Raw genomic sequence first — 57,671 nt, 5'->3', positions numbered from 1 at the left:
TGCGATACGCGGGCTGGTGCGGGCCGACGCGATACCCGTCGGTCCAAGTGGGGTGAGTGCAGTGAGCGATGCGGCGATACGTGAACGGGCGTGTCCGCAAGAGAGTTGACGGCGCGTCGGCGGGGTCTCGGCGGAGGCGGGGCCTCAGCCCCGGGGTGCCGCCCGCCCGGCGCCTCCTTCCACAAAGCCGCCGATCCGCTCGCGCAGGGTCCGCGCGTCGAGGCCGTGGGCGGTGAGGTGTTCGGTGACGGTGCCGTAGCGCCGGAGTTCGGCCTTGCCGACGCCCAGGCCGAGCACGCGGTGGGGCATGTCGGCGAGTGCGTCGTTCGCGGCCGCTGTCGAGGTGCCCGCCAGATACGGCTCGACGAGGACGACGTCCGCCCCGGCGTCGCGCGTGGCGGTGCGCAACGCGTCCGCGTCGAAGGGCCGTACGGTCGTGGCGTACAGGACGGTGACGTCGAGGCCCTCCGTCGCGGCGAGGACGGCGTCGAGCATCGGCCCGACGGCGACGACCACACCGGAGCGGCCCTGGCGGACGGTGAGGAAGCGCGCGCCGTCGACCGGGAGGGCCTCCGCGTTCGACTGGACCGACAGCCGTACGTACACCTTGTCGTCGCCGGCGGCGACCGCGTGCCGTATCAGGGTCTCGGCCTCGTCCGGGTGGCCCGGCACGTGGACGGTCCAGCCGTCCAGGGTGTCGAGGAGGGCCACGTCGCCCGGTGCCATGTGCGTGAACCCGCCGGCGGGCCAGTCGAAGGAGGCCGCCGCGCTCACCAGGACCGCGCCGACGTCCTGGTGGCCGAGGTCCAGCTTGACCTGCTCGAAGGGCCGCTCGACGAGGAAGCTCGCGAAGGTGTGCACGACCGGGCGCATCCCGGTCAGGGCGAGGCCCGCGCCCGCCCCGACGAGGAGCTGCTCGCGGATGCCGACGTTGATCACCCGGTCCGGGTACCGGAGTTGGGCGTCCGCGAAGCCGTCCTTGCCGATCTCGGCGAGCACGACCGCGACCCGCGGGTCCTCGTCGAGCAGCCGGGAGACGACCGGGGCGAAACGGTCACGCATGGTGTCCATGGAGAGCCTTTCTCGATGTGCCGGGGACGGTGATGCGGAGGGACGGTCAGGCGGACTTCGGCTCCACCCGGGCCACGACCACATGCGGTCGGCCGGGGTGCGGCGCGGTGAAGGCCGCGTACAGCGCTTCGTGATCACGGCCGTCGACCGTCACCGCGGACCAGCCCGCGGCCTCGAAGCGGGCGGCGATACCGCCCGGCCGGGCGTGGCTGGCGGAGGAGTTGTCGACGACGACGGTGTGCAGGCGTTCCAGTCCGGCGGGCCCGGCGAAGGCGATGGCCTCGTGGTTGCTGCCCTCGTCCAGTTCGGCGTCACCGACCAGGACCCAGACCCGCGGTTCGGTACGCCTCTGGGCGCGCAGCCCCAGTGCCGTCCCGACGGCGATCGGCAGCCCGTGCCCCAGCGACCCGCTGCCGATCTCGGCGCCGGGCACCAGCACCCGGTCGGGATGGTGCCCGAGCGGAGAGTCGTAGGAGCCGAAGTCGGGGAGCCAGTCCACCGGTACGAATCCCTTCGCGGCCAGCACCGCGTAGTACGCCATCGGCCCGTGCCCCTTGGACAGCAGGAACCGGTCCCGCTCGGGGTCGTTCATGCGCTCCGGGCCGACCCGTAGCACCCGGTCGTAGAGGACCCACAGCACGTCCAGCGTCGAGGTCGCCGCCGGGCCGTGCTTCTCGTCGCCGGTCATCAGCCCCATGAGCCGGGGCAGGTCGTCGTACGTGTACAGGCGGCTGTGTTCCGTGGTGGTCGTCGTCATGCGGACGATCGTGCAACCTCAACCAAACTTCAGGTCAAGCGGTGCGGTCGGAGCCGCCCGGAAGGCTCCCCGTCCCGAATGAAGGCGTGCGCGATCACCGACGCGAGTGCGGTATTGTTCCCATGCGCGTTCAACCAGGGGAAACCCCAGGTCAGACGGGCAGCGGGACGTGGCGCAGCTTGGTAGCGCACTTGACTGGGGGTCAAGGGGTCGCAGGTTCAAATCCTGTCGTCCCGACTCGGCAGAGTCGTTGGTGAGGGGCGGTTTCGGAGGAATCCGAAACCGCCCCTCAGCCATTCTTGGGGACGACTCGGGGACAGCCGCCGCGGGAAGAGAACGCGGGGCGCGCGGCACCTGGATCAGAGTCCCCAAATGCCGTTTCACACAGCCGAGTTCTTCGGCGAGCTGGTGCTTCCCTTCCCCCTCGGCGCCGTGGTCGGCAACACCACTTCGCCTCCGCTGACGCCGCGGTGACGCCTCCGTAACGGCCCCCCTGCCAACGTAGCCATCGCCGGACGGGCCTCGACAGCCCGCCGGGACGGACTACCAGCGGGGGAATCATGTCGGGATTCGGGGACCGGGCGCTGCTCGCGCTGAGTGACCCTGTCGTTCTGGGGGCGTTGCTGTCGCCCACCGACGGTCCGGGTGACCAGCGGGTGCGCACGATGCTGGCCTCGGTCTACGACCTGTCGGCCGTCCGGGTCGACACGGTCACCGGCGTACGGGTGCGGGAGATCACCCTGCAACGGCCGCTGTTCCCGGCCGGCCGGCGGGACGGGGCGTGGTCGCAGCTCGTACCGTCCTACACCCGCACGGAACTGACCCTGACCGTGCCCGAGCCCACCCGGCCGGTCTGGATCGACCTGCGCGCCACCGTCGACGTCACGCTGGTCGCCGAGATCGACCCGGCCGGCGCGGAATCGGTGGTGGCCCGGGCGTTCGACGACTTCGCCACCTTCGACGAGTTCCGGGCGAGGTTCACCTTCTTCGATCTCGACGCCTTCCTCGCCGAGCACGGAATCAGCACGGTGGAGGAACTGAAGGACGCGTTCCACTACGTGGTCGCGGACATACAGCTGCGCACCCCACCCCCCTTCGACCCCGACGACCCGGCGAACACGCACACCCTGCCGGTCACCCTGGCGGCCGTGGTCGTCGACCCGTTCGACCTGGTCGGCGGGCTGCGCGCCACCCGGCTCGTACGGGAGGCGGCCCGGCCCCTGGCCGGCCCGCCTCCCGCCGGGCTCCCGGCCGAGGCCGCCGAGGCCTACGCGACGGCCCTCGTCCTCGCCGCCGACGGACTGCCCGACGGGCTCGCCGCGGCGGACGTCGAACGGCTCTGTGCCGCCGAAGGCGTCGTCAGCCTCTTCCTGCCGGCCCCGTGAGGACGCGTCATGACAGCAGCCGAGGAGCGGGCCGACCGGCCCGGGACCCGGCTCACCCGTACCTGCCACCGATCCGGCCTGACCGGCCCCGCCCTGGAGGAGAACCCTGATGCCCGTTCGGTATATCCGGGTTGACCCGACCGTCAACCTGTTCGCACCGGCCGTCCGCGCGTTCGGCACGATCGCGATCGTCGGCCGCGTGACCACCCCGGCTCCCGCCCCGCCCGCGTCCGCGTCCGCCTCGGCCAAGAAGTCGGCCGCCGCGGAGGCGGCAGCGGCGGTGGCTCCCACGCCGGTGGCGTTCACCAGCCCGGACAAGGCGGAGGAGACCTTCCCGGGAGAACTCGGCGAGGCGCTCACGCTGGTGTTCAAGCAGAGCCCCGGCCCGACCCTCGTCTACGGCGTCCCCGTCGACGCCACCGCGCCGGACTGGAAGGGCGCGCTCGCGGCCGTAGCCGGACTGAACGTCCAGCTCGTCGTGGTCGCCAACACTCCGGTGGACGGCACCTCGAAGGCTTCCGACGGACCGATAGGCCTGCTCTCCGCGCACGTCACCTCCGTGTCCAACACGGGGGCCGACGGGATGGAGCGCATGGGTGTCGCGATGCTGCCCAAGGGGAGCACGGACCCGAAGGTGATCCTGCCCAACGAGCGGATGGTCTACATCGCGCACAACAGCGACGAGGACGCGGCGGTGGCCGTGACCGGCACCATCGCGGGCTACGAACCCTTCGTGTCGCTGCTGCTGAAGCCGGTGAACATCGAGAGCCCGCCGTTCAACCCCACCGACATCGACACCCTGAACGGACCGCCGGAGGTCTCCGGATCGGGCCCGACGGGAGCCGGCGTCAACTGGCTGACCACTCCGGCGCTCATCCCCGGCACCGGCGTCTACATGGGCGAGGGCTACACCGGCAACCCCGGCAGCCCCAAGAAGTACATCGACGTCTGCCGTTTCGTCGACCACCTGTCCTTCCTGCTCAAGGCGCAGCTCATCGGCTCGATCGGGAACGTGCGGATCAGCAGGTCCGGCCTGCGCGCCCTGATCGCCCAGATGGAGGCGGTGCTCAGTCCCTTCGTCGACGCCGGCGTCCTCAACGCCTTCGAGGTCGTCGTCCCCGTCCTCGTGCTCCTGGACAAGGACCCCGCCACGCTCACCCCGGACGAGGCGAACCGGATCCACACCGCCGAGGTGCAGCGCCTCGTCCAGGTGCTGGCCTCCGTCGAGTACGCGGGTGCCGTGCACCGGATCTCCATCGACCTGAAGTTCGACTAGGGAACTCCGACCAGCCACGTCCGACTAGGAAGGCACAACCTGATGGCCGACTGGAACACACGCCTCGAAGTGAAACTCGGGGACTCCACCATCACCCCCATCTCGACGTTCACCCCGACCTTCAACGCGCCGCACACCGTGCTGCACAGCATCGAGGCGGACAACGTCGGGTTCGTCCGCCAGCCCGCGACGTTCACGTTCACCATGGGCGTGCCCGCGGTCGCGACCGCCGTCGCCGACCTGACCCAACTGGCCACCGAGGGAACCGAGTTCCAGATCATCGTGGCCGAGAAGAAGGGGACGGACTGGGCCTTCAACTCGATGAAGTTCGCCCGCTGCGTCGTCACCTCCGCCAACCCCAGCAACGTGGTCGTCGACGGCGTCCCGCAGGCGAGCTTCACCTGCCTCGCGCTCTCCGTCGGGGTCGAGGCGTAACCCGTGGACGGCGACCCGGACGAGGGTCCGGACGGCGTCGAGGGCGGTCCCGGCGGCCAGGGCGTGTTCCCCGTACCGGGGTTCGCGGTCGGCGGCCGGGTGGAACGCACCGGGATCGCGCTGGTGCACGAGGGCGAGTACATCGTCCCGCAGTCCGGCAGCGAGGCCGTGATCTCGCCGGAGAGCGAGTCCGCGGTCGTCAACTACTACTTCCCGGTCCAGGTGGAGGTCGTGGGGACGCTGCCGGACACCGAGGTCCAACGGGTGGCCGGTTACGTCTTCGACCAGCTCGACCGGGAACTGGCGACCCGGATCTGACGGGCGCGGAGGGGGAGGAACACGATGGCTGACGCGGTGAACCTGCCGGTGCTGGTGGGCCCTGTGCAGCTGCTGTACGTGCAGAGCATGACCATCAACGAGGGCTACCGCATCGAGCGGATCATGGGCAGCCGGTTCTCCCAGGCCACCCAGCCCACGAACAAGACGATCGCCATCGAGGCCGTCCTGCTCGGCCCGCAGCGGCTGGAGCAGAAGAAGGCCCTGGAAGCGCTCGCCCTCACCTCGCGGCTGCTGGTCGCCGCCCTGGCCCGGGGCGAGTCGGCGGCTGGCATCCCGGTGGTGTCGGGGCTGACCGTCAGCCTGAACATGCAGGTCACCGATCTGCGCTTCACCCAGGGGGTGGCCAAGCGGGACGCGCTGGACGTGTCGATCACGCTCCAGCAGATCCCACCGGCCCTGACGGCCGCGGTGCTCGGCGAGATCGGCGACCTGGTCCTCGCCGTCGGTACCGCGGCCGTGCCCACCGGGCCGGCGGCCAGTCCCATCGCCCGTGTCCCGGGCGCCCTGTTGTGAGTCCGCGACGAACCCCGTCATGACCAAGGAGGCAGGATATGGCGGCCCTGAACTATCTCACCCTGCCGATCGACCCGGCCGACGGGTTTCCGCAGGCGTTCCGGCTGTCCCTGGCCGGCCGCTCCTACCGGTTCCGGCTCTACGCCAACGTGGCGGAGGACCTCCTCGACGACGCGTCGGGCGACCTGCTCGTCCTGCCGGCGAGGCGCGCGTTCCTCGTGCTGTCCGTGGACCGCGAGGAGCCGGCCGGCCTGACCACGATCCTGCGGCGCAAGCTCGCGCCGGGGGTGGAGTACCACGCGGACGAACTGGCCCTGACGTTCCCCACGATGCTGCTGGACCCGCGCAATCTCAACGGGGCCGGCTCGTTCGGCTCCCGGGTCGTCGGAGGGGTGGCCCTGCGATGAACGGACGGGCGAACTCCCGCCGGGAGGTGGCGACATGAGCTTCGTCATCCGCTACGAGGTGGAGATCTCCGCGCCCCTGGCACCCGGCGGCCTCGGACTGCCGCTGACCGTGTCCAACGACGTGCTGGCCGGCTCCTTCGTGCTCGACGCCGACATCACCGTCACCATGACGGAGGGCGCCGCCACCGACACGTTCGAGGTCACGCTGATCAACCTGCCGACGGACGTGATCGACCGGATCCGCGCGGTCCAGGCGCAGACCGCGGTCAACGTCTCCATCCGGCTCGGCTACTTCGACGACCCCTCCACCACGACGGGCGACGCCGGCCGGGTACTCGTGGGGCGGGTCACCAGGATCTCCGGCACCGTCGGCCAGGACGGATACGCGCGCACGGTGCTGTACGGGCAGGAGGAGGCCGGCTACCTGCTGCGCAACAAGCCGGTGGCCGTCGGCAGCCCGGCCGGGACGAGCGCGCAGCTGTTCGCCTTCGACCTGCTGGAGAAGGCGGGGGTGCCGGTCGCGGCGGGGTCGACCCTGCCGGGAGACCTGAGCGGCTTCACGGTGCGCAGCGGGTCCACGCTGGACGCGCTGCGCACCCTGGCCGAACGGGGCGACGCGCCCCTGGTGGTCCGCGACGGCACTGTCTATCTCGGTGCCGCGGTCGGCGCCGCGCGGGACACGGCACCGGTGGCGCTCGACCCCGGCACCAACATCGTGTGGCTGGACAGCGCCTACGGGGAGGACACCGCGGGGGAGCTGTCCCCGCCGGTGCGGGCCACCGTGAACCTGGCGGTGCTCGGACATCCGCGGCTGCGCGTCGGCCAGGTCGCGAAGATCACCGGACTGTCCGGGGTGCCCGACGGCACGCTGCGGTTGTCGCGGGTGGTGCACCGGTTCACCACCTCCGGCGGATACACCGCGGAGCTCGGCCTGATCGCGGCGGCCGCCGGCGAACGGGCCCAGGTCACCACCGGCGTCCAGGTGGTGGTGGACCGCTGGCGGGGCATGGTGGACCGGGCCCGCGACGACCACCCGGCCGTCGACGTCGGCGAGGTCACCGAGTACGTCGCCGGCGCCGGCAAGCACCTGGCGTCCCTGCACTACGCCCAGGTCCCCGCCCCCGGCGTGGTCGCGCCCAGCGTGGCCAGCCCCGTCGACACCGGCGCGAGCATGCACGAGAAGCCGATCGCCTCGGTGTTCGCGTTCGACCGCACGGGCCTGGTCGTGCCGGTGTACCCCGGCATGCGCGCCCTCCTCGCCCACAACCGGGGCGCCGTCAACGACGCCGTACTGGCCGGGTTCCTCTGGCCGGACGACCCGGCCACGCGGCGTCCGGCCAACGAGGCGGGCGACTACTGGCTGGCGCTGCCCACCGCACTCGGCGACGACGGCCGGCCCACCGGCCCCGGCGCCAACGACCTCACCGACGCGGGCGGTCACCGGATCATCCAGACGACCGGCCTGCACATCGTGGTCGGCAAGGACCTGCTGCCCGAAGTGGGCACCCGTCCCAAGCCGCCGGACGACGACACGATCACCGTCGACCACCACAGCGGTACGACCATCACGGTCGACGCCGACGGCGCGGTCACCATCAGCACACAGGGCCGGCCGATCCGGCTGACCAACGGCACGGTCAGTCTGGACCTCGACGGTTCCGCCGTGGCGGTGTCGTGATGGCCGCCGTCCTCACCGCCGCGTCCACGCTCCAGTGCCCGCACGGCGCACCGCTGCTGATCGTGCCCGGCGGGCACCTGCTCACGGTGGACGGCCTGCCCGTCCTCACCCGCGCCGACCTGCTCACCGCGACCGTCCCGGCCTGCCCGAACAAACCACCGTGCGGTGCGGTCGCCTCCGTCGACACCGGCCTCGCCACGACCCTGCGGGTCGGCAACGAACCGGTGGCGCTGGAGACCGCACAGGGACCGACCCTGACGGCGTCGCCCTGGCGGGTCGTCTCGGCCGGCCAGACGAAATTGGAGGCAACATGACAACGCCGACGTCCCCGGACCCGTTCGGGCGCGGCCTGCGCGTCGACGACGGGGACCTCGTACTCGACGGCGGGGACCTGGCCGAGGTGACCGGGATCGCCAATCTGACCCAGGCGCTGACCCTGCGGGTCCTGACCCCCTTCGGCTCCGACCGGTTCAACACGGGCTACGGCCTGGACGTCACACAGGCGTTCACCGAGCCGAACGGCACCCGCGTGGTCAAGCAGCTCCTGCGGCTGAACCTGATCGGCACGCTGGGCACGGACCCGCGGGTCAGCGAGGTCGGACAGGTCACCTTCGACGACGATCCCGAACGCCTGGCCGCCGGCCCCGGCGCCGTGGCACAGGCGCGCGCCGCACAGGTCCGCCGCGCGTGGACGGTCGAGGCCGACCTGGAGACGGTGGCCGAGATTCCGGTCACGCTGCGCGTGGACGTGGAGGTATGACGACCGTGACCGATTACGGGGTGACTGCCGACGGGTTCGTCCTCAAGCCCGTCGATGTGATTCTCAGCGAGTCCTTCGACCGGGCCAGAGCGGCGTTCCCCGGAGCGGACCTGACCAGTACCAGCGCACTGCGCAAGATCCTGGAGACGGCCGCCGCCGAGGACGGCGAGCTCTGGAAACGGCTGGAGGACCTCTACTACGCCAACTTCATCTCCACGGCGTCCGGTGACGCCCTCGACCTGCTCGGCGAGGACACCGGCCTGGAACGCGCGCCGCTGGCGAGCACCGGCACGGTCACCGTCAAGCTGAACAACGGGGTGGAGGGCCGGAGTTACGTCCTGCCCCAAGGGGCGATCCTGGTGACCGCCGCCCGACCCGGCCGTCCCGCCCGGTCGTTCGGCACGGTGGCACCGGTCGTCCTCGACACGAACACCCCCACCGCCGACGTCGGCGTGGTGGCCTTCGAGCCGGGCCCCGACGGCGACGTCGACGACGGCACGATCACCGGCATCGACCCGGCGTACGAGACGGTCTACCTGACCGACCTCGGGGCCGCGGAGTTCGAGGTGACCAACCGCGCCGCGACGACCGGCGGCACCGGCGAGGAGGGAGACGGGGCCTACCGCGGCCGGCTGCTCGGGATCGCCCGCAACCTCTGGACGGTCGAGGCCGTGGCACAGGCGGCCCTGGGGGTCGGCGGCGTCCTCGACGTCGTCCTGTCCGACCCGCTCGGCGGAGTCGACGTGTCGCAGAGCTACTTCGACCTGTTCCACTTCGACCAGCGGGCCTTCAGCAGCGAACGCCGCGTCGGACAGCCGTACTTCTTCACCGTCGTGGTGGCGCACGACTTCCGCTGGCCGTGGCACACCACCGGCTCCGTGCCGGGAATCTTCGAGCGGGTCGGCGCGGCGGTCGACACCGTACGGCCGATCGGCATCCACGCCGACATCGTCGAGGCCGACCACATCGAGGTCGGGGTCCGCGCCACCCTCGTCGTCGCGCCCGGCTCGGACGGTGTCGCCCTGCTCTCCGCGGTGCGCCGCCGCCTGGCGACGGACATCGGGGCACTGCGCCTGGGCGGCGACGTCCTGTACGCGCAGGTGGTCAGCGCGTTCGTCGAGCAGCCGGGCGTGCTCGACGTCCAGGGGCTGCACCTGCGCAGGGCGCCGGCCGCGTTCGGCCGGATCACCTTCGGCGACGTGCCGTTCCAACGGGTGCTCGCGGAGGGCGCGGTGGGCGAGAACCTGGTGATGGGCCCGACCGAACTGGCGACCTTCACGGTCGACGGCGACGCCTTCGACGTGACGGTGGTGACCGGATGACCACCGAGGCCGTCACACCGCCACCCGTGCTCGCCGTCACCACGATGGCGCGCCGGCTGACCACACCGTTCGCCCGCGGCGCGGACACGCTCGACCTGCCCCTGCTGCCCTCCACCAGCTCACAGGCAGCGGTGGGGAGTTACGGCTTCACCGACCACGAGGCCCGCTTCGGCGTACCGCCCGAGCCGCGCTACGTCCTCGCCACGACCCGGGACGTCGACGCCGACATCACGGTGACGATCACCTACCAGGAGCCGGGCGCGCGGCCGGTGGACGTAGCGGTGACGGTACCGGCGGGCACCGTCACCGGGACCTCGTTCCTGCTGGCGGAGCCCGTGACCGCGACCGCCCGGGTGCTGCTGCTCACCATGGGCACCTCGCCGTCCGACAACCGGCCCCAGGACCGCTGGACGCTGACCGCGCTGCTCGGCACCACGGCCAAGCTGCTGTGGGTGACCGGCGCCGAACGCGACAGCCTGCGGCGGCACGCGGCCACGACCCTCGCCCAACGGCACCTGCCGTCCGCCCTCGGCCTGAGCCTCGACCTGATCGGCGCCGACCTCGGCGTACCGCGCTTCCCCGCGCTGGCCTACGGCTTCGACACCGACACCGTGGCGCTCTACCACCTCGACGACGCCGCCGGGGACTTCCCGCAGGTGGCGGACGCGACCGCCGTGTACCCGGGCCGGACCGCGCACCACGGTGTGCTCCAGGGCCCGGTGCAGGCCGGACTCCCCGGCCGGTACGGGCGGGCGATGGGCTTCCGGTCCGCCGACGCGGTCATCGTGGCCGACACCGACGCCACGTTCGACATCGGCGAGCGGGACGACGCGACCTTCGAGTGCTTCGTCCGCCCCGACCCGGCCCCCGATCCCGATCCGGATCCCGACCCCTGCGCCCACGACGGACCGGTGCTCAGCCGCCGCTCCGACCCCGGCACACCCGGCCCGGGCTGGGAGCTGGCGGTCGGCGACTTCCGCCGCGGGCTCCCGCGCAACGTACGGTTCACCATCGGCGACGGCGACCCGGACCACGACGTGACGCTGTTCGCGGACACCAGCCTGCCGACCGACGCGTTCACCCACGTGGCGGCGGTGCTCGACCGCGCCAGCGGCCGGGTGAAGCTGTTCCTCGACGGACGCCTGCGGGACTGGCGGTTCCTGTACCCGCTCGGCGCGGTGGCGGACACGGCCCCGCTGCGCATCGGCGCGGCCGGCGGCGGCTTCCGCGGGGTCGTCGACGAGGTACGGATCAGCTCCACGGCGAGGGAGGGCTTCGCACCCGCCCTCGGCGAGGACGACGACCACTACCGCCGCCGGCTCGAACTGTTCCGCCGCTGGACCCTGCCGACCCCGGCGAACCTCACCGCCCTCCTCAACCGGCTCGCCGGACCGATCGGCGGGCGGCACGACGCGCTCGTGGTCGACGACACGAACGCCACCCTGGCCCGCGGCACCCGGCTCGTGCACATCCGGCCGTACGCCCTGCTGCCCGGCGAGAGCGTCGACGCGACCGGACGGCGCCGTACGACCGAGGCGAGCGCGGTGGGTACCGCCGCCCAGGAGGACACCTTCGACCCGGCCTACCTGCTCCGCTACGACCACGCCGGGGTGGACTTCACCCCGGCGCCGGCCGGGACCGCCCCGGCCGACCCGCACCTGGTCCAGGTCGGGGTCGCCGAATGTCTCGACCGGCTCATACCCCTCGCCGGTGCCGAGACCGCACCGCCCGGCCGGCTGCTGGTCGCCGCCGCCTACACCCCTCTGGCGGACGACCTGCGGGCAACTGGCCGGGCGGTGCTCCTCTCCCACAGCTCGGTGCCGCCCGGGCGGCTCGCGGCGCTGGCCCACCGGGCGGGCTTCGACTACGTCACCCACCGGGGCGGAACGGGCCAGGTGTACGCGGCCACCGCCCGGGGCGACTACTTCAGGATCGACATCACTCCGGTCCCGGTCGTGCCGACCGCCGTTCCGGCAGCCGGTGTCACCTCGGCCGACCTCGCCCCGAACCCGACCGACCTGGACCCGGGCACCCTCGTGACCCTGTCGCTGCGCCCCGCGCCCCCCGCGGACGCGTTCCTCAACTGGCTTGTGGTGCCTGGCGGTTCAGGGCGCGCGACGCTGACGCCGGAGAGCGGGGCCGGGTCCCGGCACCGGACCGCGGCTCTCACCGCCACGGCCCCCGGGCAGCTGATCGTCAAGGCCGACGTGGCCCGGGGCAGACACACGGTCTCGGCCTCGGCGACCCGCACCCTGCGGGTCGGACTGACGGGCCTGGACGACGGCGCCGCCATCGCCGCGGACGGAAGCCTCGGCGTGCCCGCGTCGAGCGTGGAGCGCCCGGGAACCTACTTCGACCCGGCGTTCCTGGTCCACCACGAAGACGCCCGGGTCGACTACGGGGGCGACGGCGCCCATCTGATGCAGCCCGCCGTGGCCGAACTCCTGGACGCCCTGCTCGCCGAACTGGAGCGCCGCTCGGTCACCGGACGGCTCACGGTGACCGCCGGCTTCGACAGCACCGGCGACCCTCCCGACCCGGCCGCCGCAGCGGGACGCCGACTCGTCCTGCGGCACAGCTCCCTGGACGCCGGTGCGCTGGCCGGGCCCGCGTTCGCGGTCGGCTTCGGGTATCTCCGGCGCGGCGGCGACGAGTTGGAGGTGCGCCAGGCCCCCGGACAGCTCGTCGAGGTGCGCGGGCCCGCCGACGTCGAGCAGGGCGCCGTCATCGAGCTGGACGAGGGCGCCACCATGGACCTCACCGCCACCCCGTCACCCGCCGTCCTCGCCGCCGCCGGGCTCGTCGGCCAGTTCCCCGGCGAGGGACCACGCCTGGGCTGGGCCTCGGGGACGTACGACGACGCCGCGATCACCGTGGCGTCCAGCACCCGGCAGACCGTCACCCTGCGGGCCGACTCGGCGGGCACGGCCTGGGTGCAGGCGAGCTACCTGATCGACGGGCGGGCGGTCCCGTACACCTTCCAGGTCCGGCTGCGGCCGGAGCTGGACACCCCCGCGACGGTCATCACCAAGGACCAGCACGACCTGATCATGAACGCCCTCAACGTGCTGCACCCGGTCGGTGTGGAGGTCAACACCGCCGCGCTCCGCGCCCATGTGGTCGAACTCCAGGGTGACCTCTCGCAGGCCAACCCGGACTACACCTACCCGAGGTTCCGTGTCCGCGGCCCGCTGCCGCCCCGAGCCAGGAGGCCCGCCGATGGCTGACATCGTGTTCCAACCCACCTTCGTCCACCAGGAGTTCGTGGACGGCCCCGACGGCGACCGGGTCAGGGCCGACGAACCCAACGGATTCAACGCCCGGTTCGCCGCCATCGAGAGCGACCTGCGTCAACTGTCCAGCGTCGTCGGCCAGATCGACGACGCCGTCGACCGGCGCGGCACCGGGCCGGCCGGGCATGTGCTCACCCTGGCGCCCCTGCTGCAGGGGGCCGACGGCGCCCTCCCCTGGACAATCACCGCCAGCGGTGCGGCCACGGCGTCGGGCGACGACGTCTTTTACGGACAGATGGAGGTGACGCTCCCCGACAACGCCCGCCTGACGTCGTTCCGCACGATGGGCCAGGCCGGCCCCAACGTGGTGGAGCTGGGCATCTCCCTGTCCCGGGTCAAGATCCCCGGCGGCACTCCGGAGGTACTGGCGTCGGTCGGCGGCGACACGGACCCGTTCGACAGGTCCATGGACGTGGATCCGACGCTGGCCGTGACCCAGACCGCGACCTACCGCTACATCATCCAGGCCTCCTTCATCAGTGGTGGTGGCACCACGGTGGCCCTCGCCGCCTTCCAGATCGCCTACACGAGCAGCTAGGAGACATCGTGGCCGACCTCAGCTACACCCCGACGTTCCACCATGTCCCCTGGGAGGACCGCAAGGACCGGGTGGAGGCAGCCGGCCCGAACGGGTTCAACGTGCGCTTCAACGCGATCGCGAGCGACCTGGCCGGGCTGTCCACCGCCGTCGAGGACATCGGCGCGGCGATCGACGCGTCCAACGCGGCACCGCCCCCGCAAGCACAGCGGCTCAGCTTCACACCGACCCTGCGCCCCACCGGTCTGCTGTCGGGGGGCCAGTGGAGCTACGACAGGAACGGCGTGGCCCACGCCAACTCCCTCGCCATGACCGGGATCGCCAACCTCACCCTGCCGCACGGGCTCCGGCTGACGGCGGTGCGGGTCGTGGGCGACATGACGAGAGGCTCCTCCCACGGTGTCGCGGGCAGCATCGCACTGGCCCGCACACCGCTCCGGCTCGTCGTCCCACCGCCGGCCCCCGAACCGCTGGCGGTCGACGACGACTTCGTGTCCGTCGGACCCTTCGACCTCCAGATACCGGTCTCGGCGCCCCGCGCCCTGATCGACACCGGCGTCTTCCGCTACGTCCTCACCGCGACCTTCCAGACCGTCCTCTTCGGCGGCATGTCCATCGAGGCCGTCCATCTCACCTTCGCCCCGCCGTCCTGACCGGGAAGGGACACCTGTGACCGACCTCAGCTACACCCCCACGTTCAAGCCCACCGACTGGATCGACAACGTCAGCCGCATCACCGCCGACGGCCCGAACGGCTTCAACGTGCGGTTCGACGCCATCGCGAGCGACCTCCACCAGGCGGCCGCCGTGGTCACCGAGATCGACACCGCGCTCGCCCAGCCCGTCGGCACGCCGACCGGCCAGCAACTGCTCACCCCCGGCCTCGACCTCGTCTCCCTGCCGGGAGCGGGCGACGGATGGCTCTACGACGAGACCGGGGCGGCGTTCCCGTCCGTCGGCGGATCCGCCAGCGTCGCGGTGATGGGGCTCAGCCTGCCGGCGGACATCAGGCTGGTCTCGTTCCGTGCCGTCGGCCTGTGGTCCGGCGCTCCGGCCGCCTTCAGCATCGCCCTGACCAGGGCGCCGCTGGCCAACGCGAGCGCCGCTCCCGACAAGCTGGCCGAGATCGGCACCGCGACCTCGGCCATCACCAACCCGTACGACCTCACCGTGCCCGTCGACGCCTCGTTCGCCGCTGTCGATCCCCGGACGTACCGCTACTGCGTCGTGGCCACGGCGTCGGCCATCCAGGTGGCCGGCGGCACGGGCCTGTCCACCGTCCAGCTCGCCTACACCGCGAGCTGAGCCGGCGCCATGCGGATCGCGTGCCACGTCCCGATCACCCTGCGGATCGTAGGGGTGCCCACCGACGGCCAACTGGAGGCGGCAGGGCGGGCGTTGACCCGCGCGGTCGCGGCCCGGCTGACCGAGGCCGAACGCCTGCTGGCCGACCGGCACGGTCACCAAGGGGCCACGCCGGTCGAGGTCCGGGACGCGTACGAACCGGGCCGGGACGGTGCCGGGGGATACGCCGTTCCCTCCTACGACGACAACGGCCACCCGGTCGCGGTCCCGGTGCGCGGGAGCGCGCGGACCCCGGCCCGGCGGCGGGCGCGGCCGTTCCGGCTGCGGGTGAAAGGCGTGATGTCACCGCCGGAGCTGCTGCGTGAGTTCGTCCGGCAGTACTACCGGGCCACCGACGAGGCGGAGGTGGACCGGCGGCTGCCCCTGTGGCACTGGCAGAACCCGCGCGGACGGTCGGCGACCGTCGAGGACGCCGACCGGGGATTCATCGAACTGCACGTCACCGACGTCACGCAGACCGCGCTGGACCGGCTGTCCGGGGCGGAGCGGGCCGAGATCAACGCGGCGGCGGACGACCGGTTCCGCCGGGACAACGCTCTCGCGCCCGACGCGAAGCTGGGCACCGGCCCCGACGACGAACTCCTGCGGGCCCGCTGGCTCGCGGCCCGCGCCGACGTCCTGCACGAGCACGGCCTGCGCCGGGACATCGGCGCCCTGCCCGACGACGTCAGGAAGATCCTCTTCGCCGGCGGCCGGCCGTTGACCCCGAAGGACTACGGGACCGTCCTCCGCCTCGCGCGGAAGCTGACCGGCCTGACCGAGGCCCAGCGCAGGGACTACCTGGCCCGGGTCGACTCGACGACGGACGACTGGGCCGCACTGGACGCCTCCGTGGACCGGTACCTGGAAGCCGAGCGGAAACACGGGTCGGACGCCCGCCACACCGACGAGGCGGCGAGCACGCTCTTCGGATGCGAGGACCTGTACCTCCTGTGGGCCCGGAGGAACGAGCTGAGAGCGAGCACCGCGTACGCCGACGAGGCCGCCTCCTCCGTCGAGGGCGCCGCCCTCGTGGGCGAACTGATCGACGCCGAGGCCCGGTTGACGGCCGCGCTGGCACGCCACCGGTTCCCGCACGAGCGGGCGTTCCTCGACGCGATGGAGGCCTACCGGATCCGCTTCCGGAACGAGGCGGCCACCCTCGGCACCGACATCCTCGCCCACTACGACCACACCCTCCACGAGGAAGGAGTCAGGCTCCAGGACATCCGCACCGTCGAGAGGATGCTCGCCGGCATCGCCAGGACGACGGCGGCCGGCGACTACGCGAACGCCGCCGCGCAGCGGTCGCTCGCCGAGAACCTGCTGGAGCAGAGTGCCGAGGCACTGCCCGTCCAGCAGCTGAAGGCCAACGCGGAAGCCGCCGACCGCCTCCTCGTGGAATCCGACGCCTCCTGGGCCTCGGCCGAACGGGCGGTGGTGACCGGCTCCGGCGGCGACCCGCTCGTGGACCCCAAGCGGCTCGGCCGGGACACCGACCGCAGGAGACTCACCGGACTCGACGCGCAGGCCGCCCAGCGCTATCTGCTCGACCTCGTCCAGAAGCGGCTGGCGGACACGGCGAAGGCCCGGGCGGAGTTCGAGCAGGACCCCGAGCGCGTCTTCAGCGAACCGAAGCTCATCGAGGCGGCGCGGATACACCAGGGGGTGCAGGACGACACCATCTACGCCTGGATCATCCGCGACCACAGGCCGTCCGCGCACCTCTTCTCGGCCGTCGTCCTCGGCATCCTCGCCCTGGTCCTCGCGGCACTCGTGCCCGGCGGCGGCTGGGTCGCCGCGGCGGCGCTGCTCGCGAACACGGCACTGAGCACCTACCAGGCCGTGGAGGCGATCGAGGAGTACCGGCAGCAGGCCGTCGAGTACCGGCTGTCCTTCGTCGACCAGGAGCCGTCGCTCGTCTGGGTCTCGATCGCCGTCGCGGCGGCGGCGCTAGACCTCAACAGCACGGTGGCCGCGCTGATGGCGCGGTCGGCGAAGGGAATGGCCGCGCTGGAGGCGCCGCTGCGCGAGTTCGCCGCCGCCACGGACGCCGAGACCGCCGCGGCCCGGCTCAGGACGCTCACCGAACGGATCGACGCGGTCGAGGGACTGCGACCCGAGGTGAGGGCCGCGCTCCGGGCACACGCCGCGGCGGCACTCGACCTCAAGCGGGCGTTCGGCCAGGCCCTTGGCCGGGCCTTCACGGGAGGGGACCCGACCGCGCTGCTCAAGGGCCTGTACTACGCGGTCAGGACCGGCGCGCGAAGGTTCACCCAACTCCGCAAGGACGCCCGGCTGTTGGCACTCCTGGGCGATGTGACGGGTCTGACCGGCGCCGAGCGCGCCGAACTCGAACTCGCCTTCCGGCGTGTGCGGGAGGTCGCCGACCTCGGCACGAAGCGCGGGATGGACGAGGCCACCCTCATGGGGTTCGTCGACCGGCTCGCCGCCCGACGGGCCGCCGGCGACGGCGCGTTCGAGGAGGTCCTGACGGAGATGCGGGCCTGGCGCCGTCCGGCACCCGGGCAGACCGCGGCCGAGTCCGTCGGCGGTCAAGTCGGCCCCCCGTCCGGCGAGTTGAGGACCGGCGGCGAGGCCCCGCCCCGTTGGCGGAACCGGCAGGAACTCGACGAGGCCGCCGCGAAGGAGCCGGAGGCAGGACGGGCGCGCAACTGGTACGAGACCGCGAGCGACGAGCAGCTGAGCGCCCGCGAGGCCCAGGACCCGATCGCCGCCGAACACCTCGACGAGCGCCAGGGCGGACGCCGCAGACCCTTCCGCCCCGAGCGTCCGACCGACCCCGCGATGCAGGACCGGCTCCGCGAAGACCTGGGCGAGGCACGCGCCGCCGTCGAGGCCGAGCGGCGGCGCCTGGAGGAGGCGGGCCTGCGCGAACCCTCCGCCCCGGAGCGCGCCGGCTGGCGGATCCGCCGGACCAGGGCGGGCGAACAGAGCGTGCCGCCGACCGCCAAGGAGGCGGCCGGGTACGAGGGAACGATCGCGGTCGCCCGCTCGGACATTCCCGCGCTGAGCGGCGAACGCTTCTCCGGCGGGTCGCCCCGGGCCCTGGGCACCTACGACCCCGCACACGACATCAGGCCGCCGGAGGGCGTCGTCGTCCCGCAGGCGCACGGCCACGCGGAGCAGGCGCTCGGCCAGCAGCTGGACGCACGCCTGTCCCGCCTCACGGCCGCCGAGCGGGAAGCCGCGCACGGAAGGACCGTGCACATCCGCGTCGACCAGGAGGTCTGCTCGATCTGCGCGGCGGGGCTGGCAGGCGGCCCCCGGGCGGGAGTGCTGAGCCGGCTCAGCGCACTCCACCCGGACATCGTCTTCGAGATCACCGCCGACGACACCAGCGCGGTCTACCGCCTGCGCGCCGGAGTGCGGATCCCATGAACAGCGAACCGATGCCCCGCCCACCCGGAGGTCGAAGGCCATGCGACGGCGCTACCACCTGCCCACCGACATCACACTGCCGGAGGGCCTGTCGGCCCAGGACGGCCAGGGGCTGAGCGCCACGGTCCTGGCGGCGGTACGCCGCGCGGTGCGCGACTCGACGCCCGGACAGATACCGCCACCGCCGACGCGCCACCGCCCCCGGCCCCGCGAGCGCGCCGCCGGGGACGACCGCGGCCTGCACGCGGTGCCGAGTTACGACAACGCCGGCGAGAAGGTCGGCATACCGGTGGCCTCCCCGTCGCCGCGCGATCCGGCGAACCCGCACAACACGCTCACGGCCCGCGAGATGTACGGCGTCTGGCAGAAGTACTGGGTGGTACGTCGCAACCGTGCCGAGAGCCGTTTCGAAGAGGTCAGGCTGAACGTCTGGCGCAAGGACGCGTCCGCCTACGCGCGCGGCACGGACCGGTTCGAACTGGGGCACCGGGACGCGCTCGGGCCCGAGTACCGGGCGGCCGCCGACGAGCGGGACGTCTGCCGGTACATGCTCTCCGCGAAGGACCAGGTCCACGTCTGGATCGAGGCCCAGGAGACGCTGGGCAGGCCGATCACGCTGGAGCAGGTGGACGCCCAGGCCGTCGAGGAGGCGAAGGCCCTGGGGTTCAGGCGGACCTGGATCGACCCGGTCGTCTTCTCCGCACTGGCGGCGGCCACCTATCCCGGGGGACCGGTGAGATCCCCGGCGACCGGCGGGGTTCCCGCGGCACCGGGGCCTCGCGCTGCCGGTCCTGCTCGCCCTGCGGGTCCTGCCGGTCCTGTCCGCCTTGCGGGTCGTGCCGAACCTGCCGGTCCTGCTCGCCCGGTCGGTCCTGCCGAACCCGTCGGTCCTGCCCAACCTGTCGGTCCTGCCGAACCCGCAGGGCGGGCCGAGCCTGTCGGGCCCGCCGAACCCGTCGCCCCCGAGGCACCGCCCGGCGCCGCGGCCGAGGCGCCCCGTCCCGCTCCGCCGAGCGGCATCCTCGCGTCGACCCGGGCGCTGGCGGTCCGCTTCGGTCTGGGCCGGGCGATGGCCGGCGTCGACGAGGCCGTACCGGCGCCCAGAGTGGGGGCCTCCTCGCCGGTTCGCGCCGAGACCGCGTCCAGCCCGTCGCCGGCATCACCCCGGCCGCCGGCTCCGGCTCCGGAACCCGGGCCCAGCCCGTCACCCGCACCACCCCGGCCGTCGACCCCCGCTCCGGAACCCGTGCCCACAACGCCCGCGCTACGCCGGTTCGACCTCACCGAGCCCACCCTCACCACCGACGAGGTGTTCGCGCGGATCGGCGACGAGCTGGCCCACCTGTCGGCGGCGGCACCGAGCGGCACCGGCCCGGCGGCCGCCGTGGCCGACGCGCGGGCGGCGGGGCTGACCGGTCCCCGGGGCGCGCCGGGCACGGCGGATCTCGCGGTGCAGCGGCACGCGGACGCGCCGGCGGTCCGGGGCGCGTACGGGGTGTCGGGCGCGCAGGTCCAGTCGGCGCACGCCGGCCCGAGCTCCTTCCTGCGGGACGTGCCCGGCTACAGCCGCCGGGACGCCCTCACCGTGCTGCTCCCCGCCGGGGTCCACGCGGCGTTCGACCAGCACTGGAAGGACTGGGCGATCGCACGGCGCAGGGCCGGCGACACCCGGGTGAGCACCGCGCAGCTGTACGCCGCGATGCTCACGGCGGTCGACCGGATCCCGCTCCTCGACCAGACCACACGGAACACCGTCGCCTGGGTCATCCACCGTGAACTCTTCTACGACCTCGGCCTGTCTCCCGGCGACCTCCTCACCCTCCCGTACCCCAACGTGCCGCCGAGCCCGTGACCCTCTGGGCGGCCGCCCAGATCCGGTCCGATGAGCGGAACGGCATATGACAGACCCTGTCCCACCTCGCCACGCTGGTCGTCTCAGACCCGCGCGAACGGCGGCCTGAGCACACGGGGCCGCTCAACCGGCGGTCGCCACACGGGGAAACGGGGACGGCGATGGCCTGGAACGAACTGACCGCGGAACCACGAAGACACGAAGACGCGACGGAACAGCCCCCGGGGCTCGCCGGACTGCGTCTGTTCGGCGCCTTCAGGCTGGAGGGCACCGAGGGCGGCATCGCCGTCCCGGCCAACGAGCAGCGGCTGCTGGCCTATCTCGGACTGCACAAGCGCGCGCCCCGCTCGGTGGTCGCCGGGACCCTGTGGCCCGACGTCACCGAGGAGCACGCGCAGGGCAGCCTCCGTACGACGCTCTGGCGGCTGCGCCGGGTGCCGTACCCGGCGGTCGGCAGCGACGGCGACACCCTGTATCTCGCGGACGGCGTGTCCGTCGACGTCGACGACTTCACCCGGGCCGCCCTGAGCCTGACCTGCTCCGCGCACGATCCGGGCGACCCACTGCCTCCGCCCGGCCTGCTGGCGCGAGGCGAACTGCTCCCCGGATGGGACGAGGAGTGGATCTGCTCCGAGCGCGAGCGGCTGCGCCAACTCCGCCTGCACGCACTCGAATCGCTGAGCGCCCGGCACACCCGGCGCGGCTGCTACGCCCTCGCGCTGGAGGCCGCCCTCACCTGCGTCGCGATCGAGCCCCTCCGCGAGAGCGCCCACTGCGCGGTGGTGACCGTGCATCTGGCCGAGAGCAACGTCGTGGAGGCGATCCGGCACTACGAGGCCTTTCGGCGGCTGCTCCGCGCCGAGTTGGGCATCGAACCCTCGGCACGCCTCGCCGGCCTGATCCCGTACCGCGCCGAAGGCGCCGCCCGGCCCCCGTCGCCCTCGGCCGCGACACCCGAACGGCACGACCGCCCGGAATGACCGGGCCAAGCCCGCGTTGATACGGCGGTGACGTCCCGGTCACAGGGTGCCTGCCATGGTTCCCACGAGCGAAAGCTCACGACCGTAGAAGCCCGTGATGAACCGACGGGTGCCGGGCGCGACGGCGGACCGCCGCCGGACCGGACGGGTCGGCCTTCGGCCATCGGGCGGAGGCCGGCCGGTTCCGGCACCCGGGCCGCCGACCGGAACCGGCCACCACCCACGCCGTACGACGACCCGAAAGGGGCATGCCGACATGGCCACATGCCGTGGCGTCGACGTCTCCGTCTACCAGCCGGCCCAGAACTGGACCGCCCGCAAGGCCGAAGGCGTCGTCTTCGCCTTCGCCAAGGCCAGTGAGGGCGAGCACACCCACGACACCCGCTTCACCCAGCACATCGCCGCCGTCATCGCCGCCGGACTCGTCCCCGGCGCCTACCACTTCGGCTGGCCGAACCAGAGCGCCACCACCGAGGCGGCCAACTACGTGGCCGCCGTGAAACCCCACGCCCGGCCCGGCTTCGTGCACTGGCTCGACCTGGAACGCCGGTCCGACGGAGCCAACTACGCGGGCGTCTCCGCGGCCGGGATCCTGTCCTACGCCAAGGCGTGGATCGCGGCGGTCCAGGCCGCGTTCCCCGGCCAGCGCGTCGGCGTCTACACCTCGGGCAGCGATCTGACCGCCGGCCACGCCCCCGCCGACGCACCGCTGTGGTACCCGGCCTACCCCTGGTCCGGTGCCGCGACCTACGCACAGGCGGAGGCACACGCGCGGCCCGCGCCGGCCGGCCGCACGCCGCTGTTCTGGCAGTTCACCTCGACCCCGCTCGACCGATCCATCTGCTACCTGAGCGAGTCCGCGTTGCGCACGTGGGCCGCCGGAACGGAGACCGACATGCCGCTCACCGCCGCCGACATCGCCAAGATCGCCACCGCTTCCGCGAAGGCGGTCCTCACCATGGACGGCCTGATCGCCGCCCCGGCCGACGCCCCCGACGCGAAGACCAACCCCTACTGGGAGCTGCAGTCCTACATCAAGGACACCAACCTCCGCCTGCGCGCCGTCCAGGCGACCGAGGCGGCGCAGAGCGCGGTCATCACCCAACTCGCCGCCGCCATCGCGAAGTTCGACAAGACCATCGACCCGGCCGCCCTGGTCTCGTCCATCACCGCGGCCATCGAGGCGGCCGTGGGCAAGGTCGTCGTCCACCTCGACACCGCCCCCTGACGGCACCCGGAACCACGAGGCACGGAAAGGACTCACCCGGTGAACCTCTTTGTCAGCTTCATGCGCACGGTCGTGCCGATCGTCGCCGGACTCGTACTGACCCTGCTGGTCCGTATCGGAGTCACCTTCGACTCGACGGCGGTGGCCAGCGTGGTCACCGCGGTCCTGACGGGCGCCTACTACACCCTGTTCCGGCTCCTGGAGACCCTCGCGCTGAAGATCCGCAACCGCCCGCTGGCGACCATCGCCGGAATCCTGCTGGGCTGGGCGACCCCGCCGGACTACCCGGACCCGGCCGCCGCGTAACGCGCCGACGCCCCCGCTCCGCCGGACCCGCCGCGGGCACGTGAGGTCACCGCGGCGGGTTGCGCGATCTCAGCGAGCGCGCGGAACCCGGGAGGTGAACTCACCCTGGCGGCACCGCCCGAGAGCGGCACCCTTCCGTGCTGGGGCGTACCGCCTCCGACCGGCGCCGGTTCCGGCCTCACATCGTTCTCCCCCCGAGGGGTTGTCCGACCGGGACCACTGGCGTCCCGGACACGGTGAGCCCCTCGGGGCTCGACATCGGCCCGGGCCCGATCCCGTCCGGGATTCCCCTCCGAGAGGCCGGCGCCCCTCGGCGGTCCCGCTTCCGCCGGGTCGCGCTCCCGTACCGGCGAAGGCCGGCGACCGGCCATCGGGTCCGCCGCGGCGTTCGCGTGTGCGATCCGATCGGCCCTCTCGGCACCGCCGCGCGTAAAACCTGCCTCCCGGAACGGGGTCGGACGGCTCGCGTGGATTTCGCCACCTGGGCATGCGGGTTGGCCGGTTGAGCACCCGGCACGGCGGGGGCCGGTTCGCGTGGGATTCGGGGGCGTTGCCGGTCGGCGCCGGCTATCTCGGGGGCGGCGGGGACGACCCGGTCGAGGCCGTCCTCGGCGTCTGCCTGCGAGAACGGAACGACGGAGACCGTTTCCGGGGTGCCGTCGATAGGTGCCGGGACACCCCCGAGCGCGGGTGCCGTCGGCTCGGAGGACTCCCGCCGCCACTGGGCGCACCGCACGTTTTCCGTCATCAAGGCACCCGCGGGAGATCACCGATCTAGGGGCCGACCTTCAAATCTTGAGCACAAAGTCCACACAGACCTCTCTTCAGGCGGCCCCAGATGGTCTAGATTGACCGTGCTTTCGCATGGTGGGACACCAGGCGACAAATGATGATCTATGGGTCCGGCGATGCAGACGGCCAGTAGCCGCGTCTCTCGTGCCGGACGTGGGGGTGATCGGTTCCTTGGAGCCATAGGGGGGCTCGGAGCGCGGGGAGCATCCGAGAGATCGACCGATTTGCGCGCGCCTCAGGCGCCCGGCAGGACCTGCGAGTCCGCTGCCGCCAGGGGGTTGCGCACGTAGCTCTGAGACAGCCGGGACGCCGTACGCCGGGGGCGGTGGCGTTCCGCAGGGGGAACAGCGCGGGGCCTCTCGAGGGGGAGGCACAGTGCGGGGGGCGGGGACCCTCCGCAGGGGGCGAAACAGTGTGCGGCGGCGACGCCGAACGCTGGGGACCTTGGGGGGTTCTGTGCGGCAGGGGGGAATAGTCGGCCCTTTTCCGTCGGCGCGTGGGCGTCTGGCGGACGGGGCGATCAGCCAGCCGGCGACCGACTGGGAACAGCGGTACCGCCGTACCGTGATCTTCAGCGACACCGTGGCCACCGCCTTCGTGGTGGGGTCGATCGGTGACTTCTTCGGGGCCCGGGACGCGGCCAACTGGCATGAGAAATGGGGGATCCTCGCCTTCGGCACCCAGTTGCTGGTGCTGGGGGCGCTCGCGGTGAGCCGGTCGTGGGCTCCGGCGGTGCTCGGCCAGGGCGCCGAGGAGTTCCGCCGGCTCGGACGCTCGCTGTTCACGGCGACCGTCGTGCTGGCGCTCGGCGGGATCGCCCTGACCTCGCGCAACATCAAGCTCTGGATCTTCGTCGCGATCCCCGCGATCGCGCTCGTCACGATGACCGAGCGATATCTGCTCCGCCTCTGGCTGCACAAGCAGCGCAACGAAGGGCGGTGCCTGAGACCGGTGCTCGCGGCCGGGAGCCCGGCCACCGTGCGCGACCTGATCAACCGCACCCGCAAGTTCCCGCACCTCGGCTGGCGGGTGGAGGCGGTGTGCACGACGGACGGCCGCGGGGTCGACGGCGAGCAAGGCGGCCTGGACGGCGACCAGTTGGACGGCGTGCCGGTCATCGGCCTGCTGGAGGACGTCGCCAAGCACGTCCGCCACGACGGCTACCGGGTCGTCGCCGTCACCCCGGACCCGCACTGGTCACCGGACCGGCTGCAGCGGCTGGCCTGGAACCTCGAGGGCAGCGACGCCGAGATGATCGTGGCCCCCGTGCTGATGGAGGTGGCCGGCCCGCGCCTGCATGTCGACGCGGTGCTCGGTATCCCGCTGCTGCGGGTCAGCATGCCGACCTTCAGCGGGGGCCGCCGGGCGATCAAAGGGGTCGTCGACCGGCTGGGCGCAACGATTCTGCTGGTGCTGTTCGCGCCCCTGATGCTCCTCGTCGGACTGCTCGTGCTGACGGACAGCCGGGGCGGGGTGTTCTACCGCCAGCGCCGGGTCGGCAAGGACGGCCGCGAGTTCACCATGCTCAAGTTCCGCAGCATGGTCGTCGGCGCCCACAAGGCACGTGCGGAGCTGGCCGGCCGCAACGAGGGCGCGGGCCTGCTGTTCAAGGTCCGCCGGGATCCGCGGGTGACCCGGGTGGGAGCGGTGCTGCGCCGGTACTCGCTCGACGAGCTCCCGCAGCTCTTCAACGTGGTCACCGGATCCATGTCGCTCGTCGGCCCCCGGCCTCCGCTGCCGGAGGAGTGCGCCGCGTACGACCCGGACATCCGAAGACGGCTGCTGGTCAAGCCCGGGCTCACCGGCCTGTGGCAGATCAGCGGACGCAGCGACCTGCCGTGGGAGGAGGCGGTCCGCCTCGACCTGCGCTACGTGGAGGACTGGTCGCTCGCCCTGGACACGGTGATCTTGTGGAAGACGCTGCGTGCCGTGATCCACGGCCAGGGGGCCTACTGATGCGCGGGGGTCGTCCGACCGACGCGCGGACCGCAGGCCGCAAGGGCCTGACTGGGGGGAGAGACGGGGCATGAGAGTCAGCGTTTTCGGGCTCGGCTACGTGGGCTGCGTGTCGGCCGCGTGCCTGGCCAGCATGGGGCACGAGGTCATCGGGGTGGACGTCAACCAGGTGAAGGTCGACCTGGTCAACGACGGCAAGGCCCCCGTGGTCGAGGAGCGGATCGGCGAGCTCATCGCCGACGTCGTACGGACCGGAGCGCTCCGCGCCACCGGTGACGTCCGCGAGGCGATCATGGGCAGCGAGATATCGCTGATCTGCGTGGGCACCCCGTCGGAGCCCAACGGCAGCCTGTGCACCACCTACTTGGAGCGGGTCACCGAACAGATCGGCGCCGCGCTCGCCGAACGGGGCGGGCGGCAGACCGTCGTGTTCCGCAGCACCATGCTCCCGGGCACCTGCCTGAACCTGCTGGTGCCGATCCTGGAGAAGAACGTCGGCGGCACGGCCGGGGTGGACTTCGGGGTCGCGGTCAACCCGGAGTTCCTGCGCGAGGGCACGAGCGTGCGGGACTTCTTCGACCCGCCCAAGACCGTCATCGGCGAGCTCGACACGGCGAGCGGCGACGCGGTGGCGGCGCTCTACGACGGCCTGTCCGGCGAGGTGTTCCGGGTGCCGGTCCCGACCGCCGAGGCGATCAAGTACGCGGACAACGCGTTCCACGGCCTCAAGATCGGCTTCGCGAACGAGCTGGGCTCGGTGTGCCAGGCGCTCGGGGTCGACTCGCACCAGGTGATGGACGTCTTCCTGGCCGACCGCAAGCTGAACATCAGCCCCGCGTACCTGCGGCCCGGCTTCGCCTTCGGCGGCTCCTGCCTGCCCAAGGACCTGCGCAGCCTGGTCCACGCGGCACAGCGGGCCGACGTCTCGGTGCCCATCCTCTCCCACGTGCTGGCCTCCAACTCCGACCATCTGCAGCGCGCGGTGGACCTGGTCGAGCGCACCGGCAAACGCCGGGTGGGCCTGTTCGGGCTGTCCTTCAAACCCGGCACCGACGACCTCAGGGAGAGCCCGCTCGTCGAGCTGGCGGAGCGGCTCTTCGGCAAGGGCTACGACCTCAAGATCTACGACGCCAACGTGAGCCTCTCCCGGCTGCTCGGCGCGAACCGCGAGTACATCGAGAGCCGGCTGCCGCATCTCGCCCAACTGCTCGCCGACTCCGTCGACGAGGTGGTCGAGCACGCCGAGGTGTGCCTGGTCGGGACCAAGGACCCGGCCGTGCTGGCGGCGCTGCCCCACACGGGCGGACCGGCGGTCGTCGACCTCATCCACCTTCCCGACGCCGAGGCGCGCCGGGCCGAGCCGGGGTACATGGGCCTTGCCTGGTAACGCGAACAACAGCCACGGGACGGGCCGGCGCGCCCTGATCCTGGTGGAGAACCTGTCGGTGCCGTTCGACCGGCGGGTGTGGCAGGAGTGCACCACCCTGCGCGACGCGGGCTGGGAGGTGCACGTCATCTGCCCTCAGGGGGAGAAGCGGGACACGGAACCGGAGGCGGTGATCGACGGGGTGCGGATCCACCGCTACCCGTTGCGCGCGGCCACCGGCGGACCGGCCGGCTACCTGCGGGAGTACGGAACGGCGCTGTGGCACACGGTCCGGCTGGCCCGCGAGGTCGGCCCGGTCGACGTGGTCCACGCCTGCAACCCGCCCGACCTGCTGTTCCTGCCGGCGCTGTGGATGAAGCGGCGCGGGGCGCGGTTCGTCTTCGACCAGCACGACCTGGTGCCCGAGCTGTACCTCTCCCGGTTCGACCGCGGCGAGGACCTGCTCTACCGCGCCGTGTGCGCGCTGGAGCGGCGGACCTACCGGGCCGCGGACATCGTGCTCGCCACGAACGAGAGCTACCGGGACGTCGCGCTGCGCCGCGGCGGCAAGCGGCCGGACGACGTCTTCGTGGTGCGCAGCGCGCCCGCGACCGACCGGTTCCAACCGGTGCCGCCGGAGCCGGAGTTGAAGCGCGGCAAGCCCCATCTGCTGTGCTACCTCGGCGTCATGGGCCCCCAGGACGGCGTCGACTACGCCCTGCGGGCCCTGGCGAAACTGCGCGACGAACTCGGGCGGACCGACTGGCACGCCGTCTTCGTCGGCGGCGGCGACGCCTTCGACGCGATGGTGGAGCTGGCCGGGCGGCTCGGTCTCTCCGAACAGGTGCAGTTCACCGGGCGCATCCCGGACGCCGACCTGGTGCGCTACCTGTGCACCGCGGACGTGTGCCTCTCGCCCGACCCGTGCAATCCGCTCAACGACGTGTCGACCATGAACAAGGTCCTGGAGTACATGGCGATGGGACGGCCGATCGTCTCGTTCGACCTCAAGGAGGCGCGCGTCTCCGCCGGTGACGCCGCCGTCTACGCGCCCGACGACGACGAGGCCCAGTTCGCCAAGCTCATCGCGCTGCTCCTCGACGATCCGGACAAGCGGGCCCGGATGGGCAAGACCGGCCAGGAGCGGATCAGCGGCCCGCTGTCCTGGCAGAACTCGCAAGCGTCGCTGCTCGCCGCCTACGCCGCCGCATGCCGGGACCAGTCCCCGGTGTCGGCGGGCGGGCCGGTCCGTACGGGGAAGAGGCCGCACCATTGAATGAGGACACGATCCGTCTGGTCACGATCGGACGGATTCTCCGTCGGCGGTGGCGGCTTCTCGCGCTGCTCGCCGTTGTGGGTGCGCTCGTCGGCTACGGCACCTCGGTGGTGCTGATGCCGCCGCGGTACACGGCGGCGGCATCGGTCCTGCTGCCGGGCCAGTGGGACGAGCGCGAACTGCTCACCCAGGTGGACATCGCGACCAGTTCCGAGGTGGCCGACCGCGCGGCCGCCGCGCTCGGCTGGAAGGGCGTCAGCGGCGCCGACCTCCAGCACAAGGTGAGCGCCAAGGCCGACGACGGGAACATCATCAAGATCTCCGGCACGGCCGACACCCCGGAACGCGCGCAGCGGCTCTCCGACCAGATGGCCCAGCAGTTCGTCACCTTCGCCGTGCGCATCGCCGGCGGCAGCATCGACCCCGCGGCGGCCACGGAGACCGAGGCGCTGCGCAAGCAGGTGGCGGACACCAACCGCCGCATCACCGACCTGGCCGCCGCGGCCGACCCGGGGCAGACCGTGGAGAGCGTGCAGGCCCGCACCGAGCTGGAGGGGCTGCGCACCGCGCTGCAGGACGCCATGAAGAAGCTCGAAGAGGCCGACCCGTCGGCCACCGGCAAGGCCAACATGGTCGTCATGGGCCCGGCGCCCCGGCCGACCGGCGCGTCGGCGCCGACGAGAATGCAACTGACCGTCGGCGGGGCGCTGTTGTTCCTCCTGCTCGCGGTCATCGGTCATCTCGCCGCCACCCGGGTGAGCCGTCGGCCGCGCACCGAGGCGGAGATCGCCGCGGCACTGGGCTCGCCGTTCCTCGGCACCGTCGACGTGCCCGGTGAACGGAGCGGACACGAGCCGGAGAGCCGTGGCCCGAGGTCCCGGATCCGTCGGCTGCTCGGCGTCGACACCCGGTGGGACGTACCGATCCCGCAGAGATCCGGCGACGAGGCCGACAGACGGATCCGCTACCGGCGGGTGTGCGCTCGCCTGAGGGACCAACTGCCCGCACCCCGGCGGCTGTTGGTCGTCGTACCGGAAGGCGACGAGGTCGCCCGCAGGGCCGCCGGGCAGCTCGCCGCCGAGAGCACGGGCGATCCGCTGCTGCGGGTGGTGGAGGTGTCGGTGGAGCGGCCGGTCGTGCCGGACCGCGACCGTGACACGGAGTCCGGTGCCCTGGTCGTCGTCGGCGCGGGCAGCCGGACCGCGGAGGAACTCGCGGACATCGCCGAGGCGTGCGCGGACGGCGGCCACGAGGTCGTCGGCGTCGTCGTCGCCGGCGCGGTACGCACCACCCGTCCGGCGCGGACCGCCGACCGTCCGGCGGACGAGGCCACGTTGACGTTCGCGGTGCACGGCCACACGACGGGAGGCCCGGCGTGATGACGAGCACGACTTCGGAGTCGTCGGCGACCACTCCGCTCCTCGACGTGCAGGCGCTGGTGGTCGCGGTGCGCAGACGCCGCCGGCTCTGGTCCGCGATGGCCCTGCTCGGACTGCTGATCGGCGCGGCCGTGGCGGTCCTGCTGCCGCCGGCACCGGCCGCGGTGACCAAGGTGCTGGTCGCGCATCAGGAGGACCAGCCGAACGACACCGGCACGCTGATCCGCACCGACGCCCAGCTGCTGGCGACCTCGCGGATCGCCGGCCAGGCCCTGCGGATCCTCAAGTCCCCGGAGAAACCGGAGGACTTCATGAAGGACTACCGGGGCACCGGACTGACCAACAACGTCCTCGAGATCGATGTGACGGGCAAGACCGACGCGGAGGCGGTGGCCCGGGCCAAGGCACTGGCCGAGGCGTTCGTCGCGGACCACGCCCAGCGCATCCAGGCCATCGCCGACGCCAACGCCCAGGGCCTGCTCGACCAGCAGGCCCGGATACAGGCGGAGCTCGCCGACGTCAACAAGACGATCGCCGGCCGGACGCCCGACACCGACCCGAAGGACTCGGCGAACCTCGAATCGCTCTTCGCCCGGCGGGCCGAACTCACCTCGCAGATCTCCGACTTCGGCCAGCGCGCCGAGGAGGCACGCGTCGGCGCTCCCCAGCTGGTCGCCGGCACGCAGATCGTGGACGCACCCCGCGCGGTGCGGCACTCCCTGCCCAAGGCCGCCGTCACCGACGCCGTGATCGGACTCGTCCTCGGACTCTTCGTCGGGCTCGCGCTGGCCGCGGTCGGCGTGGTCGTGGCGGACCGCCCCGTGCTGCGCCGGGACATCGCGGCGAACCTCGGCGCCTCGGTCATCGCCGAACTCCCGCGCCGCTCCGGCAGGTTGTGGCAGCGTAGGCGGACCCGGGTGGCCCGCGAACGGCTCACCACGACCCTGGCCCGCACCGCGCGCGGCTCGGCCGAACCGCTGTCGCTGCTCGAACTGGGCTGCGCGCGCGGGACGAGCGCGATCGCCCTCGGCCTCGCCCGGGCCCTGGGGGAGGACGGTCCGGTGACCGTCGTCGACGGTCTCCCCGGCACGCAGCTCTCGGGCCGCCGCCCGAAACCGGGGGACCCCACGGTGGTCGGCGGCGAACACGCGGCGACCGTGTCCCCTCAGGACCAGCGGATCGGCGTCGGCTCGGTGGCGCCCGGCACGGCGTGGACCGACCTCCAGTACCTGGGCTCCCGGACCGTGCTCGTCGTGCGGGCCGGGCACGGCAGCGCCGCATGGCTGCACACCGTGGCCCGGCAGCTCGCGGACCAGCGCATCCCGGTGATCGGTGTGGTGCTGATCGACCCCGATCCGCGCGACCGCACCGACGGCACGCTGTGGGACGGGCTGGCCAACGCGCTGCGCGGCCGGAGCGAGCGGCCGACCTGGCAGAACGCGACCGGCCGGCGGCTCACCGAACGCCAGCCGATACGGGCCGCACGGGTCCCGGACAACGACCAGGAGGTGCGGTAGGACGTGTGTGGCATCGCAGGCACGTACCGCTGGCCGGACGGAAAGGCCGTCACCGACCGGCTCACCGACACCCTCGCCCACCGCGGCCCGGACGGCTCGGGCCGCTACGGCCACCCCCTGGGTGACGGCGAAGTGCAGCTCGGGCACCGCCGGTTGTCCATCATCGACCTGTCCGAGACCGGCGCCCAGCCGATGGTCTCGGACGGCCTCGCCCTGACGTACAACGGCGAGCTGTACAACGCGCCCGAACTCCGCGCCGAGTTGGAGGCCACCGGGGTGCGCTTCCGCGGCACCTCCGACACCGAGGTGCTCCTGGAGGCCTGGCGGCGCTGGGGCACGGACTGCCTGCCCCGGCTGCGCGGCATGTTCGCGTTCGGCGTCTTCGACGAGCGCACCGGTGAACTGGTGCTGGTCCGCGACCAGTTGGGCATCAAGCCGCTGTTCCTGCTCCGGCGCGGCCAGGGCCTGATGTTCGCCTCCGAGCTCAAGGCGCTCGCCGCCGCGACCGGCGGGACGCTGGAGGTGGACCACGCGGCACTGGTGGCCTCCCTGCTGTACTACTGGGTGCCGGACTCGCGCTGCGCGTTCCGCGAGGCGGAGAAGCTGCCGCCGGGGAGCTGGCTCAGGTGCCGGCCCGACGGCCGGGTGGAGCGCGGCAGTTTCTGGAACCTGAAGGACGTCGCCGCCGAGGGCCAGGAGCGGGCCCGCGCCGGTGAGCAGCCCGACCTCGACGCCGTCGTCGAGGAGTCGACCCGGCGCCACCTGCTCTCCGACGTCCCCGTGGCCACCTTCCTCTCCGGCGGCCTCGACTCCAGCTACCTGACCGCGCTGGCGGCCCGCCACCAGCCCGGGATCTCCGCCTACACGATCGGCTTCCGCGCCGAGGACGCCAAGTTCGAGGCGATGCCGGACGACCTGCGCTACGCCCGGCAGGTCGCCGAGCAGTTCGGCGTCGACCTGCACGAGATCGAGATCGCCCCGAACGTGCTCGACCTGCTGCCGCAGATGACGTACAGCCTGGACGAGCCGATCGGCGACCCCGCCGCGATCAACACCTACCTGATCTGCCTGGCCGCCCGGGAGGCCGGGGTCAAGGTGATGCTCTCGGGGATGGGCGCGGACGAGCTGTTCGCCGGGTACCGCAAGCACTTCGCCAACCTGCTCGCGCTGCGCTACCAGCGCGTCCCCCGGCCCCTGCGCCGCGGGGTGTCCGGGGTCGTGGACCGGCTGCCGGTCGCCTCGGCCACCCGGGGCTACCGGTCGGTGCGGTTCGCGAAGCGGTTCCTCTCCTTCGCCGATCTGCCCGAGGAGACCGCGTTCCGGCGCAGCTACACCATGTACGACAGGCCGGAGCTGCTCGCCCTGATCGATCCGGACCTGGCCGGGACGGTCGACGACGTGCTGACCGAACACGCGGACGTCTACCAGGACAACGACCTCGACGACTTCGTCAACCGCATGTGCCTGACCGACGCCCGGATGTTCCTGCCGGGCCTCAACCTCGCCTACACGGACCGGTCGAGCATGGCCGCGTCGACCGAGGTGCGGGTGCCGTACGTGGACGTAGAGGTGGTCAAGGCCGCGTTCGCGGTGCCCGGCGACCGCAAGATCGTCGGACGGCAGGGCAAGGCCGCCCTCAAGGAGGCGGCCACCTCGATCCTGCCCCGGGAGATCGTGTACCGGCCCAAGGGCCTGTTCAGCGCCCCGCTGCGCGCCTGGATGAGCCGCGACCTGGCACCGCTGGTGCGCGAGGTGGTCAACGACGGCGTGCTCGTCAAGTCCGGGCTCCTGCGCCGCGACGCGCTGGCCCGCATGGTCGCCGAGGACGCCGCCGGACAGGCGGACTACTCCAAACACCTCTGGCACGTACTGACCCTCGAGTACTGGTATCGCGACGCGACCTCTGGCTCCGCCCAGAGCGCTCGGACGACGGCTTAGAAAACAGGAGTTCTGGTGAAGCAGGTTGTACAGAACTACAAGAGCGGCGAGCTGGCGGTGCTCGACGTTCCGGTACCGGGATGCAAGCCGGGCGGTGTGCTGGTCCGCACCGCCTACTCGCTGATATCCACCGGGACCGAGCTCATGAAGGTCTCCGAGGCCGGCATGTCGATGCTGGGCAAGGCCCGCTCCAGGCCGGACCAGGTGGCCAAGGTCATGCAGAGCGTGGCCACCAACGGGGTGCCCGCCACCTACCGCAAGGTGATGGGCAAGCTGGACTCCTACACACCGCTGGGCTACTCGCTGTGCGGGGTGGTCGAGCAGGTCGGCGCCGGGATCGACGACGTGAAGGTCGGCGACCTCGTGGCCTGCGCCGGCAACGAGCACGCGCTGCACGCCGAGTTGAACTGGGTGCCGAAGAACCTCTACGCCCCCGTCCCCGACGGTCTCGCCCCGCGCCACGCGGCCTTCGGCACCGTCGGCTCGATCGCGATGCAGGGCGTCCGCCAGGGCGAGCCGCAGCTCGGCGAGGTGGCACTGGTCATCGGCCTCGGCCTGATCGGGCAGCTGGTGGTGCAGCTGCTCACCGCCGCCGGGGTCCGCGTGGTCGGCGCCGACCCCGACCCGACGCGCTGCGAACTCGCCGAGCGCCTCGGCGCCGCGGCCTGCGGCGACCCCGCGTCCGCCGCCGTGGAAGCGGCCGTCGCCGAACTCACCGGCGGCCACGGCGTGGACCAGGTGTTCCTGGCCGCCGGCGGCGGCAGCAACCAGCCCGTCGAGCTGGCCGCCCGGCTCGCGCGGGACCGCGGCCGGGTCGTCGACATCGGCAAGTGCCGCCTGGACCTGCCCTGGAACGCGTACTACGAGAAGGAACTCGACGTCCGCTTCTCGCGCTCGTACGGCCCCGGGCGCTACGACCCGTCGTACGAACTGGAGGGCCGCGACTACCCGATCGGCTATGTCCGCTGGACCGAGCGGCGCAACCTGGCGTGCTTCCTCGACCTCCTCGCGCGCGGCCGCGTCGACGTGGAGCCCCTGGTCTCCCACATCGCCGACTTCGACGACGCCGTAGAGACGTATCAGCGGCTGAAGGACGGCGAACTGAAAGCCGTGGCCGTGCTGTTCCGGTATCCCGAACAGGCGGAGGAGCAGGGGGAGTCGGCGGCCCCTGAGGTGTCCGTGCCCGAGGTGCGGCGCACCGGCACGACCGTCGCCCCGGCCCGGTCCGCCAAGGCGCCGGTGCGGCTCGCGTTCGTGGGCGCGGGGAACTACGCGACGTCGATGCTGCTGCCGCACCTGGCCCGGCGCGAGGGCGTCGAGCTGTCGACGGTCGTCACCACGACGGCGCTGTCCGGGGCCAACGCGCAGCGGAAGTTCGGCTTCGCCGGGGCGACCACCGACCTCGACGCCGTGCTCGGCGACAAGTCCATCGACGCGGTGTTCGTCGTCACCCGGCACAGCTCGCACGCCGAACTGACCCGGCAGGCGCTGCTGGCCGGCAAGACGGTGTTCGTGGAGAAGCCACTGGCCCTCACCGAGGACGAACTGGCCGGCGTCCTCGCGGCGGTGGAGGAGTCCGGCAACGACCGCCTCCAGGTGGGCTTCAACCGCCGGTTCGCGCCGCTGCTCCAGGAGGCCAAGGAGCGGTTCGGCGCCCGGACCGGTCCGGCGAGCCTGCGCTATCTGGTCAACGCGGGCAAGCTCCAGCACGGCAGCTGGTATCTGCAACAGGGCGCCGAGGGCTCGCGGTTCGCCGGCGAGGGCGGGCACTTCATCGACACGGCGAGCTGGCTGCTCGACGCCGACCCGGTCTCGGTGTACGCGACGGCCGCACCCGGCAACGAGGACCTCCAGGTCGTGCTCCGCTACCCGGACGGATCCACCGCGACGATCAGTTACGTCACCACCGGCGCACCCGGCTTCCCCAAGGAGACGCTGGACCTGGTCGCGGACGGCAAGGTGCTGCGGCTCGACGACTTCGTCAAGGCCTCGGTGTACGGCCGTAAGAAGTGGGTCAGTTCGCGGCTGCCCAAGGCCCGGGACAAGGGCCAGAACGCCGAACTGGCCGCGTTCGTCAAGGCGGTTCGGACCGGCGGACCGATGCCGGTGCCGCTGGAGTCGCTGGTCGCCACCACGGCGGCCACCCTCGCCGTACAGGCCGGTCTGGCCGGCGGCACGCCGGTCACGTTGGCGAGGACGCCATGACCATGAGCGCGGGCTGGTACCTGCGCCGGCTCTCCCGGATGGGCCCGCGCGAGGTCGCGGGCCGGGCGGGCGACGCCGTGCGCAGGCGGCGCTGGCGGTCGGCGCGGCCGGACTGTCCGAGCGTCTCCGGCACCCGGTTCACCGCCGTCCTGCCCGCGGGCACGGTCGCCGAGGTGCCGCCGGACGCCGTGAAACGGCTGGTCGCCGATGCGGACCAACTGATGGCCGGGCACGCCGAGTTCTTCGGAGTGGTCCGCGACGACCTCACCGACCCGGACTGGTTCCACGACCCGAAGACCGGGCGCCGGGTCCCGTCGGGCTACGCCTTCGACGTGCCGTACCGCGACGAGGACGTGGCCGGGGACATCAAGCAGATCTGGGAGCCGTCGAGGCACCAGTACCTCACCGTGCTCGCCGCCGCCTACGCGGTCACCGGGGACGAGCGGTACGCCGAGCGCGTCGCCGCACACCTGCGGTCGTGGTGGGCGGCCAACCCGCCGCTGGTCGGTGTGCATTGGATCAGCGGGATCGAGCTGGGCATCCGGCTGCTGTCCTGGGTGTGGGTCCGGCGGCTGCTCGACGGCTGGCCGGGCGCGGCCGAGCTGTTCGAGGACAACCCGGTGGCGCTGAACCAGATCTGGCACCACCAGCGCTGGCTGGCCGCCTTCCCCAGCCGGGGGTCCTCGGCGAACAACCACGTCATCGCCGAGGCCGCCGGACAGTTCGCGGCGGCCTGCGCGTTCAACTGGTTCCCCTCGTCGGCCCGTTGGCGGTCCGGCGCGCTGCGGTCGCTGGAGCGGCACCTGCTCGCCAACACCTTCGACTCCGGCCTCAACCGCGAGCTGGCCACCGAGTACCACGGGCTCGTGCTGGAACTCGGCCTGGCCGCGGTGGCCGAGGCGGATGCCGCCGACGTGCCGGTCCCCGAGTCGCTGCGGCTGGTCCTGCTGCGGATGACCGACGCGCTCGCGGCCGTAGTGGACAACCGGCTGCGCCCGCCCCGCCAGGGGGACGCGGACGACGGCTTCGGCCTCGTCGTGGACGGCGCGGGCACCGACCGCTGGGGCTCGCTGCTCGCCACCGGGGACGCGGTGTTCGGCCGGCTCGACTGGTGGCCGACGGTGACCGGCACCGATGTGCGCACCCCGCTGCTGGCCGCGTTGATCCGGCCGTACGCGAACGACGGAACCGCCCGTCCGGCGACCAGGCCCGCCCACTTCGCCGACGCGGGGCTCACCGTCCTGCGCGGTCCCGAGGAGATCTGGTGCCGTTGCGACGGCGGTCCGCACGGCTTCCTGTCCATCGCCGCGCACGCCCACGCCGACGCGCTGTCCGTGGAGGTCCGGCACGACGGGGTGGACGTGCTCGCCGACCCGGGGACGTACTGCTACCACGGGCAGCCCGAGTGGCGGCAGTACTTCCGCTCGACCCTCGGCCACAACACCCTGCAACTGGACGGCGCCGACCAGTCCGTCTCCGGCGGCCCGTTCCTGTGGACCCGGCAGGCCCGCACCCGCGTCCTGGACGTTGACAACTCCGGGGCGGGGGTGGCCCGTTGGGCCGCCGAGCACGACGGCTACCAGGGCTCGGTGCACCGCCGCCGGGTGGAACTGACGGCCGAGAGCCAGGAGCTGCGGATCGTCGACGAGGTGCAAGGCCCGCGCCGGGACGTGCGGTTGGCGTTCCACCTCGGCCCGGCGATCGCGGCCGACCTGACCGGGCACCGGGCCGTGCTCACCTGGACCCGCGACGGCGAGGACCGCTCCGCCGTCCTCGACCTGCCCGAACAGCTGTCCTGGGAGGCGCATCGCGGTGAGACGGACCCGCCGCTGGGCTGGTACTCCGCCGGATTCGGGCGCAAGGAACCCACCACCACGCTGATCGGCACCGGTTTCGCCGACGGCGCGGACGGGTTCACCACCGTGCTCGGGTTCCGCGGCCAGGAGGGCGCGTGAGGATCACGAGGCGACCCTGGGCGCTGGCGGTGGCACCGCTGGCGCTGGCCCTGCTGACGGCGACCGGCTGCGACAGCACGTCGAGCGCCCCGGCCACGACGAAGCCGACCGCCGCGCCGTCCACGTCCACGTCCGCCGCCCGGACCGTGGCCCGGGTCTGCGCCAACCCCGCGGCCGGCCCGGCGAAGGCACCGGCGGGCGCGGTCACCGTCGACCCCGCGGTGGTCGGCGACCTGGCGACGAAGACCAAGAACAGCCCCCCGAACACCACGTTCTGGCTCCGGCCAGGCAAGCACAGGCTCGACCCGGACCGGTACGCCCAGGTCATCCCCAAGAAGGGCGACCGCTACCTCGGTGCGCCGGGCGCGGTGCTCGACGGCCGGAAGAAGAACCAGTACGCGTTCACCGGCAACGCCCCCGATGTCACCATCCGCTATCTGACGGTGCAGGGTTTCGTCGCGCCCCAGGACGAGGGCGTGGTCAACCACGACTCGGCCGACGGATGGGTGATCGAGGACGCCACGATCCAGAACAACTCCGGCGCCGGGCTGATGGCCGGTGCCCGCCAGCAGGTGCGCGCCGACTGCCTGCGCGACAACGGCCAGTACGGCATGAACGCGTACAAGGGCAACGGCCGCCTCACCGGCCTGGTGGTCGAGGGCAACGAGATCACGGGCAACAACACCGGTGACTGGGAGCGGCGCAAGGAGGGCTGCGGCTGCACCGGAGGCATCAAGTTCTGGGAGGTCGACGGCGCGGAGATCAGCGGGAACTGGGTGCACGACAACCGCGGCGCCGGACTGTGGGCGGACACCAACAACAACGACTTCCGCATCGAGAACAACGTGATCGAGGCCAACGACGGTGCCGCGCTGATCTACGAGACCAGCTACAACGCGGTCATCCGGGACAACACGATCCGGCGGAACAACTGGGTCGAGGGCCGCAAGGCGGCCGACGGCGGTGACAACTTCCCGTACGCGACCGTCTACCTGTCCGAGTCCGGCGGCGAACCCCGGGTCAAGGCCCGTACCGACAAGATCGAGATCTACCGGAACGTGCTGGAGGACAACTGGTCCGGGATCACCCTCTGGGAGAACGCCGACCGGTTCTGCAACAGCCCGGCCAACACCTCGTCCGGCGACTGCACGCTGCTGGTGAAGAAGACCGCCAGCTGTGTGCGGCCGGCCATCGCCAAGGCGCCGCTCTACTCCGACTGCCGGTGGAAGACCCAGCGGGTGGACATCCACGACAACCGTTTCGTGCTCGACGAGTCCGTCGTCAAGTGCACGGAGATGTGCGACCGCATGGCCGTGCTGTCCAACTACGGCACCTATCCGGACTGGTCGCCGTACAAGGGCGAGCAGGTGGCCGACGCCATCACCGAGAAGCAGCACAACCGCTGGCACGACAACGTCTACGTCGGGCCGTGGAAGTTCGTCGCCGAGGACCAGAGCCGGGTGCTCGACTTCGGACAGTGGCAGGCGACGCCGTACCTGCAGGACAAGGGCAGCACCCTCGACCTCCAGGCGGGTGGTTGAGATGGGGGAGAACCTGACGCGCGGACCGGACACGGTCGGAACGCGGCCGGGCGCCGCACCGCGCCCGGCCGGCCCGCCGAAGATCGTCGGGATCGTCTGGGGGCTGCTGGTCCTCAACACGCTCGGTTCCGCAGGGGCGAAGACGATCGTGCCGCTGCCCCGCTCCCTCATCCAGATGGTCACGATGGGCTCGCTGGTCGCCGCGTTCGCGCTCGCACTCGTGGCCAACCAACGGCTGCGAATCCGGCCCAGCGCCTACGTGCTCCTGCTCAGCCTGCTGCTGGTGTCGAGCGTGATCTCCAGCGCGAGCCTGGAGTCCGGGCTCGGCGCGCTGTTCCGCTGCTTCCGGCTGGCCCTCTTCATCGGCACCCTGTGGCTGCTCACCCGCTGGTGGGACGGCAGCCTGACCTTCGTCCGCTATCACATCCGGATGTACTTCGCGGTGCTCGGATCGGTGGCCGCCGGCCTGATCGTCTCCCCGGGCAAGGCCCTGCCCGGCCTCTACGGCGGACGCCTCGTCGGCGCGCTGTGGCCGCTCACCCCGCCGCAGATCGGGCAGTACGCGGCGGTGATCATCGGGCTCACCGTGCTGCTCGTCGTGGGCCGCCGCGTCGACCGGACCAGCGCCGTGCTGGTCATCGTGCCGTCCTTCGTGCTGCTCGCGCTGACCCACACCCGGACGGCCACCCTCGGCCTGTTCATCGGGCTGGCGCTGGCGATCTGCTCGCTCGTGCTGACCAGCGGGGCGGCCCGCCGGTTCTTCTCCTGGGCGGTGCTGACCGCCGTGGTGGCCGCGGTGGGGTTCGCCTCCGCGCTCCAGGCGTGGTTCCTGCGCGGACAGAGCCAGGAGAACTTCTCCAGTCTCACCGGCCGGGCCAAGGTCTGGCACGCCCTGCTGGCCGAGCCCCGGTCGACCGCGCAGCAGGTGTTCGGCGTGGGCCTGGGCGACAAGTCCTTCGGCGGCCTGCCGATCGACAACAGCTGGCTGGCCGTCTACAACGAGCAGGGTCTGATCGGCGTCACCCTCGTCGCCACGGTCATCGCCGTGCTCGGCGGCGTCGCGCTGCTGCGGCCGCCGTCGCTGGAGCGGTCCTGCGCGATCTTCCTGATCAGCTACTGCGCGATCGCCTCCTACACCGAGGCAGGACTCGGCGACGCCTCGCCGTATCTGCTCCATCTGGCCCTGGCCGCCTCGCTGTTGGCGGTCCCCGCCCAGGCCGCTCCGCTCGTGCTGCCCGAGGCCTCCCGACGACACATTCCGCGCTGGGCCCGTGGATCGGGGGTGACCTGAGCATGCACATCATCGTGGTGCACAACCGCTACGGCTCCGCACAGCCGAGCGGGGAGAACAAGGTGGTCGACCAGGAGGTGGAGCTGCTGCGCGCGGCCGGCCACCGGGTCGAGGTGTTCGAGCGGCGCAGCGACGACATCGGCGCCCGCTCCCTCCTCGGCAAGGTCGCGGTGCCGCTCCTGGTGCCGTGGAACCCGGCGGTGCGCACGGAACTCGCCGCCCTGCTGCGCGCCGAGCGGCCGGATGTGGTGCACGTCCACAACGTCTTCCCGCTCCTGTCGCCCGCGGTGCTCGCCGCCTGCGCCGACGCCGGGGTGCCCGCCGTCGCCACGCTGCACAACTACACCCAGGTCTGCCCGCCCGGCACGCTCCAGCGGGACGGCCGGCCGTGCACCGAGTGCGTCGGCTCGACACCGCTGCCCGCCGTCCGGCACGGCTGCTACCGCGGCTCCCGCCTGGCGACCGTGCCGCTCGCGGTCAGCCTGTCGGTCAACCGGCGGCGCTGGTGGTCCGGCGTGGAGCGCTTCCTCTGCATCTCGGCGGCGCAGCGTGACGTCCTGGTGCGCTCCGGCATGCCGGCCGAGCGGCTGGCGGTGAAGCACAACTTCGTGCCGGATCCGGGCAGTTGCCGAACCGGTGACGGCGAGCACGTGCTCTATCTCGGCCGGCTCGCGGAGGCCAAGGGCGTACGGCTCCTCATGACCGCGTGGGACGAACTCGCGGCGGGCGGCGGTGTCGGCGTACCGCTCATGATCGCCGGCACCGGGCCGCTGGAGCCGGAGGTGACCGCCTGGGCCGCGGGCCGGGACGACGTGCGCTACGTCGGCCTGCTGGACACGGCGGAGTGCCAGGAGGCCATCGCGCGGTCGGTCGCCGTGGTGGCGCCCTCGACGTGGCTGGAGGCGTTCGGCCTGGTGGTCGTGGAGGCGATGGCGGCCGGGGTGCCGACCGTTGCCGCGGGCCACGGCGCCTTCGTCGAACTCGTCGAGGACGGCGTCACCGGGCTGCTGCACCGGCCGGGCGAGCCCGCCTCGCTCGCGTCCTGCCTACGCCGGATCGCGGCCGAGCCGGCCCGCAACCGGGAGATGGGGCAGGCGGCCCGGCGCCGCTACGAGCAGGGATTCAGCCCGGCCGTCGGCCTGGAGCGCCTGCTGGAGGAGTACCGCACCGCGATCGCGGGGCGGTCAGCACTGGCTCGCGGCGGGGACACCCGCGCGAGCAGGGGGGATGGGGACAGCGCATGACACGATGCCGACTCTGTGGCTCGGAAGCGATGACGAGCGTCGTCGACCTGGGGGCGACACCACCGTGCGAGAGCTTTCTCGCCGCGGACCAACTTGACCTGCCGGAGCAGACGTACCCGCTGAACCTGCGGGTCTGCACCGACTGCTGGCTCGCGCAGATACCGCCGCTGATCACGCCGGAGGAGACGTTCAAGGAGTACGCGTACTTCTCCTCGTTCTCGACCTCCTGGGTGGAGCACGCGCGCACCTACGTCGACGGCGCCGTACAGCGCCTGGACCTCGGCGCCGACGCCTTCGTGGTCGAAGTCGCCAGCAACGACGGCTACTTGCTACGGCACGTGGTGGACCGGGGGATCCGCTGCCTGGGCATCGAGCCCTCGGTGAACGTCGGCGCCGCCGCGCGGGAGGCGGGTGTGCCCACGTTCACGGACTTCCTCAGCCCCGACACCGGCGCGGCCGTCCGCGCCGAGCACGGCCCTGCGAACCTGGTCGTGGCCAACAACGTGTACGCGCACATCCCCGACGTCGTCGGGTTCACCCAGGGGCTGCGCGCACTGGTCGCCGACGACGGCTGGGTCTCCATCGAGGTGCAGCACCTGCTGACCCTGATCGAGGAGAACCAGTACGACACGATCTACCACGAGCACTTCCAGTACTACACGGTCGCCTCCGCGATCAGGGCCCTCGCGAGCGGCGGACTCGCCCTCGTGGACGTCGAGTTGCTGCCCACGCACGGCGGCTCCATCCGGCTGTGGGCCCGGCCGGCCGAGGTGGCGGGGGAGCCGTCGCAGCGGGTGGCCGACGTGCTGGCCCGCGAGAAGGCCGCCGGCTTGCAGGAGCTGTCGGGGTACACCGAGTTCTCCGCCCGGGTGGCCAAGGTGCGTCGCGACCTCCTGCGGTTCCTCATCGAGGCGGCCGAGCGCGGCGAGACGGTCGTCGGCTACGGCGCCCCGGGCAAGGGCAACACCCTGCTCAACCACTGCGGCATCCGCCCCGACCTGCTCGCGTACACGGTCGACCGCAACCCGTACAAACACGGCCGGTTCACCCCCGGCACCCGCATCCCGATCCTGCCGCCCGAGCAGATCGCCGCCGACAGGCCGGACTACGTCCTCGTCCTCCCGTGGAACCTGCGGGCCGAGCTGGTCGAGCAGCTGTCGTTCGTGCACGAGTGGGGCGGCCGGCTGGTCTTCCCGATCCCCGAACTGAGCATTGTCGAGGGCGTCTTGAAGGAGGTCACCGCATGAAGGTCGTCCTGTTCTGCGGCGGTTACGGGATGCGCATGCGCAACGGAACCTCCGACGACGTGCCCAAGCCGATGGCGATGGTCGGGCCGAGACCGCTGATCTGGCACGTCATGCGCTACTACGCGCACTTCGGGCACACGGAGTTCATCCTGTGCCTCGGCTACGGCGCCCACCACATCAAGGAGTTCTTCCTCAACTACGAGGAGACCGCCTCCAACGACTTCGTCCTGCGGGGCGGCCGCACCGAGCTGCTGTCCACCGACATCGCCGACTGGACGATCACGTTCGCGCAGACCGGCATCGAGTCACCCATCGGGGAGCGGCTGCGCCGGGTGCGGCACCATCTGGACGGCGACGAGATGTTCCTCGCCAACTACGCCGACGTGCTCACCGACGCCCCGCTGCCGGAGATGATCGACAAGTTCGCCCAGCGCGACGCGGGCGCGTCGATGATGGTCGTACCGCCCCAATCCTCGTTCCACTGCGTGGAGTTGGGCGAGGACGGCCTCGTCGGGGGCATCACCGCGGTGAGCGACATGCCGCTGTGGGAGAACGGCGGCTACTTCGTGCTCCGCCAGGAGGTCTTCGACCACATACCGGAGAACGGGGACCTGGTCGCCGACGGATGTGCCCAACTGGCCAAGCGGGGGCGGCTGGTGGCGCACCAGCACCGCGGCTTCTGGAAGCCGACCGACACCGTGAAGGAGCGGGCCGCGCTCGACGAGGCCTACACCCGCGGCGACCGCCCGTGGGCCGTGTGGGAGCGGGACAGCGCGGGGGTGCGTGCGTGATCAGGCTCGGAGCCGGTCCTCTCGACCGGATCGTCGTCGTGGGCGCGCACTGCGACGACATCGCCATCGGCGCCGGCGGCACGCTGCTGACGCTGTGCCAGGCACGGCCGGGCATCCGCGTCGACGCGCTGGTGCTCTCCGGCGGCGGCAGCGAGCGCGAGCAGGAGGAGCAGGCCGCGCTCACCGCCTTCTGCCCGGGCGCCGACCTGCGGCTGACCGTGCACAAGCTGCCCGACGGCCGGCTGCCCACGCACTGGGACGAGGCCAAGGCCGCGGTCGAGGAACTGCGCGGACAGACCGAGCCGGACCTCGTACTGGCCCCGCGCACGGACGACGCGCACCAGGACCACCGAGGCCTGGCCCAGCTCATACCCACCGCGTTCCGCGACCACCTCGTCCTCGGCTACGAGATCGTCAAATGGGACGGCGATCTCGGCCGCATGACGGCGTACCAGCCGCTGTCGCCGGAGACCGCAGAACAGAAGGTGCGGCTGCTGCAGGAGCACTACCCCTCGCAGCAGCACCGGCCCTGGTACGACCGAGAGGCCTTCCTCGGCCTCGCGCGGATCCGCGGCATCGAATGCCACGAGCGATACGCCGAGGCGTTCGCCGTCACCAAACTCACGCTCAACCTGGGGGGTTGAACACCTTGCGCGTACTACTGACCGGACACCAGGGATATCTGGGCACCGTGATGGCACCCGTCCTCACCGCCGCCGGACACGAGGTCGTCGGCCTCGACTCCGGCCTGTTCGCCGACTCCGTCCTCGGCCCGCAGCCCGCCGACCCGCCCGGGGTACGGGTGGACCTGCGCGACATCACCGCCGAGCATGTGGCCGGGTTCGACGCCGTGATCCACCTGGCCGCGCTCTCCAACGACCCGCTGGGATCGCTCGCGCCGGAACTCACCTACGACATCAATCACCACGCGTCCGTACGACTGGCAAAACTGGCCCGCGACGCGGGAGTTCGACGCTTCCTGTACGCGTCGACCTGCTCCGTCTACGGCGCCTCCGGCGGCGACGACCTGGTCACCGAGGACGCCCCGCTGCGCCCGGTGACGCCGTACGCGGAGTCCAAGGTGCGGGTCGAGGACGACGTACACGCCCTGGCCGACGACGACTTCACCCCGGTGTTCATGCGCAACGCCACCGCCTTCGGCTACTCGCCCCGGCTGCGCGCCGACATCGTGCTGAACAACCTCGTGGGCCACGCGCTGCTGTCCGGCGAGGTGCTGGTCCTCTCCGACGGCACCCCCTGGCGCCCGCTGGTGCACGCCGCCGACATCGCCCGCGCCTTCACGGCCGCCCTGACCGCGCCGCGCGAGGCGGTGCACGACCGGGCGTTCAACATCGGCAGCGAGATCAACAACGTCACCGTCGCCGAGATCGCCGACCAGGTCGCCGAGGCGGTGGCCGGCGCGAAGGTCGTGATCACCGGGGAGAACGGCGCCGACCCGCGCTCGTACCGGGTGGACTTCTCCCGCTTCCGCACCGCGATCCCCGGCTTCGACTGCGAGTGGACGGTGAAGCAGGGCGCGCTCGAACTCGCCGACGCCTACCGGAAGTTCGACCTGACCAAGGAGGACTTCGAGCGCCGCTTCACCCGCCTCGCGGTGCTGCGCGCGGCGACCGACGCCGGCACCGTCGACGACACCCTGCGGTGGCGCCGATGACCGACACGGGCGAGGAGATGTACGGGCTGGTGGAGCGGCTGTACCCGCTCTGCCGGAGCATCACCGGCGACGGTGTGCGCGCCACCCTGGACATCGTCGGCGAGTACCTCCCGCTCCAGGTGCACGAGGTGCCGACCGGGACGCAGGTCCTCGACTGGACGGTGCCGCAGGAGTGGAACATCCGGGACGCGTACATCGCCGACAGCACCGGACGGCGGGTCGTCGACTTCGCCGCGTCCAGCCTGCACGTGCTCGGCTACAGCGTGCCGGTGGCGCGGACGATGCCCCTGTCCGAGCTGCGCGGGCACCTGCACACCCTGCCGGACCAGCCCAACTGGGTGCCGTACCGCACCAGTTACTACAAGCCGGACTGGGGCTTCTGCCTGGCCCAGGAGACCCTGGACGCGCTGCCCGAGGGCGACTACGAGGTTCGGATCGACTCCACGCTCGCCGACGGCCACCTCACCTACGCCGAGCACGTGGTCCCCGGACAGGTCGCCGACGAGGTGATCGTCTCCTGCCACACCTGCCACCCGTCGCTGGCCAACGACAACCTGGCCGGCATCGCGGTGGCGACGTTCCTGGCCCGCGAGCTGGCACAGCGGACGCCGTACTACACGTACCGGTTCATCTACGCGCCCGGCACCATCGGGGCGATCACCTGGCTGGCCCGCAACGCGGAGCGGATCGAGCGGGTCAAGCACGGCCTCGTGCTGGCCTGCGCCGGGGACCCGGGACAGCTGACGTACAAGCAGAGCAGGCGCGGCGACGCGGAGATCGACCGGGTGCTGCGGCACGTGCTCGCCGCGTCCGAACGACCGCACAGCGTCAACGAGTTCACCCCGTACGGCTACGACGAGCGGCAGTACTGCTCGCCCGGCTTCAACCTCGGCGTGGGCTCGCTCACCCGGACCCCGTACGCGGGCTACCCCGAGTACCACACCTCGGCGGACAACCTGGACTACGTCTCCCCGGCGGCGATGGCGGACACCCTCGCCGTCTGCCGCGAGGCGTTCGCCGTTCTCGACCGCAACCGGCGGTACCTCAACCTCAGCCCCTACGGCGAACCCCAGCTGGGCCGGCGCGGGTTGTACGACGCGCTCGGCGGGCGCAGCGACACCAAGCAGGCCCAGATGGCCATGCTCTGGGTGCTCAACCTCTCCGACGGCGAGCACAGTCTGCTCGACGTCGCCGAGCGGTCCGGGCTGCCCTTCGACACCGTCGCCGACGCGGCCGGCGCTCTGCACGAGGCCGGGCTGATCAAGACATGACGCCGATGACCGCCGACGGGGAGAAGGCGACCACACCGGCCCGGTCCGCCAAGCGCGCCCTCGTCGGCCGGCTCTCCTGGGGACTGGCCGACCAGGCGGCCTCCAGCATCAGCAACTTCGCGGTGGGCATCTACGTGGCCCGCTCGCTCGGGGTCACCGCCTTCGGCGTGTTCAGCCTCGCCTGGGTGACCTACGGCGTGGTGCTCAACGTCTCCCGCGGCCTGGCCACCGACCCGCTCGTGGTGCGCTTCAGCGGGGTGCCGGAGGCGTCCTGGCGCGGGGCGGTGGCCCGCTCGACGGGTACCGCGCTCTGCGTAGGCACGGCCCTCGGAGTGGTGTGCCTGGCCGCCGGGTTCGGTCTCGGCGGCCGGGTGGGGCCCGCGTTCGTCGCCCTCGCCGTCATGTTGCCGGGGCTGCTGCTCCAGGACGCCTGGCGGTTCTCGTTCTTCGCCGCCGGTAACGGGCGGAAGGCCTTCGTCAACGACATCGTGTGGGGCGTCGCGCTCGTCCCCGCCATGGTGGTGGCGGCCCATGTCGGCAGCGTGGCCGCCTTCGTGCTCGCCTGGGGCGCGTCCGCCACGGTGGCCGCCGGGTACGGCTGCGTCCAGTCCGGCATCCGGCCCCGGACGGCACAGGCCCGCGGGTGGCTGCGCCAGCAGCGCGATCTCGGCTACCGGTACCTGGTCGAGAACGTCAGCCTCAGCGGCGCGAGCCAGCTGCGGGCGTACGGCCTCGGCGCGATCGTCGGCGTGAGCTCGGTGGGCGCGGTGCGCGGCGCCGAACTCCTGATGGGCCCGTTCCTCGCCGTGCTGATGGGACTCTCGCTGGTCACCGTCCCCGAGGCGGCACGCGTGCTGCGGCGGGCCCCGCACCAACTGGGCAGGTTCTGCCTCTTCCTCGGCGGGGGACAGGCCGCCGGGGCGCTGCTCTGGGGCTCGGCGCTGCTGCTGATGCCGGGCCGGCTCGGCGAGCTGGCGCTCGGCGAGGTCTGGCACTCCTCCTCGCACCTCCTCGTGCAGATCACCCTCAGCGTCGCGGGAGCGGGCCTCGGCACCGGCGCGGCGGCGGGACTGCGCGCGCTCGGCGCGGCCCGGCGCAGCCTGAAGTGCCAGCTGTTCGCCTCCGCCTGCTACGTCGGCGGCGGGCTCGGCGGAGCGGCCCTCGCCGGTACGGCCGGCTCGGCCTGGGGCGTCGCCGCCGCGACCATCAGCGGCTCGGCCGTGTGGTGGCTGCAACTGCGCTCCGCCCTGCGCGAGCACCACCGCGATCCCATTCCCGAAGTGAGGACCTCATGACCGACCGACCGAGGCTGAGCATCGGCCTGCCCGTGTACAACGGCGAGGAGTACCTGGCCGAGTCGTTCGACGCCCTGCTCGGCCAGACCTACGAGGACTTCGAACTGGTCGTCTCCGACAACGCCTCGACCGACGGGACCGAGGCGATCTGCCGCAAGTACGCCGCGCAGGACTCCCGCATCCGCTACCTCCGGCTGCCCCGCAACATCGGCGCCACCCCGAACCACAACCACGTCTTCGCCGAGTCCCGCGGCGAGCTGTTCAAGTGGGCCTCGCACGACGACCTCTACGGCCGCGACCTGCTGACGCGCTGCATAGAAGCGCTGGACGAGCGGCCGGACGTCATCCTCGCCCACACCGACCAGGCGGTCATCGACGGCGACGGCCAGGTGACGGTGCCCTACGAGTACACGCTCGCCACCGGCTCCCCGCACGCGCCGGAGCGCTTCCGCAGCCTGCTGTTCGAGCCGGGCGGCGACGACTTCTACGGGGTGATCCGGGCCGACATGCTCCGCCGGGTGAAGCCGATGGACAGCTACCACCACGCGGACCGCACCTTCGTCGCCGAGATCACCCTGCACGGACGCTTCCACCAGGTGCCGGAACTGCTCTACTTCCGCCGCGACCACCCCACCCGCGCCGAACGCGCGAACCCCTCCAAGCGCGCCCGCTGCGTCAACCTGGACCCGCGCCGGGCAGGCGCGCTGCACCCGACGCCCCGTCTCCTCGCCGAGTACGTCTGGGGCTTCGCGTCCGCGATCCGACGGGCACCGCTGTCCCCGGCCGACCGGCGCGCCTGCTACCGCCACCTGGCCTCCTGGATGACCAGCCGGGTCCGGCCCGGCGCCGGCGAGCGCGTCGAGGACCGCGCCCCGGTCGACCCGGCCCAGCTCACGGTCTCCGTCGACGCCCTCGTCGCCGGTCGCGAGGGGAGGCACGCATGACGCCTGCGGCCTCAACTCCCGTGCGCGTAGGGGTGTTCGGCCTGCTCGGCTCCGGCAACCTCGGCAACGACGGGTCGCTCCAGGCCGTCCTCGGCTACCTCCGCGCCGACCACCCGGACGCGGTAGTGGACGCCCTGTGCGGCGGACCCGAGGCGGTGACGGCCCGGTTCGGGATCCCCGCCACCCGGCTGCACTGGAACCGCGCCGAGTACCGGACCGCGTCCCGCGCGGGCTCGATCGCGTCGAAGGGCCTGGGCAAGTTCGTCGACATCTTCCGCACCGCCGCCTGGGTGCGGAAGCACGACGTGGTGATCGTGCCGGGCATGGGCGTCCTGGAAGCCACCCTGCCCCTACGGCCGTGGGGCTTCCCGTACTCGCTGTTCCTGCTCTGCGCGAGCGGCCGGCTGACGCGCACCCGGGTCGCGCTCGTCAGCGTCGGCGCCGCAGAGATCCGCAACCGGCCCACCCGGGCCCTGGTCCGCTGGTCGGGGCGGCTGGCCGCGTACCGGTCGTACCGGGATGCCCAGTCCCGGGACGCGATGCGGGCGATGGGCGTGGACACCGCGTGCGACGAGGTCTACCCGGACCTCGCGTTCTCCCTCCCTGCGCCGCGCACGAGTACGCCCTCGGGCCCGCCCGGCACGGTCTGCGTCGGCGTCATGGACTTCCACGGCGGCAACGACGACCGCGCCCGCGCCGACGAGATATACGCGCGCTACCTCGACGGGACGATCCGGTTCGTCCGCACGCTGGCCGAGGAGGGCAGGCCGGTCCGGCTGCTCACCGGGGACACGTGCGACGCGACGGTGGTCGCCGCGATCCTCGACGTGGTGGACTCGCCCCTGGTCACCGCCGCCGAACCGGCCTCCCTGGACGACCTGATGAACGAGATGGCGGCCGCCGACACCGTGGTCGCGGTCCGCTATCACAACCTGATCTGCGCGCTGAAGACCGGCGCACCGGTGCTCGCCCTCAGCTACGCGGCGAAGAGCGACGCGCTCATGGAGCGGATGGGGCTGGGGGCCTACTGCCACCCGGCGCGCGAGGTCGACGCCGACCGGTTGCTGGAGCAATTCCGGGCGCTGGAGAAGCGATCGCCCGAGCTGCGGCAGACCCTCGCCGAGCGGAACCAGGCCGCCGCCCGCCAACTGGCGGACCAGTTCAGCTCGTTGACCGCGGCGGTGTTCCCCGCGACCGGCCACACCCACGCCCACGCCCGGCAGGAGTCTCCATGAAAGCGACCGAAGTCCCGGAGATCGCCGGTGCGTTCCTCTTCGAGCCGACGCCGTACGCCGACGAACGCGGCTTCTTCTGCCGCACCTTCGACGCCGACGTGGTCCGCTCGGTGGGCCTGGACCCGGACGCCTTCGTCCAGGACAGCGTGTCCCGCTCGGTCCGGGGCGTGGTGCGCGGCCTGCACCTGCGATCGGGCGCCGGCGAGGCCAAGTTGGTGCGGTGTTCGTACGGCCGGATCTTCGATGTCGTCGTGGACCTGCGGCCGGATTCTCCGACCTACCGCCATTGGACTTCCTTTGAACTCACAGGAGAAACACAACCAACTCTTTACATTCCGGCGGGATGCGCGCACGGTTTTCAAGCACTGACCGACACCGCCGACACCTCGTACCGGATCGACCGCCCGCACGATCCGGCCGAGGACGTGACCATCGCCTTCGACGACCCGGAGCTCGCCATTCCCTGGCCGCTGCCGGCTGCACTGATGTCCCAACGGGACCGGGAGGCGCCGAGCCTCGCCGAGGTCCTGAAGCACAGAGAAAGCTGAGGTCCCCGTGGACACCGAAGTGCTTGACCTGCCCCTGTCGCGGACAGCCAACGAGCGGCTGCACGCCATGATCCCCGGGGGCGCTCACACCTACGCCAAGGGCGACGACCAGTACCCCGAGAACCTGGCCCCCGTCATCAGCCACGGCAACGGTGCCCACGTGTGGGACGTCGACGGCAACCGCTACATCGAGTACGGCTCCGGCCTGCGGTCGGTCAGCCTCGGGCACGCCCACCCCCGCGTGCTCGAGGCCGTACGGCGGGAACTCGACCGCGGCAGCAACTTCGTCCGGCCGTCCATCGTCGAGGTCGCGGCCGCGGAGCGCTTCCTGGCCACGGTGCCGACCGCCGAGATGGTGAAGTTCGCGAAGAACGGCTCCGACGCCACAACCGCCGCCGTGCGCCTGGCCCGCGCCGCCACCGGACGCCCGCGGGTGGCCCTCTGCGGCGACCATCCGTTCTTCTCCGTCGACGACTGGTTCATCGGCACCACCCCGATGTCCGCCGGAATCCCGGCGGCGACCAACGAACTCACCGTCGCGTTCCCCTACGGCGACCTCGCCGCCACGGAACAGCTGCTCACCCGGTACCAGGACGAGATCGCCTGCCTGATCCTCGAACCCGCCACCCACGCCGAACCGCCGCCCGGGTACCTCGCCGGCCTGCGCGACCTGGCCGACCGGCACGGCTGCGTCCTGGTCTTCGACGAGATGATCACCGGGTTCCGCTGGTCCGAGGCGGGCGCTCAGGGCCTGTACGGCGTCGTCCCCGACCTCTCCACGTTCGGCAAGGCGCTGGGCAACGGATTCGCCGTCTCCGCGCTGGCCGGGCGCCGCGATCTGATGGAGCGGGGCGGACTGCGGCACTCCGGCGACCGGGTGTTCCTGCTCTCCACCACGCACGGCGCGGAAACGCACTCCCTGGCGGCCGCGATGGCCGTGCAGACCATCTACACCGAGGAGGGCATCACCGCGCGCCTGCACGCCCTCGGCGAGCGGTTGGCCGCCGGTGTCCGCGAGGTCGCGGCCGGCATGGGCGTCGGCGACCACCTCGTCGTCCGGGGCAGGGCCAGCAACCTGGTCTTCGCCACCCTCGACGAGAACCTGCGGCCGTCGCAGCAGTACCGCACCCTGTTCCTGCGCCGGCTCCTCGCGGGCGGCGTGCTGGCCCCCTCCTTCGTGGTGAGCAGCGCACTCGACGACGCGGACATCGACCGTACCGTCGACGTCGTGGCCGAGGCATGTGCCGTGTACCGGAAGGCACTTGACGCCGCCGACCCCACCCCCTGGCTGGCCGGACGACCCGTGCAGCCCGTGTTCCGCCGCACGGCGTGACGTGACGTCAGCGGTGGTCTCGCCGACCGGGCTCGGACATCCGGTCGGCGATCCGGTCGACCAGCCACGCGGTCGCCGGAATCACCGCCAGCGCGGTGCACCAGCCGCCGAGGACGTCGGTCGGATAGTGCGCGCCGAGGGCGACCTCGGCCCAGCCCATGGCGGCGCCGGCGGCCAGCGCCGAGGTGAGCACGAGTGACGTACCGGCCGTCCTGCCGAGGCCGAGCCGGTCCGTCGCGAACAGCGCCGCCATGAGGGCGAGCGCGGTGGCGAAGGCGGTGTGCCCACTCGGGTAGGACAGGTTGCCGGGGCCGTGGATGGTCCGTCCCACCAGATGCTTGATGAGCGTGGTCGCCCCCACGGTCGTGCCGACGCCGGCCACGACCAGCACCGCCGCGCGGGGACGCCGGAGCAGCAGACAGACCACCACCCCGGCCACGATCAGCATCGCCGAGCCCGCGGGTTCCCCCAGGAAGTCCAGGGCCAGGGCGACATCGCGCCACGGCGGACGCACACTGTCCGCCGTCGGCGGGACGATCCAGCGGTCCACCGTGCCGGGTTCGCTGTGCCCGGAGTACAGGATCCCGAGCGTGACGACCACCAGCGAGGCGAGGACCGCGACCAGCCCGAGCCACGGGCGCGGCGACGGGGGCAGCACCGACGGCGCCGGCCGACCGGGCACACGTTCACCGCGACCGGCCGACCCGAGGGTGGTGACCTTGTTCCTCTGCCGCCCGCCGTGATCCAACCCGAGCCCCCGTCGTGTCCGGTTCACTCCGCTCCTGGGCTGTACGCCGCGGCGCGAGCCGTCAGCACCCTAGCCGACCGCCGCCGGACGCGCCTCAGCGTGCGGTGAGCTTCCACAGGTGGTCGGCGGTGCCGTTGTCGGACCACTGCAGGACCTGGGCACCGGAGGCGGTGCTCATCTGGTCGACGCCGAGCAGGAGCCCGCTGTTGTAGTTGGCGATCTTGGCGTAGCCGTCGCGGGCCGGAACGACCTGCCAGAGGTGGTCGGCGGTGCCGTTGTCGCCCCAGATGAGGGCCGTACCGCCGTTACTGGTGCCCGCGTTGGTGATGCCGAGGAGCAGGCCGCTCTTCTGGTTGACGATCTTGTAGAGGCCCTGGCCCGCGGGGACGAGGGTCCAGTTCTGGTCGGTGCCCGTGGTGGACGCGGCCTGGACGACCGAAGTGCCTTGCGCGGTGGCCGCGTTGAGGGTGTCCAGGGCGAGGCCGCTGTTCTTGTTGGTGATCTGGTAGCGCCCGGCCAGGGACGTCGAGGTGCCGCTGGGGGTGATCGTCAGGTGGTAGCCGTCGGCGGCGTTCATCGTGACCGGCACGGTGATGGAGCCGTTCGAGACGGCGTAGTCCGCGTCGGAGACGGTGATCGGGCCCGGGGAGGCGGTGGTGCGGCCCGTGTCGGGGCTGTACTCCAGCTTCACGTGAACGGTGCTGCCGTAGGCCGACAGGGAGGAGAGCCCGTTGACCGTGACGGCGCAGGAGCCCGTGCAGCCGCCGGCGACGACGCTGATCTGGTTCCGCGCGCTGTTGAGGGAGGCGAGACCGTCGATGCCGGTCTGGGCGGGCGGGGTGGTGGTGAGCATGGTCCCGGACATGTCGCCGTACCACTTGTACGTCCAGTAGGAGCCGTTGGGCGAGCCGCCGGTGTCGGTCAGGGTGTCGCCGAGGGTGCCGTAGTGGTTCCAGAAGGCCAGCTCGGCGTCGCGGACGCCCGCGCGCTCGAACTTGGCCGCGTAGCCGATGAGCGCGCCCGAGTCGCCCATCTCGGTGGGCGTGCCGTACTCCTCGATGGCGATCGGACGCGGGCTGATGCCGAGGCTGCTCTCCAGCGAGCGGTAGGCCGCGACATGGGCGGCGATGCCCGAGCTGCCCTGGAGTTCGTGCCAGGCGATGACGTCCGGGACCGTGCCGCTCGCCTTGGCGTCGGTGAGGAAGGTGGTCATCCAGGACTGGTTCCACACCGAGTGACTCGGGCCCTGGATCGGGGTGGTGGCGTCCTTGGCGCGGACCTCCTTGAACGTACGGGCCCAACCGGCGTCGAAGGCGCCCGCGTTGGCGGTGTCCCAGGTCCAGTCCGGCTCGTTCCAGAGTTCGTACGCGGCGATGTTGGTGGCACCGGAGGCCTTCACCGAGGCGACCTGCTGGTCGACCGCCGCGAGCCAGTTGCTCCAACTCACCCACTGGTAGGGGAAGTTCGGGTACCAGTCCGGCATCCGTACGACGACCTTCGCCCCCGCGGCCGCGGCCTTCGGGGCGACGACCAGGGCGTCACCCGCGGGTGCCGGCTCCCCGTTGGGGAGTTGGCTGCCGCCGGGCGCCATCTGGACGAACGTGTTGGGCTTCAGGGCCTGGACGAGGCTGTCGCCGGGGGTGCTCGCGTTGGCGAGGCCGTAGAGGCTGCCCGTGGCGACGTGGGTGACGGAGCGCAGGTTCTGCGCGGCGTTGACGACCAAGGTGGTGGTCGACGTGGGGACGGCCTGGGCGGGCACGCCCGTCAGGGCGACGGCGGTGGCGGCGAGGGCGGTGGCCGTCACGGCGGCGCCGAGGCGGCCGAGGGGCGCTCTGGAACGGTGATGGCGGCTCAGGTATGACATCAGCGGCTCTCCTGAGGAAGGGAGGGGGACTTGCCAAGCGCGGTGCGGGAGTTGCGATGCGGTGCGGAGGCGGCTCGGGGAGGCGGCGGCGGACCGCGGCCCCGCCCTGCCGGTGGGCGCGGGGCGGCCGGCACCGTGGATCAGTCCTTGACCGCGCCGGCGGTCACGCCCGCGGCGACGTAGCGCTGGGCGAGGACCAGGAGGACGGCGGCCGGGATCGACGCGACGACGGCGGTGGCCATGATCGCGTTCCATTCCTGGTTGTTGTTGCCGATGTACTTGTAGATGCCGAGGGTGATCGGTCGCCAAGTGCCGCCGCCGTCCAGGGTGTTGGCGAAGACGAAGTCGGACCAGGCCCACAGGAAGCTGAACAGCGAGACCGTGACGATCGCGTTGCGGCTCACCGGGAGCACCACGGACACGAAGGTGCGCCAGGTGCCGGCGCCGTCGATACGGGCCGCGGAGATGAGTTCGCCGGGGATGCCCGACATGAAGGCGGTGAAGATCATCACGCCGAACGGCACGGCGATGGTGGAGTCCGCGACGATCAGCCCCCACCAGGAGTTGAGCAGGCCGAGGTCGAGGAAGATGCCGTAGAAGCCCATCGCCATGACGATGCCCGGGATCATCTGGGCGACCAGCAGGGCGAGTCCGAGGGTTCCGCCGCCCAGCGGGCGGAGTTTGGCCAGGGCGAAGCCGGCCGGGGCCGCGAGGACGAGGGTCAGGGCGACCGTGCCCAGGCCGATGAGGAGGCTGGTGCCGAGGTAGGGCAACTGGTCGTCCAGGACGGCCCGGTAGCCCTCGAAGGTGGGGTGCAGGGGCAGCAGATCGGGCGGGGTCTTCCGCATGTCCTGCTGCGGGGTGAGGGACACGTTGATCATCCAGTACACCGGGAACAGCATCAGGGCGGTCAGCAGGACGCCGATGACGGTGTAACGGCGCTTTCCCGTACGGGACTTCACGCTTCCTGCCTCCTCTGGACGCGGATGTAGAGCAGGCCGAAGACGAGCGCGATGAGGATGAGGATGTCGCCGACGGCGGCGCCGGGGCCGAACTTCGGCAGCAGCGTGCCGAAGCCGAGCTGGTACGACCAGGTGGCGAGCGTGGACGACGCGTCGCCCGGACCGCCCTTGGTCATGATCCAGATCAGGTCGAACACCTTGAGCGTGTAGACCAGTCCGAGGAGCAGGGTGATCGCCGACACCGGGCGCAGCAGCGGGAAGGTGATCCGCCGGAACTGCTGCCAGGCCCCGGCCCCGTCCAGGGCCGCGGCCTCGTACAGCTCCCCGGGGATGTTCTGCAGCCCGCTGTAGAGGATGACGAGGTTGAACGGGATGCCGATCCAGATGTTCGCGATGACCACCGAAGTCAGCGCCCAGTCGGGCGAGTTGAGCCAGTCCACCGGGGACACGCCCACCAGGTGCAGGGCGTAGTCGATGACACCGGACTCGCTGTTGAACATCCACGCCCAGGTCGACGCCGACACGATCAGCGGCAGCAGCCAGGGGATCAGGAACAGGGCGCGCAGGGTCGCGGCCAGCCGGAAGTGCCGGTTGAAGAAGACCGCGAGGGCGAGCCCGGCCACGTACTGGAACGCGATCGACGCGAAGGTGAAGACCAGGGTGTGGCGCATCGCCGGGCCGAACGTGGGGTCGTCCAGGACGGTCCGGAAGTTGTCGAGGCCGGAGAAGGGCGCGTCCCCCTGCACGAACGACCGCACGGTGTAGTCGCGCAGGCTCAGGTCGAGGTTGCGGTAGAGCGGATAGAGGTAGAAGGCGGCGAGGTAGCCGACCAGCGGCGCGACGAAGGCCAGCGCGACGAGCCGGCTCCTACGACGCTGTCGGCGCCGCGGGTCCGACGCGTCCGTCCGTTGTCCGGTGCCGGTCGCCCCGGACCTGGCCGGGGACCGCTGCGAGCGGCGGTCGACGCGGGCGATGGTCATGGGTACTCCTGGATGCGGGTGGCGTGTCCGGACGGACGCGATGGGGACGCGGTTTCCGGAGGGGTTCGGAGGCCCGGGGTGTCAGCCCTTGCCCGCGGCCGTCTGAGCGGCGTCGAGGGCCGCCTGCGGGCTCTTGCCGCCCGACAGGGCGTTCTGCACGGCGGTCCACAACGGCTGGGAGATCGTCGGGTACTTGGTGCCCAGGCCGCCGCTGGTGCGGCCGCGCGCCGCGGCCACCGCGCCCACCCACGGCTTCAACTCCGGGTTCTGCTTCACCTGTTGGGCCTGCACCTGGGCGGTGGGCGCCACGTAGGTGAGGGTCGTGTCGGTGGTCAGCAGGTTCGCTGAGTTCGTCAGACAGGTGACGATCTTCTTGCTGACGTCGTAGCGGGAGGTGTCCTTCTGCACCGGCACGGTGACGAACTCGCCGCCGGTCGGCACCGGCGCCGAACCGCCGTTCTGCCCGGGGATGTTGATGACGCCGTACGGGAAGCCGGCCTTGTCGGCGTTGCCGAGCTGCCAGGTGCCGTTCTCGCTGAACGCGTAGTCGCCGGTGGCGAACTCCTGCCAGCTGGTGGTCTGGGTGTTCTGCAGGACGTCCTTCGGCGCGTATCCGCCGTCGACCCACTGCTTCCACAGCGTCAACGCGGCCGTTCCCTCAGGGGAGTTGAGCTTGGTGAGATCGCCGCCCGCGCCCCAGAACCAGGGCAGGAACTGGAAGCTGCCCTCCTCCGTGTTGATCGCGGAGAACGTGATGCCCTTCTTGCCCGCGGACTTGACCTTCTTCAGCGCCGCCGTGAGGGAGGCCCAGTCCTTGACGGACGCCGGGTCGACGTGGGCCGCGGTAAGGATCTTCTTGTTGTAGTAGAGCGCGAGGGTGTTGGCGCCGATCGGCACCCCGTAGGACGCGTTGTCGATGACGCCCGCGCCGAGGATGTTCTTCTGGATCGACGACGTGTCGAGGCCGAGGTCGCTGGTCTTGTTGAGGATCCCCGCCTCCACCAGCGTGGAGACGACCGGGTTGTCCACCAGCATCACGTCGGGCGCGTTGCCCTGCTGGGCGGCGAGCAGCGCCTTGTTGCCCAGGTCCGTGGTGTCCATGCTGGTGCGCTTGACCTTGACCCCGGCGGCGGTGCCGCACTTGGTGACGAGCCTGCCCCACGCCGAGGAGGCGTCGAACTGCGGGTACGGATCCCAGAAGTTGTACGTCCCGCCGGCCTTCCCAGAACCGGAGGCGGAGGAGTCGGAACCGCCCCCGCAGGCGGCGACGGAGGTGAGCGCGCCGACGGCGGCTATGGCGGTGAGGAGGGTGCGGCGGGTGTTTCTCACGGTGACCTCGTTGTCTTGGTGCGGCTCGTAGGAGGGGGCAGGTGGTGCGGGGTCAGGAGGTGGGCAGCCAGACGCGCATGGCGCCGTCCTGGCGGTTGGCCCA

Annotated in this window: 50 protein-coding genes and 1 tRNA gene (2 of these 51 running past the window's edge); 43 read left to right on the top strand and 8 right to left on the bottom strand. The window is 72.0% G+C overall.

The genetic code is table 11. The annotated features are described in order from the left end of the window. Positions 1 to 109, top strand: the 3' end of a protein-coding gene (locus tag OO69_RS26840; RefSeq protein WP_420707908.1) for an MFS transporter. 1,250 nt of this gene lie to the left of the window's left edge; 109 of the gene's 1,359 nt are visible here — the last part of the coding sequence; the start codon falls outside the window, past its left edge; the stop codon is at positions 107 to 109. A gap of 35 nt (positions 110 to 144) precedes the next feature. Here OO69_RS26840 and OO69_RS26835 read toward each other — a convergent pair whose 3' ends face one another. Both OO69_RS26835 and OO69_RS26830 read right to left on the bottom strand, forming a co-directional pair. Further along, the gene (locus OO69_RS26835) at positions 145 to 1,071 is read right to left on the bottom strand and encodes a transketolase family protein (protein WP_033283344.1); all 927 of its coding nucleotides are present in this window, start codon (positions 1,069 to 1,071) and stop codon (positions 145 to 147) included. Between the two features lie 46 nt (positions 1,072 to 1,117). After that, entirely contained in the window at positions 1,118 to 1,828 is a 711-nt protein-coding gene (locus tag OO69_RS26830; protein WP_033283343.1) for a transketolase, read from the bottom strand. Positions 1,829 to 1,991: 163 nt separating this feature from the next. Here OO69_RS26830 and OO69_RS26825 point away from each other — a divergent pair. The 42 genes from OO69_RS26825 (at position 1,992) to OO69_RS26625 (ending at position 51,685) form a co-directional block, all read left to right on the top strand. Next, positions 1,992 to 2,065: transfer RNA gene (locus tag OO69_RS26825), tRNA-Pro, on the top strand. 323 nt (positions 2,066 to 2,388) lie between these two features. Then, a complete protein-coding gene (locus tag OO69_RS26820; protein WP_033283342.1) occupies positions 2,389 to 3,213 on the top strand; it encodes a hypothetical protein in 825 nt (274 codons plus the stop codon). Between the two features lie 9 nt (positions 3,214 to 3,222). Beyond that, a complete protein-coding gene (locus OO69_RS53565; RefSeq protein ID WP_267885210.1) occupies positions 3,223 to 3,348 on the top strand; it encodes a hypothetical protein in 126 nt (41 codons plus the stop codon). Beyond that, the gene (locus OO69_RS26815) at positions 3,323 to 4,489 is read left to right on the top strand and encodes a hypothetical protein (RefSeq protein ID WP_033283341.1); all 1,167 of its coding nucleotides are present in this window, start codon (positions 3,323 to 3,325) and stop codon (positions 4,487 to 4,489) included. The genes OO69_RS53565 and OO69_RS26815 overlap by 26 nt, the downstream gene beginning before the upstream one ends. A gap of 42 nt (positions 4,490 to 4,531) precedes the next feature. Next, the gene (locus OO69_RS26810; RefSeq protein ID WP_033283340.1) at positions 4,532 to 4,924 is read left to right on the top strand and encodes a hypothetical protein; all 393 of its coding nucleotides are present in this window, start codon (positions 4,532 to 4,534) and stop codon (positions 4,922 to 4,924) included. A gap of 3 nt (positions 4,925 to 4,927) precedes the next feature. Continuing rightward, a complete protein-coding gene (locus OO69_RS51405) occupies positions 4,928 to 5,242 on the top strand; it encodes a hypothetical protein (protein ID WP_033283339.1) in 315 nt (104 codons plus the stop codon). 24 nt (positions 5,243 to 5,266) lie between these two features. Then, positions 5,267 to 5,776, top strand: a complete 510-nt coding sequence (locus OO69_RS26800; protein ID WP_033283338.1) for a hypothetical protein — start codon at positions 5,267 to 5,269, stop codon at positions 5,774 to 5,776. Positions 5,777 to 5,814: 38 nt separating this feature from the next. Continuing rightward, positions 5,815 to 6,183, top strand: a complete 369-nt coding sequence (locus tag OO69_RS26795) for a hypothetical protein (protein WP_033283337.1) — start codon at positions 5,815 to 5,817, stop codon at positions 6,181 to 6,183. Positions 6,184 to 6,217: 34 nt separating this feature from the next. Then, complete coding sequence (locus OO69_RS26790) at positions 6,218 to 7,861, top strand: hypothetical protein (RefSeq protein WP_033283336.1); 1,644 nt, start codon at positions 6,218 to 6,220, stop codon at positions 7,859 to 7,861. Further along, positions 7,861 to 8,175, top strand: a complete 315-nt coding sequence (locus OO69_RS26785) for a hypothetical protein (RefSeq protein ID WP_033283335.1) — start codon at positions 7,861 to 7,863, stop codon at positions 8,173 to 8,175. The genes OO69_RS26790 and OO69_RS26785 overlap by 1 nt, the downstream gene beginning before the upstream one ends. Then, the gene (locus tag OO69_RS26780; protein WP_033283334.1) at positions 8,172 to 8,621 is read left to right on the top strand and encodes a hypothetical protein; all 450 of its coding nucleotides are present in this window, start codon (positions 8,172 to 8,174) and stop codon (positions 8,619 to 8,621) included. Before OO69_RS26785 ends, OO69_RS26780 begins: the two co-directional genes overlap by 4 nt. Continuing rightward, positions 8,618 to 9,943 (top strand): baseplate J/gp47 family protein, encoded by a 1,326-nt coding sequence (locus OO69_RS26775; RefSeq protein ID WP_234444532.1) that lies wholly within the window; start codon positions 8,618 to 8,620, stop codon positions 9,941 to 9,943. The genes OO69_RS26780 and OO69_RS26775 overlap by 4 nt, the downstream gene beginning before the upstream one ends. Further along, a complete protein-coding gene (locus OO69_RS26770; protein ID WP_033283333.1) occupies positions 9,940 to 13,170 on the top strand; it encodes a LamG-like jellyroll fold domain-containing protein in 3,231 nt (1,076 codons plus the stop codon). The genes OO69_RS26775 and OO69_RS26770 overlap by 4 nt, the downstream gene beginning before the upstream one ends. Beyond that, positions 13,163 to 13,774 carry a hypothetical protein gene (locus tag OO69_RS26765; protein WP_033283332.1) on the top strand — a complete coding sequence of 204 codons (612 nt, stop codon included), beginning with the start codon at positions 13,163 to 13,165 and terminating at the stop codon, positions 13,772 to 13,774. The genes OO69_RS26770 and OO69_RS26765 overlap by 8 nt, the downstream gene beginning before the upstream one ends. 8 nt (positions 13,775 to 13,782) lie before the next feature. Next, positions 13,783 to 14,427: a hypothetical protein gene (locus OO69_RS26760; RefSeq protein WP_033283331.1), complete on the top strand. Its 645-nt coding sequence runs from the start codon at positions 13,783 to 13,785 to the stop codon at positions 14,425 to 14,427. Between the two features lie 16 nt (positions 14,428 to 14,443). Beyond that, positions 14,444 to 15,079 (top strand): hypothetical protein, encoded by a 636-nt coding sequence (locus OO69_RS26755; protein ID WP_033283330.1) that lies wholly within the window; start codon positions 14,444 to 14,446, stop codon positions 15,077 to 15,079. A gap of 9 nt (positions 15,080 to 15,088) precedes the next feature. After that, positions 15,089 to 18,520, top strand: a complete 3,432-nt coding sequence (locus tag OO69_RS26750; protein ID WP_033283329.1) for a hypothetical protein — start codon at positions 15,089 to 15,091, stop codon at positions 18,518 to 18,520. A 40-nt stretch (positions 18,521 to 18,560) separates the two neighbouring features. Further along, entirely contained in the window at positions 18,561 to 20,372 is a 1,812-nt protein-coding gene (locus tag OO69_RS26745; RefSeq protein WP_033283328.1) for a collagen-like protein, read from the top strand. Positions 20,373 to 20,533: 161 nt separating this feature from the next. Continuing rightward, complete coding sequence (locus tag OO69_RS26740; protein WP_078652569.1) at positions 20,534 to 21,352, top strand: AfsR/SARP family transcriptional regulator; 819 nt, start codon at positions 20,534 to 20,536, stop codon at positions 21,350 to 21,352. A 256-nt stretch (positions 21,353 to 21,608) separates the two neighbouring features. Continuing rightward, complete coding sequence (locus OO69_RS52555) at positions 21,609 to 22,580, top strand: glycoside hydrolase family 25 protein (RefSeq protein ID WP_051801212.1); 972 nt, start codon at positions 21,609 to 21,611, stop codon at positions 22,578 to 22,580. 39 nt (positions 22,581 to 22,619) lie between these two features. Further along, complete coding sequence (locus tag OO69_RS26730) at positions 22,620 to 22,886, top strand: hypothetical protein (RefSeq protein WP_234444531.1); 267 nt, start codon at positions 22,620 to 22,622, stop codon at positions 22,884 to 22,886. A 1,248-nt stretch (positions 22,887 to 24,134) separates the two neighbouring features. Continuing rightward, a complete protein-coding gene (locus OO69_RS26725; RefSeq protein WP_078652568.1) occupies positions 24,135 to 25,634 on the top strand; it encodes a sugar transferase in 1,500 nt (499 codons plus the stop codon). Positions 25,635 to 25,704: 70 nt separating this feature from the next. Continuing rightward, the gene (locus OO69_RS26720) at positions 25,705 to 27,021 is read left to right on the top strand and encodes a nucleotide sugar dehydrogenase (protein ID WP_033283326.1); all 1,317 of its coding nucleotides are present in this window, start codon (positions 25,705 to 25,707) and stop codon (positions 27,019 to 27,021) included. Then, positions 27,011 to 28,276 carry a glycosyltransferase family 4 protein gene (locus OO69_RS26715; RefSeq protein WP_033283325.1) on the top strand — a complete coding sequence of 422 codons (1,266 nt, stop codon included), beginning with the start codon at positions 27,011 to 27,013 and terminating at the stop codon, positions 28,274 to 28,276. Before OO69_RS26720 ends, OO69_RS26715 begins: the two co-directional genes overlap by 11 nt. After that, entirely contained in the window at positions 28,273 to 29,655 is a 1,383-nt protein-coding gene (locus OO69_RS26710) for a Wzz/FepE/Etk N-terminal domain-containing protein (RefSeq protein WP_033283324.1), read from the top strand. The genes OO69_RS26715 and OO69_RS26710 overlap by 4 nt, the downstream gene beginning before the upstream one ends. Further along, positions 29,652 to 31,172 (top strand): Wzz/FepE/Etk N-terminal domain-containing protein, encoded by a 1,521-nt coding sequence (locus OO69_RS26705; RefSeq protein WP_033283323.1) that lies wholly within the window; start codon positions 29,652 to 29,654, stop codon positions 31,170 to 31,172. Before OO69_RS26710 ends, OO69_RS26705 begins: the two co-directional genes overlap by 4 nt. A 3-nt stretch (positions 31,173 to 31,175) precedes the next feature. Then, the gene (gene asnB, locus OO69_RS26700) at positions 31,176 to 33,110 is read left to right on the top strand and encodes an asparagine synthase (glutamine-hydrolyzing) (protein ID WP_033283322.1); all 1,935 of its coding nucleotides are present in this window, start codon (positions 31,176 to 31,178) and stop codon (positions 33,108 to 33,110) included. Positions 33,111 to 33,125: 15 nt separating this feature from the next. Then, positions 33,126 to 35,315: a bi-domain-containing oxidoreductase gene (locus tag OO69_RS26695; protein WP_033283321.1), complete on the top strand. Its 2,190-nt coding sequence runs from the start codon at positions 33,126 to 33,128 to the stop codon at positions 35,313 to 35,315. Then, on the top strand, positions 35,312 to 37,270 hold the full coding sequence (locus tag OO69_RS26690) for a heparinase II/III family protein (RefSeq protein ID WP_033283320.1): 1,959 nt from the start codon (positions 35,312 to 35,314) through the stop codon (positions 37,268 to 37,270). The genes OO69_RS26695 and OO69_RS26690 overlap by 4 nt, the downstream gene beginning before the upstream one ends. Beyond that, positions 37,267 to 38,811: a right-handed parallel beta-helix repeat-containing protein gene (locus tag OO69_RS26685; RefSeq protein ID WP_106971115.1), complete on the top strand. Its 1,545-nt coding sequence runs from the start codon at positions 37,267 to 37,269 to the stop codon at positions 38,809 to 38,811. The genes OO69_RS26690 and OO69_RS26685 overlap by 4 nt, the downstream gene beginning before the upstream one ends. A gap of 1 nt (position 38,812) precedes the next feature. Next, positions 38,813 to 40,102, top strand: coding sequence for a hypothetical protein (locus OO69_RS26680; protein WP_051801211.1), 1,290 nt, complete (start codon positions 38,813 to 38,815; stop codon positions 40,100 to 40,102). 2 nt (positions 40,103 to 40,104) lie between these two features. After that, a complete protein-coding gene (locus OO69_RS26675) occupies positions 40,105 to 41,346 on the top strand; it encodes a glycosyltransferase (protein ID WP_033283319.1) in 1,242 nt (413 codons plus the stop codon). Further along, positions 41,343 to 42,593, top strand: a complete 1,251-nt coding sequence (locus OO69_RS26670; protein WP_033283318.1) for a class I SAM-dependent methyltransferase — start codon at positions 41,343 to 41,345, stop codon at positions 42,591 to 42,593. Before OO69_RS26675 ends, OO69_RS26670 begins: the two co-directional genes overlap by 4 nt. Beyond that, complete coding sequence (locus tag OO69_RS26665) at positions 42,590 to 43,384, top strand: sugar phosphate nucleotidyltransferase (RefSeq protein ID WP_033283317.1); 795 nt, start codon at positions 42,590 to 42,592, stop codon at positions 43,382 to 43,384. The genes OO69_RS26670 and OO69_RS26665 overlap by 4 nt, the downstream gene beginning before the upstream one ends. Next, complete coding sequence (locus OO69_RS26660; protein WP_033283316.1) at positions 43,381 to 44,028, top strand: PIG-L deacetylase family protein; 648 nt, start codon at positions 43,381 to 43,383, stop codon at positions 44,026 to 44,028. The genes OO69_RS26665 and OO69_RS26660 overlap by 4 nt, the downstream gene beginning before the upstream one ends. Before the next feature lie 5 nt (positions 44,029 to 44,033). Then, the gene (locus tag OO69_RS26655) at positions 44,034 to 45,059 is read left to right on the top strand and encodes an NAD-dependent epimerase/dehydratase family protein (RefSeq protein WP_033283315.1); all 1,026 of its coding nucleotides are present in this window, start codon (positions 44,034 to 44,036) and stop codon (positions 45,057 to 45,059) included. Continuing rightward, a complete protein-coding gene (locus OO69_RS26650) occupies positions 45,047 to 46,330 on the top strand; it encodes a DUF4910 domain-containing protein (RefSeq protein ID WP_033283314.1) in 1,284 nt (427 codons plus the stop codon). Before OO69_RS26655 ends, OO69_RS26650 begins: the two co-directional genes overlap by 13 nt. Beyond that, positions 46,327 to 47,625 (top strand): membrane protein, encoded by a 1,299-nt coding sequence (locus OO69_RS26645; RefSeq protein ID WP_033283313.1) that lies wholly within the window; start codon positions 46,327 to 46,329, stop codon positions 47,623 to 47,625. Before OO69_RS26650 ends, OO69_RS26645 begins: the two co-directional genes overlap by 4 nt. Next, complete coding sequence (locus OO69_RS26640) at positions 47,622 to 48,569, top strand: glycosyltransferase family 2 protein (RefSeq protein WP_033283312.1); 948 nt, start codon at positions 47,622 to 47,624, stop codon at positions 48,567 to 48,569. Before OO69_RS26645 ends, OO69_RS26640 begins: the two co-directional genes overlap by 4 nt. Beyond that, positions 48,566 to 49,804 (top strand): polysaccharide pyruvyl transferase family protein, encoded by a 1,239-nt coding sequence (locus OO69_RS26635; protein WP_033283311.1) that lies wholly within the window; start codon positions 48,566 to 48,568, stop codon positions 49,802 to 49,804. The genes OO69_RS26640 and OO69_RS26635 overlap by 4 nt, the downstream gene beginning before the upstream one ends. Beyond that, complete coding sequence (rfbC, locus tag OO69_RS26630) at positions 49,801 to 50,352, top strand: dTDP-4-dehydrorhamnose 3,5-epimerase (RefSeq protein ID WP_033283310.1); 552 nt, start codon at positions 49,801 to 49,803, stop codon at positions 50,350 to 50,352. Before OO69_RS26635 ends, rfbC begins: the two co-directional genes overlap by 4 nt. A gap of 7 nt (positions 50,353 to 50,359) precedes the next feature. Continuing rightward, the gene (locus tag OO69_RS26625; protein ID WP_033283309.1) at positions 50,360 to 51,685 is read left to right on the top strand and encodes a glutamate-1-semialdehyde 2,1-aminomutase; all 1,326 of its coding nucleotides are present in this window, start codon (positions 50,360 to 50,362) and stop codon (positions 51,683 to 51,685) included. Positions 51,686 to 51,692: 7 nt separating this feature from the next. Here the strand turns inward: OO69_RS26625 and OO69_RS26620 are convergent, their stop codons facing one another. The 6 genes from OO69_RS26620 to OO69_RS26595 all read right to left on the bottom strand — a co-directional run. Continuing rightward, complete coding sequence (locus tag OO69_RS26620) at positions 51,693 to 52,367, bottom strand: phosphatase PAP2 family protein (protein WP_033283364.1); 675 nt, start codon at positions 52,365 to 52,367, stop codon at positions 51,693 to 51,695. A 160-nt stretch (positions 52,368 to 52,527) separates the two neighbouring features. Continuing rightward, entirely contained in the window at positions 52,528 to 54,297 is a 1,770-nt protein-coding gene (locus OO69_RS26615) for an RICIN domain-containing protein (RefSeq protein ID WP_033283308.1), read from the bottom strand. 140 nt (positions 54,298 to 54,437) lie between these two features. Then, the gene (locus OO69_RS26610; RefSeq protein WP_033283307.1) at positions 54,438 to 55,259 is read right to left on the bottom strand and encodes a carbohydrate ABC transporter permease; all 822 of its coding nucleotides are present in this window, start codon (positions 55,257 to 55,259) and stop codon (positions 54,438 to 54,440) included. After that, complete coding sequence (locus OO69_RS26605; protein ID WP_033283306.1) at positions 55,256 to 56,239, bottom strand: carbohydrate ABC transporter permease; 984 nt, start codon at positions 56,237 to 56,239, stop codon at positions 55,256 to 55,258. Before OO69_RS26605 ends, OO69_RS26610 begins: the two co-directional genes overlap by 4 nt. 81 nt (positions 56,240 to 56,320) lie before the next feature. After that, on the bottom strand, positions 56,321 to 57,568 hold the full coding sequence (locus OO69_RS26600) for a sugar ABC transporter substrate-binding protein (protein ID WP_033283305.1): 1,248 nt from the start codon (positions 57,566 to 57,568) through the stop codon (positions 56,321 to 56,323). A 52-nt stretch (positions 57,569 to 57,620) separates the two neighbouring features. Next, positions 57,621 to 57,671, bottom strand: partial view of a glycoside hydrolase family 127 protein gene (locus OO69_RS26595; RefSeq protein ID WP_033283304.1) — the final stretch only. 1,911 nt of this gene lie beyond the right edge of the window; 51 of the gene's 1,962 nt are visible here — the last part of the coding sequence; its start codon lies off the right edge, out of view — the gene reads right to left on this strand; the stop codon is at positions 57,621 to 57,623.

It is taken from the genome of Streptomyces sp. NRRL F-525 (assembly GCF_000716605.1).
In the GTDB taxonomy this organism is placed as follows: domain Bacteria; phylum Actinomycetota; class Actinomycetes; order Streptomycetales; family Streptomycetaceae; genus Streptomyces.
This window is presented reverse-complemented; position numbering and strand designations above follow the sequence as displayed.

Coding starts and splice junctions, on each gene's coding strand:
- OO69_RS26785 (WP_033283335.1), top strand. CDS start 7,861: ATGGCCGCCGTCCTCACCGCCGCGTCCACGCTCCAGTGCCCGCACGGC.
- OO69_RS26720 (WP_033283326.1), top strand. CDS start 25,705: ATGAGAGTCAGCGTTTTCGGGCTCGGCTACGTGGGCTGCGTGTCGGCC.
- OO69_RS26665 (WP_033283317.1), top strand. CDS start 42,590: ATGAAGGTCGTCCTGTTCTGCGGCGGTTACGGGATGCGCATGCGCAAC.
- OO69_RS52555 (WP_051801212.1), top strand. CDS start 21,609: ATGGCCACATGCCGTGGCGTCGACGTCTCCGTCTACCAGCCGGCCCAG.
- OO69_RS26780 (WP_033283334.1), top strand. CDS start 8,172: ATGACAACGCCGACGTCCCCGGACCCGTTCGGGCGCGGCCTGCGCGTC.
- OO69_RS26640 (WP_033283312.1), top strand. CDS start 47,622: ATGACCGACCGACCGAGGCTGAGCATCGGCCTGCCCGTGTACAACGGC.
- rfbC (WP_033283310.1), top strand. CDS start 49,801: ATGAAAGCGACCGAAGTCCCGGAGATCGCCGGTGCGTTCCTCTTCGAG.
- OO69_RS26835 (WP_033283344.1), bottom strand. CDS start 1,071: ATGGACACCATGCGTGACCGTTTCGCCCCGGTCGTCTCCCGGCTGCTC.
- OO69_RS26635 (WP_033283311.1), top strand. CDS start 48,566: ATGACGCCTGCGGCCTCAACTCCCGTGCGCGTAGGGGTGTTCGGCCTG.
- OO69_RS26775 (WP_234444532.1), top strand. CDS start 8,618: ATGACGACCGTGACCGATTACGGGGTGACTGCCGACGGGTTCGTCCTC.
- OO69_RS26830 (WP_033283343.1), bottom strand. CDS start 1,828: ATGACGACGACCACCACGGAACACAGCCGCCTGTACACGTACGACGAC.
- OO69_RS26680 (WP_051801211.1), top strand. CDS start 38,813: ATGGGGGAGAACCTGACGCGCGGACCGGACACGGTCGGAACGCGGCCG.
- OO69_RS26750 (WP_033283329.1), top strand. CDS start 15,089: ATGCGGATCGCGTGCCACGTCCCGATCACCCTGCGGATCGTAGGGGTG.
- OO69_RS26745 (WP_033283328.1), top strand. CDS start 18,561: ATGCGACGGCGCTACCACCTGCCCACCGACATCACACTGCCGGAGGGC.
- OO69_RS26670 (WP_033283318.1), top strand. CDS start 41,343: ATGACACGATGCCGACTCTGTGGCTCGGAAGCGATGACGAGCGTCGTC.
- OO69_RS26795 (WP_033283337.1), top strand. CDS start 5,815: ATGGCGGCCCTGAACTATCTCACCCTGCCGATCGACCCGGCCGACGGG.
- OO69_RS26820 (WP_033283342.1), top strand. CDS start 2,389: ATGTCGGGATTCGGGGACCGGGCGCTGCTCGCGCTGAGTGACCCTGTC.
- OO69_RS26765 (WP_033283332.1), top strand. CDS start 13,163: ATGGCTGACATCGTGTTCCAACCCACCTTCGTCCACCAGGAGTTCGTG.
- OO69_RS26810 (WP_033283340.1), top strand. CDS start 4,532: ATGGCCGACTGGAACACACGCCTCGAAGTGAAACTCGGGGACTCCACC.
- OO69_RS26740 (WP_078652569.1), top strand. CDS start 20,534: ATGGCCTGGAACGAACTGACCGCGGAACCACGAAGACACGAAGACGCG.
- OO69_RS26800 (WP_033283338.1), top strand. CDS start 5,267: ATGGCTGACGCGGTGAACCTGCCGGTGCTGGTGGGCCCTGTGCAGCTG.
- OO69_RS26770 (WP_033283333.1), top strand. CDS start 9,940: ATGACCACCGAGGCCGTCACACCGCCACCCGTGCTCGCCGTCACCACG.
- OO69_RS26690 (WP_033283320.1), top strand. CDS start 35,312: ATGACCATGAGCGCGGGCTGGTACCTGCGCCGGCTCTCCCGGATGGGC.
- OO69_RS26815 (WP_033283341.1), top strand. CDS start 3,323: ATGCCCGTTCGGTATATCCGGGTTGACCCGACCGTCAACCTGTTCGCA.
- OO69_RS26790 (WP_033283336.1), top strand. CDS start 6,218: ATGAGCTTCGTCATCCGCTACGAGGTGGAGATCTCCGCGCCCCTGGCA.
- OO69_RS53565 (WP_267885210.1), top strand. CDS start 3,223: ATGACAGCAGCCGAGGAGCGGGCCGACCGGCCCGGGACCCGGCTCACC.
- OO69_RS26605 (WP_033283306.1), bottom strand. CDS start 56,239: ATGACCATCGCCCGCGTCGACCGCCGCTCGCAGCGGTCCCCGGCCAGG.
- OO69_RS26675 (WP_033283319.1), top strand. CDS start 40,105: ATGCACATCATCGTGGTGCACAACCGCTACGGCTCCGCACAGCCGAGC.
- OO69_RS26645 (WP_033283313.1), top strand. CDS start 46,327: ATGACGCCGATGACCGCCGACGGGGAGAAGGCGACCACACCGGCCCGG.
- OO69_RS26615 (WP_033283308.1), bottom strand. CDS start 54,297: ATGTCATACCTGAGCCGCCATCACCGTTCCAGAGCGCCCCTCGGCCGC.